The following is a 57,671-nucleotide window of genomic DNA, read 5'->3' as shown; positions in this document are numbered from 1 at the left end:
TCTCGACGGTGACGTCGCCGCCCGCCGGCACCTCGACCGCCCGCAGGCCGGCCCTGGTGGCGATGACGAGACGGCCGGGCGCGGCGTAACCCGCGTCGACGAGATAGCGGGCGAACACCCGGACCCCGTTGCCGCACATCTCGGCGATCGACCCGTCGGCGTTGCGATAGTCCATGAACCAGCGGGCGGCCGCGCTGTCGCCGGCGGCGGCGGGCTCGGCCGCGGTCAGCACGACCCGCAGCACCCCGTCGGCGCCGATGCCGGTGCCCCGGTGGCACAGCGCCCGCACCAGCTCGGGGCTGAGATCGAGCTCGCCGTCGGCATCCGGCAGGATGACGAAGTCGTTACCCGTTCCGTGTCCCTTGACGAAGCGCACGCCGCGATCGTACGGCCGCGGCGAGCTCACCCCGCGGCAGCCGCCCGCGAACGGTCCCCTCGCCCCGAACCACCCGGATACGCGGTACCTCCTGACTGCGCGGTACCTCCCGAACGCGTCGGCTGGGCGGGACGTCCCTGCGGGTCGCCGGGACGCCCGTGCTGGTCGCCGGGACGTCCAGGCTGAGGGCCAGGGCGGCCGGGGGTGGCGCCGGACCACCCGGGTTGACTCGCCGGCCGGAAGCCGGTCTCGGCCCGGGTCTCAGCGGACGGCTTGTACCACCTGTCCGGCCGGCCGCGGCCGAGCGCGATCATGCGGGCGTCCTCCACCGGTACCGGCGGGCAGAAGAGCGGCCCGGACACCCGGTCGCAGTCCAGCCTGCCGACCCGGTCCGCCAGCACCGCGGTGTCGACGTCCTCGGCGACGACGACCATGCGCCGCCGATGCGCCACGCCCACCAGGGAGGCGAAGGCCGCCTCGCCCTCCATGTCGCGGATCGTCGCCCGCAGGAACTGCCCGTCGATCCGCACCAGGTCCAGCGGGAGCACGTCGAGGGTGGACAACGAGCCGTACCACGTGCCGAACGCGTCGACGCCCACCGCGACGCCGAGGTCCCGCAGCCGCACCAGCAGGCGGGGCAGCGCGGGAGGCGCGAACGCCAGCGTGTCCTCGGTGAACTGCAGGCCGACGGCGCCCGCCGGCAGCGACCGCCCCAGCACCAGCCGCTCCACCTCGGCGAGGAACTCCGGGCGGGCGAGATGACGGCCGTCGATGCGCACCCACAGCCGCGGCGGGCGGACGGAGGTCCCCGCGGCCATCCGGTGCCAGGTCCGCGCCTCCGTGACCGCCATCCGCAGCACCCACTGGTGTACCTGGCCGACCAGCCCGGCGGCCTCGGCGACGCGCATGAAGGCCGCCGGGCCGAGCAGCCCGAACTCGGCGTGCGCCCAGCGGGGCCGCGCCTGCATCCCCGGGACGGAGCCGTTACGAAGGTCGACGTCCGGCTGGTAGTGCAGGCGTAGCGAACCGTCGTCGAACGAGGCGTACAGCGCGGGAACCAGGGCAAGGTCGAGCGCGGTCACGTCGAACTCTCCAGACGCCGGGATGGGCCGGGACCCGGGCCGACGGGTCAGGCGAAGGTCCCGCGGCGCTGGGCCGGCCACACGTCAGAGCGAACCCAATATCAGAGCGAACCCACCAGACGTCGTACCTCGGCGAGCGCCGCGGCGACATCCGGAAATTCCAGCCAGGATATCCGCGGATCACGCCGGAACCAGGATCTTTGCCGACGAGCGAAGCGCCTGGTGGCCGTTGTTGTGGCCTGTTTGGCCGCGTCCATGGAGTCCATTGCTCCGTCGAGGACGGCCAGGACCTGCGCGTATCCGAGGGCACGCGAGGCGGTCCGCCCGTCGCGCAGCCCCGCCTCCGCGAGCGCCGCGACCTCGTCGACGAAGCCCGCGCGCCACATCAGCTCCACCCGGTCGGCGATCCGCGTGTCCAGGTCCGGGCGGTCCACGCCGACCTGAACGACATCATAAATCGATCGATATTCGGGCAAAGTGGCCTCGAATGTGCCGGTGAGCTCGACGACCTCGAGCGCCCGCACGATCCGCCGCCCGTTGCCGGGCAGGATCGCCGCGGCGGCGGTCGGCGCCAGCCCCGTCAGCCGCTCGTGCAGCGGCCCCGGCCCGACCTCGGCGAGCTCGCGCTCGAGCCGGGCGCGGACGGCCGGGTCGGTGCCGGGAAATGACAAATCGTCCAGAACCGCCCGCACGTACAGGCCAGATCCGCCGACCAGGATCGGCACCCGGCCGGCGGCGAGCAGGCCGTCGACGACCCGCCGGGCGTCGGCCTGGTAGCTGGCGACGTCCGCGGCGCGGGTGATCTCCCAGATGTCCAGCAGATGGTGGGGCACGCCGCGTCGCTCGACCATCGGGATCTTCGCCGTGCCGATGTCCATGCCCCGGTAGAGCTGCATCGAGTCGGCGTTGACGATCTCCCCACCGAGCTCGAGGGCGATCTCGACCGCCAGGTCGCTCTTACCGGCACCGGTCGGGCCGACGACCGCGATGACCGGCCCGGCCTGATCGGCTCGGGTGGCACCGTTGGTCAGGCCGGCGCCGTCACGGGACGCGGTCACCGGCCGCTCTGCGCGGTGGCCCGCTTCTCCTGCCGGTCGGCCCGGGTGCCGTCCGCGCGCTCCCATCCGACGACCAGGTAGCCGACCCCGAACGGGGCGTCGTCGTAGCGGACCAGGCTCGTCCAGGAGCGGGCCGGATCGCCCGGCGTCGCGCGGCGCAGCGCGCCGGCGAGGACCTGCCAGGACGCCCGGCCCGGCGCGAGCAGGTCGGCCGCGAGCGCGGGATCGAGGGCGAGCAGCGCCGTGACGTCCAGCGTGGCGAGCGCGGCGGAGACCGAGGCGTCGTACGCGGCGGCCCGCGGGTCCAGGCTGCCGGGGGCCTTCACCGTCCGTCGGGCGCTCCCGTCGCCCATGATCAGCAGGGCGAGCCGGGACCCGTCCGCCTCCGCGGTGGCCACGAGGTCGGCGCCGATCGCGGCGGCCGCCGCCGGCCCGGTCGCCGCCGGCACCCCGCGGGCCGAGCACCGCCCGGCCCAGCCCGCCTCACGCAGCAGCCAGGCTCCGATGGTGAGCGACAGCGGGAGCACGGCCGGACCCGTGCCCGACGCGCCGAGCGAGAAGCTCAGGTCGACCCCGAACCCGGCCAGCGAGCCGACGGCCGACCCGGCGTAGTGGGCGTCCGCGGCATCGTCGCCGACGACCACGATGTGGTCCGGGGCGAGGGCGCACAGCCGGGCGACGGCCGCGCTGGCATGGTCGCGGACCTCGATCGGGTCCACCCCGGCGACCTGCGGGACCAGCAGCGGCGGATGCGGGCAGACAGCCGCGGCGACCAGGGTCACCGCGCGGCGGGGGCGCTCGGGCGCAGCTGCGGCATCCCCAGAGAGACCGCGGGGCGGTCCGGGCTCGGGGTGTCGCCGGCGATGGCGCGGCCGGCGGCCCAGGCATCACCGGCGCGGGTCCGGCGGTGGGTGAGCAGCGGGCCGTCCGCCGTCAGGTGGTGCGGCGCGCCCCTGGTCACCACGGTCTCCACGACGTCGCCCGGCCGGACGAGCCCCTCCTGCGCATGCGGCCCGGTCACCAGCAGGTGGACGAGGCGGCCGTCGCGGGCGCGTCCGGAGAGGCGGCCGGTGGCGGAGTCCTTGCGCCCCTCCCCCTCTGCCACGACGATCTCGACCCGGCGCCCGACCTGCGCCCGGTTCTCCGCCCACGACATCTCGTCCTGCAGGCTCGCGAGCCGCCCGTAGCGCTCGGAGACCACCGCGGGATCGACCGCGCCGTCCATCTCGGCCGCGGGCGTGCCGGGACGCGGGGAGTACTTGAAGGTGAACGCCCCGGCGAAACGCGCGGTACGGACGACGTCCAGGGTGTCGGCGAAGTCGGCCTCGGTCTCACCCGGGAACCCGACGATGATGTCGGTGGTGATCGCGGCGTCCGGCATGGCCGCGCGGACCCGCTCGACGATGCCGAGGAAACGCTCCCGGCGGTAGCTGCGCCGCATCCGGCGCAGCACCGCGTCCGACCCCGACTGCAGCGGCATGTGCAGCTGTGGGCACACGTTCGGCGTCTGCGCCATCGCCTCGATGACGTCGTCGGTGAAATCGCGCGGATGCGGTGAGGTGAAACGGACCCGCTCCAGCCCCTCGACCCGCCCGCACGCGCGCAGCAGCTTCGCGAACGCGCCCGGGTCGCCCAGTGAGCGCCCGTAGGAGTTCACGTTCTGGCCGAGCAGCGTTATCTCCAGCGCGCCCTCGGCGACCAGCGCCTCCACCTCGGCGAGCACGTCGCCGGGACGCCGGTCGCGCTCACCGCCGCGCAGGCTCGGCACGATACAGAAGGTGCAGGTGTTGTCGCAGCCCACACTGATGCTGACCCACGCCGAGTGATGGCTGGCCCGGCGGGCCGGCAGGCTGCTCGGGAAGACCTCGAGCGCCTCGGCGATCTCCACCTGGGCGGCGGAGTTGTGGCGGGCCCGCTCGAGCAGCACCGGCAGCCGATGGATGTTGTGGGTGCCGAACACGACGTCGACCCAGGGCGCGCGATCCAGGATCACCGACCGGTCCTTCTGCGCGAGGCAGCCACCCACCGCGATCTGCATCGCCGGGTTGCTCTTCTTCGCCGGGTACAGATGACCGAGGTTTCCGTACAACCGGTTGTCGGCGTTCTCACGGACAGCGCAGGTGTTGAACACGACGACGTCGGCGTCGGACCCCTCCGGGGCCGGAACGTAGCCGGCGGACTCGAGAAGGCCGGCGAGCCGTTCGGAGTCGTGCACGTTCATCTGACAGCCGAACGTCCGGACCTGGTAGCTACGGCCGCTCACCCACCCAGCCTACGGCCCGCACCCGGACACCGTTCGACACGCCGGGATCGACTCCTTCGAACCCTGTCCTTGGCGTTAAGCGCAGGGACCGGCGCGGCACGTGCGCTCGCGGCAGGCAGGGCAGGCAGGGCCCGGGGCACGAGTCGAGCCGGCGGGCCGACAGGGCCAGGCGGGCCGACCGGGCCGGCGCCCGACTGGACCGATGAGGTCGACCGGCACCCGCCGTGCCCGCACACGCCCGTGTGCTTCACCCCGGAACGTGCCGGACGTGTCGGGACCGCCACCGGATGCGCCGCGCCCGTGGTACATCCTGTTCCTGACAGGTAAAACCACCGAGCGGACACCGCCATTGCGGATGATCGGGGCGTAGCATTCGAAAATGTTCACGACCATGATGCGATGGCCGGAACCCGTTCAGGCCCGTCCGTCCCGCAGTTCCGGTCGATCGCGTGTCTCCGTTGGCGCCGCGCCCATCCGCCTCCCGCCGACCACAAGAGCTGGGAGGGCGACATGCCGCTGGTGACCTTGGAAGGCGTCAGCAAGTCCTTCGGGAAAAACCGTGTCCTGAATGACATCAACCTGACGGTCGAGGCCGGCGAGGTCGTGTGCGTCATCGGCCCCTCCGGTTCGGGAAAGTCGACGCTGTGCCGGTGCGTCAACCGCCTGGAGACCATCGACGAGGGCCGCATCACCTTCGACGGCCGGCCGCTGCCCGCCGAGGGCCGGGAGCTGGCCCGCATGCGCGCCCAGGTCGGCATGGTGTTCCAGTCGTTCAACCTGTTCGCGCACCGCACGATCCTGGACAACATCACGCTCGGCCCGCGCAGGGTGAACGGCGTCAGGCGCGCCGAGGCCGAGGAGAAAGCCCGGGCGCTGCTGGAACGTGTCGGCATCGCGGACAAGGCCGACCGGCTCCCGCGCCAGCTCTCCGGCGGCCAGCAGCAGCGGGCGGCCATCGCCCGGGCGCTGGCGATGGAGCCGAAGCTGATGCTCTTCGACGAGCCGACGTCGGCGCTCGACCCGGAGATGATCCAGGAGGTCCTGGACGTCATGCGGTCGCTGGCGGCGTCCGGCATGACGATGATCGTGGTGACGCACGAGATGGGCTTCGCCCGCTCGGCGGCCGACCGCGTGGTGTTCATGGCCGACGGCCGGCTGCTCGAGGTGGCCCCGCCGAAGACCTTTTTCGCCGCCCCGGCAAGTGAACGCGCCGCCGACTTCCTGGCGAAGGTCCTCACTCATTGATCCAGCGGAAACGAGCCCGCCGCCGAGACCTGTCGTGACCCGGAGCCGACCCAGCTGGTTCGCGATCGGATTACGCCGGGCCGACCAGCTGCACCGGGCGCCGACCGGCTACACCGGGATGATCGGTGGCCCTGTCGCGGAGCCGACCCTCATCGACCGCATCCACTGGAATTGTGGGACCGAACACCCCTACGGCGGTGCGGTCAGCAGCCGCAGAAAGCGCTATCTGAATCCCGACGTCGAACTTCTGGAAAGGATCGCCCATGCGCATGTCGCTCACCCGTAGCAAACGGCGAACGGCCCCCACGGACGCCATCGACACAACCGACTCCACCACCCGCGCGGCCTCGGGCTCCCGCCCGCGGCGGCCGCTGCGCAGCGCGGCCCTGCTGCTCGCCGCGGCACTGGCCGGCTCGCTCGCGCTGTCCGCCTGCGGCGACGACGACAGCTCCGACGAGCCGGCCGCCGCCACCGCCACCACGTTCCCGGCGGGGAGCACGATGGCCAAGCTCCAGTCGGCGGCCACGATCACCGTCGGCACGAAGTTCGACCAGCCGCTGTTCGGCCTGAAGAACCTGCGCGGCGAGCCCGAGGGCTTCGACGTCGAGATCGCCAGGATCATCACCGACGCGCTGGGGATCCCCGCGGACAAGGTCAAGTTCGTCGAGACGGTCTCGGCCAACCGTGAGCCGTTCATCGAGCAGCACCGCGTGGACCTGGTGGTGGCCACCTACACCATCAACGACAAACGCAAGCAGGTCGTCGACTTCGCCGGCCCGTACTACGTGGCCGGTCAGACGCTGATGGTGCGGGCCGGCGAGACCGCCATCACCGGGAAGGACACGCTCGCGGGCAAGAAGGTCTGCTCGGTGAGCGGCTCCACCCCGGCCGAGCGCATCCGCACGGAGGCTCCGGACGCCGAGCTGACCCTGTTCGACGTCTACAGCAAGTGCGCCGAGGCACTCAAGGCCGGCCAGGTGGACGCGGTCACGACCGACAACGCGATTCTGCTCGGCCTGATGGACCGCAGCCCGGGCACGTTCAAGCTGGTCGGTGAGCCGTTCAGCAAGGAGCCCTACGGCATCGGCATCGCCAAGGGCGACGACCAGTTCCGCGCGTTCATCAACGACACGCTGGAGGCGGCGTACACCGACGGCCGGTACGAGACGGCCTACAAGGACACGATCGGCAAGGTCGAGCCGGACATGCCCACTCCTCCCGCGGTGGACCGCTACACCTCCTGATCCTCCGCACCTCCTGCACCCCCTGCACGTCCGCACCTCCTGACCCTCGGCGCCCGGCGCGCCCCGGGCCCGCACCGGGCCCCGGGGCCGCCGGGCGCTGACGCCGGGTGTCCCGGCCGCCCACCGCGACCGCGGGGTACCGCGACCGCACGGATGGCCGGGCGCCCGGAGCAACGTTCCGAACACCGAGCTGACTACGGGTGGTCTCACATCGACGCCGTCCTCGACAACCTCGACATCTTCCGCGAGGGATTCGTCCAGACGCTTCGGCTGAGCCTGTTCGCGGCCGTGTCCGCGCTGATCCTCGGCACCGGCCTCGCGGCCATGCGGGTCAGCCCGGTTCCGCCGCTACGCTGGGCGGGGACGGCCTACGTGGAGACCGTTCGTAACACGCCGCTGACCATCGTGTTCTTCTTCGTGGTCTTCGTACTCCCGCAGGTCGACATCGTCTTCAGCTACTTCACGTTCGCCGTCGTGGCGTTGACGATCTACCACACCGCGCTCGTCTGCGAGGCCGTGCGATCCGGGGTGAACGGCGTCGACGCGGGCCAGGCGGAGGCCGCGCGGGCGCTGGGCCTGACCTTCTCGCAGACGCTGCGGCTCGTCGTGTTGCCGCAGGCGTTCCGCAACGTGATCCAGCCGCTGGGCAGCGTCGGCAGCGCGCTGATCCGCAACACCTCCATCGCCGCCGCGTTCGGCGTCCAGGAGCTGACCGGGATCAGTCAGCGGCTGACCACCGCGAACCCCGGCGACGTCATCGCCGTCCTGCTCGCCGGCATCGTCTGCTACCTGGTGCTGACGCTGTCCCTGGCCTGGGCGGTCGGCCTCACCGAACGACGGCTGACGAGGACCCCGCGATGAGCATCGTGCTGTCGGATCCCCCCGGCCCGCGTGGCCGGCGTCGCATCCTGATCGCGAGCATGGTCGCGGTGGCCGCGCTGGCGGCGCTCGTCGTCCTCGCCGTGCTGCGCCTGTCGGACAAGGGCCAGCTCGACGGCGAGGTGTGGAGCGTCTTCTTCGACGAACCCGACCTGCGGACGCTGCTGTGGGAGGGTCTGCTCGACACGCTGCGCGCCGCCGCGACCGGCATGGTGCTCGCCGTCGCCGTGGGCACCACGCTCGCGTTCGCCCGCCAGTCGAACCGCCGGCTGGTCAGCGTCCCGGCCACGGCGGTCGTGGAGATGCTGCGCGGCCTGCCGCTGCTGATGCTGATCTTCTTCGCCTACCTTGGCCTGCCGCAGCTCGGCATCAACCTCTCGGCGTTCTGGGCGCTCGTGATCGGCCTGACCGCCTACAACGGGGCGGTGCTCAGCGAGATCTTCCGCGCGGGCATCCAGTCCATCGACAAAGGCCAGACGGAGGCCGCGGCGGCGCTCGGGCTGCGCGGCACCCAGATCTTCACCCTGATCCAGTTCCCGCAGGCTGTGCGCCGGATGAGCCCGACACTGGTCAGCCAGCTCGTCACCCTGCTGAAGGACACCTCGCTGGGCTTCGTCATCGGGTACACCGAGCTGCTGCGGCAGGGCCGGTCGGCGGTCGAGTTCCTGGGCGGCCGCTACGCCCTGCCCGTGTACACCGTCCTGGCCGTCATGTACATCATCGTGAATTTCTCGCTGTCGCTGACCGCGCGCTGGCTGGAGCGGCGCCAGGCCCGCCGCCTCGGCAGCTCCGCGCCCATCCTGCTGGACGCCGCCGACACCGCCGGCCCCGTCTCGGCCGGCCGGAGCTGACCCGGGGCTGCCTGGCTGACGGCGGCTAGCGGGCCATGCCGACGGCGCGGGTCTCGCGGACCACGGTGACCCGGATCTGGCCCGGGTAGGTGAGCTCGTCCTCGATCTGCTTGGCGACGTCCCGGGCGAGCAGGTGGGCGGCCACGTCGTCGACCAGCTCGGGTACGACCATCACCCGCACCTCGCGGCCGGCCTGCATGGCGAAGACCTTCTCGACCCCGGGGCGTTCGGCGGCGATCTGCTCGATGCGCTCGAGGCGCTTGACGTAGGACTCGAGGCTGTCCCGGCGCGCCCCGGGGCGCCCGCCGGAGATCTGGTCCGCGGCCTGGGTCAGCACGGCCCCGATGGAACGCGGCTCGACCTCGTTGTGATGCGCCTCGATGGCGTGGACGACGTCCTCGTGCTCGCCGTAGCGGCGGGCGATCTCCGCACCCACGATCGCGTGGGAGCCCTCCACCTCGTGCGTCAACGCCTTGCCGAGGTCGTGCAGGAGCGTGCCGCGCTTCGCGATCGCCGGGGGCAGCCGCAGCTCGGCCGCCATGATCCCGGCCAGGTGGGCGCTCTCGACGAGGTGCGCGAGCACGTTCTGCCCGTAGCTGGTGCGGTAGCGCAGCCGGCCCAGCAGGTTGATCAGCTCGGGATGCATCTCAGCGATGCCGACGTCGATCAGGGCGTCCTCACCGGCGCGGACGCACTTCGCCGCGACCTCGCGTTCGGCCCGGGCGTACTCCTCCTCGATCCGGTGCGGGTGGATGCGGCCGTCGGACACCAGCGCCGCCAGCGTGATCCGCCCCATCTCCCGGCGCACGGGATCGAAGCAGCTCAGCAGCACCGCCTCCGGGGTGTCGTCGATGAGCACGTTGACGCCGGTCACGGACTCGAACGCGCGGATGTTGCGACCCTCGCGCCCGATGATGCGGCCCTTCATCTCGTCACTGGGCAGGTGCAGCACCGACACCACGGACTCGGCGGTCTGGTCCGAGGCGACCCGCTGGATGGCCAGGGTGACGATCCGGCGCGCCCGGTCCTCGGCCTCCTCCTCGGCTCGGGCCTCGATGTCCCGCACCCGGACGGCGGCGTCCAGCCTGGCCTGGTCCTCGACCACCTTGACCAGCTCGGTGCGGGCCTCCGCGGACGTCAGGCCCGCCACCCGCTCCAGCTCCCGCCGCCGGGCCTCCTCCAGCTCGCCGAGATCGGACTCACGGCTGTCCAGCCCGGCCTCGCGGACGGCCAGCTCGGCCTCGCGGGTCTCCAGCCGGCGCAGCCGCTCCTCCACGCTGGCAGCCTGGTCGGTGACCCGCTGCTCGCGCTGGGTGAGCCGGCTGTCCCAGCCGCGCAGCTCGGTCCGCTGGGTGCGCAGATCCTCGTCGAGCTCGGCGCGGATCTGCTCGCGCTCCGCGTGGATCGCGTCGCGGGCGGCCGCCTCCGCCCTCGACGCCCGCAGCTCCGCGTCCGCGACCGCCCGTTCCCGGATCGCCTCGGCGGCCTCCTCGGCGTGCCGGCGGATCTGCTCGGCCTCCCGCCGTACCCGCTCCGTCTGCTCCGCGGCGTCCTGCTCGGCCCGGCGCCGGATCCGCTCGGCCTCCTCCTCAACGTCACGCGCCTCCCGGCGAAGGTCCGCGACCATGGACGAGATCCGCGCGAACTCGACCCTGGCGGCCCCGACCGCGGCGGTGCCGGCCGACCCGGGATCAGCACCGGCGCTCGCAGGCTCCCGCCTCGCGCCGTCGCCCCCGGCATCCGCAGACCCGGCTCCGCCGATCCCGGCAGCGGAAGCGCTTGTCTCGGGCTCGGGCATGTCGGCCGCAGTGGCCGCGGGGCCGTCGGTGCCCGAGGCCGTGCCCTTCGGAGCCGGCGAGACCGAGCCCAGGTCCGCGGATCGGCCGGACTCCGTCGGCGCGGACGGCAGGGTCGGTACCTTCGGCGCGGTCGCGGTGCCGGCCGGCGTTGGGTCGGCATCGGCCTGTTCGCCGGACCCGGCCTGGCCCGAACCCGCGGATGCGGCCCTCCCCGACTCAGGAGTCCTGGGACCGCCGTGCTCGGACCCAGTCTGTTCGGAACCGGCCTGTTTTGAACCGAGCTGTGCTGAGCCGGACTGCTCCGGACCGTCTTGCTCCGGACCAGCCGGTTCGGAACTGGTCGTCTCGGACTCAGCTCCTCCAGCACCAGCCAGCCCGGTTCCAGCCGACTCAGCGCCAGCCCGCCCGGCTTCACCCGGCCCGGAACCGACCGGCTCAGAACCGGTCACGGTGGAGCGCTCCGGCCCGGACACGCCCGGCCCGGATGCGCCCGGCCCGGATGCGCCCGAGGCCGGGCTGATCGATCCGGGACCCGCGGGACCTGCCGTGGCCGGAGCCTCGACGGCTGGATCCGGAATGCCCTCCGACGCGAGCACGACGGGATCCGTGTCTCTGTGCGATACCGGGGAATCCGGCGGGCTCGGCGAGGCCGGCCTCGCGTCTCCCCCAGGGCGGCCGACCGGCGACGAGTCGCCGTCATGGGGAGACCGAACCTCGGTGACGGTGTCGGCACGCGCCCTCACGCCCAGCCCACCGGCCCGTACCAGGCGCAGCAGAACCAGCGTCAGCCCGATGACCGCAAGGAGAAGCAGCACGAGAAGCGTGATGAGGGCGGCACCCACGGTTGCTCCTCCCGCCTCCGTCTGCACCTGCCAGGACAGGCGTGAGCGGCGCGGGACCGGACCAGGCACTGGACAAGCACATGCATCGACGGATCCCTGAAAAACAGGCCGCGAGCAGCACGCACGGGCAGAAAGCCGTGGCAGTGGTGGCACGCGACGCCCGAGTTCCGCAGGAACGCTCGCCCTGATGTGAAGTTGTGCCAGCTATCTGGACCGCATACGCGCGGTAGTCCTCGCACCTTTGTGAAAGGGTAGATCTGCCGCTTTCATGCGGTCAAGAAAAACATCGGCGAGCCCCGGGCCCCGAGCCCCGCCGACCAGAGCCGCCGTCCTTTCGGCGGCGCCCCTGCCCTGGGCCCGGATCCGGCGCGTCTGGTGCTAGTCCAGGCTGTGTGCGTCGCCGTCCTCGTCCGGCACCGCAGCCGTGACCACCCGGCGCGCGAGATCAAGATCGTAACCCTTTCGCGTGAGCAACGCGACGAGGCGGCGGATCCGCACCGGAGCGGGCAGGCCGTCCATCGCGCGCAGGCGGCGGGTGACCAGGGCGCGAGCGGTCTCCTCCTCGTCCTCGGCGCCCACTGCCGCCAAGGCGGTCTCCGAGGCCTCAGGCGCCACGCCCCGGCGCCGCAGCTCGGTCGCCAGTGCCCGGCGGCCCAGGCCCCGACCCGCCCGAGCCGAGGAGACGAACGCGGTCGCGAACGCCTCGTCGTCGATCAGGCCGACCTCCACCAGACGGTCGAGGACCTGCTCTGCCACATCGTCCGCGACGCCGCGCCGCCGCAGCACGGTGGCGAGCTCGGCCCGGCTGCGCGACCGCGCCGCGAGCTGGCGCAGGCAGATCTCCCGCGCGGCAGCGACGGCATCACCCGCGGCGCCCGCGGCGCCCGCGGCGCCCGCGGCTCGGGCCGCCCGCGCCTGCCGGGCCGCCGATGTGTCCATGCCGCCCGGCCCGTCGGACTCCTCACCGGCCGCGGGCCAGCCCGTCGTGGTCCCCCATGGCTCAGCCGCCGGGAACGGCTCCTGCCGGGACGCCGCTCGCCCGGTCAGAGGTCCACCGGAACCGGGGCGGGAGCGTCAGCATCAGCGTCCAGCGTCGGGGAGAGGCCGAGCTTCTCCTTGATCCGCTTTTCGATCTCGTTGGCCAGATCCGGGTTGTCGCGGAGGAATGACCGCGCATTTTCCTTGCCCTGGCCGAGCTGGTCACCGTCATAGGTGTACCAGGCACCGGACTTGCGGATGATGCCGTGCTCGACGCCCATATCGATCAGGGAGCCCTCGCGGCTGATACCGCCGCCGTAGACGATGTCGAACTCGGCTGTCCGGAACGGCGGGGCCATCTTGTTCTTGACCACCTTGACCCTGGTCCGGTTACCGACCGCCTCGGTACCGTCCTTCAGCGTCTCGATGCGGCGTACGTCGAGCCGGACGGAGGCGTAGAACTTCAACGCCTTTCCGCCGGTGGTGGTCTCCGGAGAGCCGAACATGACGCCGACCTTCTCGCGGAGCTGGTTGATGAAGATGGCGGTGGTGCCGGAGTTCGCGAGCGCCCCGGTGATCTTCCGCAGTGCCTGCGACATCAGGCGGGCCTGCAGACCCACGTGGCTGTCGCCCATCTCCCCCTCGATCTCGGCCCGCGGTACCAGCGCCGCGACCGAGTCGATGACGATGACGTCCAGCGCGCCGGAACGGATCAGCATGTCGGCGATCTCCAGTGCCTGCTCCCCCGTGTCGGGCTGGGAGACGAGCAGCGCGTCGGTGTCGACACCGAGCTTCCCCGCATACTCCGGATCAAGTGCGTGCTCGGCGTCGATGAAGGCCGCGATACCTCCGGCTGCCTGCGCGTTCGCCACCGCGTGCAACGCGACCGTGGTTTTTCCGGACGACTCCGGCCCATAGATCTCGACAACGCGCCCGCGAGGGAGGCCCCCGATACCGAGCGCGACATCCAGGGCGATGGATCCCGTCGGGATGGCCTGGATCGGCGGGCGGGTGTCGTCACCCAGCCGCATGACCGAGCCCTTGCCGAACTGCTTGTCGATCTGCGCAAGAGCGTTCTCCAACGCCTTGTCGCGGTCGGGTCCTGCCATTGGAGTTACTCCTGGCTGAGGTCGTCGAGTCTTGGCCACGATCCGACGCTAGGGGGTGGGTCCGACAGTTTCGATAGCCGGGTGGCCTCTGTGGACAACTGAGCGCATGTGGACAACACTAGCCGAACATCCGTTCGAAGCCACAGCGACACACCGGTGCCCACCCGAACGGGTGGTTCCGGCACGCCGCGCGCATACCCCTGACACCACGGGTGGCCGCTCGGCGCCGCGCCGCGCCGTCCGGCGCCGAACGTCGCCGCCCGAACGAGCCGGTCGACGAACGAGCCGGTCGACGCCGACCTGCCGCCGACCTGCCGCCGCCGACCTGGCGGCGGCGCGGGCCGCCGTGTCAGCGATCGCGGGCCGGCACGTTGAACTCGTCGCAGACGGCGCGCCACACCTGCTTGAGATCGTCGCCCCGGCCCAGCGCCCGCTCGACGGTCGTCCCGCCCAGCCCGGAGATCACATGGTCGCGTGCCAGTGAGTCCGCGTACGCCGCGCCGAACTGCTTGTTCATGTTCGCCCAGAACTCGGTCAGTCGCACGGGACCAGTGTGCACGGGCCTCCCGCCCGGCCTCCCGGCGCGGGACGCACCGGTGCCGGTCACGGCCACCAGGCGCCGGGCGCCCCACGACGCGCCGCCACCGTGATGCCGGGCGCAGGCACCGTCACGCCGGGCGCGGGCACGCGACGTCCCACGGGAACCGCGGAGCGGGCAAGTTCTGTCGGTGGGCCGAGTTGTGTCGGTGGTAGGACGCAGACTGGTGCACGTGACCGCATCGGACCCACTCGCCGCCTTCTCGGCCCCGACCAGGGAATGGTTCGCGTCCTCCTTCGCGGCGCCGACTCCGGCCCAGGCCGGCGCGTGGGCAGCCGTCGCCGATGGGGAAAGCGCCCTGGTCGTCGCTCCGACCGGGTCGGGCAAGACACTCGCCGCCTTCCTCTGGTCGCTGGACTCGTTGGCCCGCTCGGCGCCGCCGGCCGATCCGACCCGCCGCTGCCGGGTGCTCTACGTCAGCCCGCTCAAGGCCCTGGCGGTCGACGTGGAGCGCAACCTGCGCGCGCCGCTCACCGGCATCCGGGCCGCCGCCACCCGGCTCGGCCTGCCCGTGCCGGACGTGTCCGTGGGTGTCCGTTCCGGTGACACCCCGGCGGCCGAGCGCCGGGCGTTCGGCCGCACCCCGCCGGACATCCTGATCACCACGCCGGAGTCGCTGTTCCTGATCCTCACCAGCGCCGCGCGGGAGGCGCTGCGCGGCGTGGAGACGGTGATCGTGGACGAGGTGCACGCCGTGGCGGGCACCAAGCGCGGCGCCCACCTCGCGCTCAGCCTCGAGCGCCTCGACGACCTGTTGGACGTCCCCGCCCAGCGGGTCGGCCTGTCCGCGACGGTGCGCCCGGTCGACGAGGTGGCCCGGTTCCTCGGCGGGCCGCGGCCGGTCACCGTGGTGCGCCCGCCGGCGGCGAAGACCCTCCATATAGACGTCGTGGTCCCGGTCGAGGACATGGCGAACCTCGGCGAGGTGGCCGGCGCGGTCCCGGAGGGCTCCGCCGCCGGGGCGGCGCCGCGGGCGTCGATCTGGCCGGCGGTCGAGGAGAAGGTGCTCGACCTGATCCTCGGCCACTCCTCGACGATCGTGTTCGCGAACTCCCGGCGGCTGGCTGAGCGGCTGTGCGCGCGGCTGAACGAGTTGTACGCCGACCGTCTCGCCGCGGCGGACGCGGCAGGAGACCCCGACGGCCAGGAGACCGGCGGCGGGGAGTCCGGCGGGTGGGAGAGCGGCGAGCGCGCCGGCCCCGTGGGCTCCCGCGCCCCCGCGGAGATCATGGGGGCCGCTGGTTCGGCCGTGTCGCCGGCCGGGGTCGAGGTGGCGCGGGCGCACCACGGCAGCGTCAGCCGTGAGCAGCGCATGCTGATCGAGGAGGACCTCAAGGCCGGGCGGCTGCCCGCGGTGGTCGCCACGTCCAGCCTCGAGCTGGGTATCGACATGGGCGCGGTCGATCTGGTCGTGCAGATCGAGTCGCCGCCCAGCGTGGCGGCCGGCATGCAGCGGATCGGCCGGGCCGGCCACCAGGTCGGCGCGGCCAGCCGGGGGGTGGTGCTGCCCAAGCACCGCTCCGACCTGCTGGAGTGCGCGGTCGTGGCCGAGCGGATGAGCGACGGGCGCATCGAGGCCGTGCGCTACCCGCGCAACCCGCTCGACGTGCTGGCCCAGCAGATCGTCGCGATGGTGGCGGTCGAGGACCGCGAGGTGGACGAGCTGGGCGCGCTGGTCCGCCGCGCGGCGCCGTTCGCCACCCTGCCCGCCTCCGCCTACGAGGCCGTGCTGGACATGCTGGCCGGGCGCTATCCGTCCGACGACTTCGCCGAGCTGCGCCCGCGCATCACCTGGGACCGGGCGACCGGGGGCCTCGCGGGCCGGCCGGGCGCCCAGCGGCTCGCCGTGACCAGCGGCGGGACGATCCCCGACCGCGGCATGTTCGGGGTCTTCCTCGTCGGTGAGAAGGCCAGCCTCGTCGGCGAGCTCGACGAGGAGATGGTCTACGAGTCCCGGGTCGGCGACGTCGTCCTGCTCGGCTCGTCGAGCTGGCGGATCGAGGAGATCACCCCGGACCGGGTGCTGGTGACCCCGGCGCCGGGCCGGCCCGGTCGGCTGCCGTTCTGGCACGGTGACGCGCCGGGCCGGCCCGCCGAGCTCGGCCGCGCGCTCGGCTCGTTCCTGCGGGAACTGTCCGCGGCAAGCCCGCGGGACGCCGCCGACCGGGTGCGGGCCGCCGGGCTGGACACCTGGGCGACCGCGAACCTGCTGACCTACCTGGACGAACAGCGCGCCGCCGCCGGGCATCTCTCCGACGACCGCCGCATCGTCGTGGAACGGTTCCGCGACGAGCTGGGCGACTGGCGCCTGGCCGTCCACTCGCCGTTCGGCGCTCCGGTGAACGCCCCCTGGGCGCTGGCGATCGGCGCCCGGCTGCGCGAGCGCTACGGCGCGGAGGTCCAGATCATGCACACCGACGACGGCATCGTCGCCCGCGTGCCCGACGCCGCCGAGCCCCCCGAGGCCGAGCTGGTCGTCTTCGAGCCCGAGGAGACCGAGGCGCTCGTCCGTGCCGAGGTGGGCGGCAGCGCCCTGTTCGCGAGTCGGTTCCGTGAGTGCGCGAGCCGCTCGCTGCTGCTGCCCCGCCGTACTCCCGGGCGGCGCACACCGCTGTGGCAGCAGCGCCAGCGCAGCGCGCACCTGCTGTCGGTCGCCTCGACCTTCGGCGACTTCCCGGTCGTGCTCGAGACGATGCGCGAATGCCTGCAGGACGTCTACGACGTCCCGGCCCTGGTGGGCCTGATGCGCGACATCGGCGCCCGCTCGCTGCGGGTGGTCGAGGTCGAGACGCCGTCCCCGTCACCGTTCGCCTCGTCGCTGCTGTTCGGCTATGTCGCCGCGTTCATGTACGACGGCGACGCGCCGCTGGCCGAACGGCGCGCCCAGGTCCTCTCCCTGGACAGTTCACTCCTCGCCGAGCTGCTCGGTGAGGCCGAGCTGCGCGAGCTCATCGATCCCGGGGCGCTGGAGCGGATCACCGCCGAGCTCCAGCGGCTGGTGCCCGACCGGCACGCCCACGACGTCGAGTCCACCGCCGACCTGCTGCGCGCCCTCGGTGACCTGACGGACGAGGAGGCCGGGGCGCGGGGGGTGGCGCCGTCCTGGCTGGCGGCGCTGGCGGACGCCGGGCGGGTGATCCGGGTGCGGATCGGCGGCGAGGAGCGCTGGGCGCCGGTCGAGGACGCCGGCCGCCTGCGCGACGCGCTCGGTGTTCCGCTGCCGATGGGAGTGCCGGCGGCGTTCACCGAACCGGTCCGCGATCCGCTCGGCGACCTGGTCTCCCGCTACGCCCGCACCCACGGCCCGTTCGAGCCGGCCGCCGTCGCCGCCCGTTTCGGGCTCGGAGTGGCGGTGGTCGTCGGGGCCCTCGAGCGGCTCACCGCGGCCGGGCGGCTGGTACGCGGCGAACTCCACCCCGACCGCGCGGGCGAGCAGTGGTGCGACGCGGGGGTGCTGCGCGCGCTGCGCCGCCGCAGCCTGGCGGCGCTACGCAAGGAGGTGGAGGCCGTCCCCACCCGGGCGATGGGCGCGTTCCTGCCCGCCTGGCAGTCGGTGACGACAGGGCGCGGGCACGGTGTGGACGCAGTGCTGCGCGCCGTGGAACAGCTCCAGGGCGCCCCGGTGCCGGCGAGCGCGCTGGAGCAACTCGTCCTGCCCGCCCGGGTCAGCGACTACTCATCGGCGATGCTGGACGAGCTGTGCGCGACCGGCGAGGTGCTGTGGGCCGGGGCCGGCGGCCTGCCCGGCAACGACGGTTGGGTCACCCTCGTGCTGGCCGACTCCGCCGGGGAGCTGCTGCCCCCACCCGACCTGGACGCCGCCGGCGGCGACCTGCACCGCGCGATCCTCGACGCCCTCGCCGGCGACCAGGCGCTGTTCTTCCGGACCCTCTCCGACCGGGTCGGCGCGCTCGACGACACGGCCCTGGCGGACGCGCTGTGGGATCTGGTATGGGCCGGTCTGGTCACCAACGACACCCTTGCCGCCCTGCGCGTCCAGCTCGGCGCCGGGCGTCCGGCGCATCCCGCGCATCCGGTGCCGCCGCGCCGGCGCTCGGCGCGCGGCCGGCCGGCGCGGTTCGGCCGGCCGGCCATGCCGCGCCGGGCCGGCCCGCCCACCGTCGGCGGCCGGTGGTCGCTGCTGCCGGAGCGGGAACCCGACCCGACCCGACGGGCGCACGCGCTGGCCGAGTCCCTCCTGGACCGGCACGGCATCGTCACCCGCGGCGCGGTCACCGCCGAGCGCACGCCAGGCGGATTCGCGGCGGTGTACCGGGTGCTGTCGGCGTTCGAGGACGCCGGGCGGTGCCGCCGCGGCTACTTCGTCGAGTCGCTGGGGGCCGCGCAGTTCGCCGTCCCCGGCGCGGTCGACCGGCTCCGCGCGATCGCCGGGGCGCAGCGCGACGCCGCCGACCAGCCTGCCTGGTCCGCCCCCGACCTGGTCGCCTCTGGTCTCGGCGTCTCTGGCTTCAGCGCCTCCGATCTCGGCGCCCAGAGCCTGGGCACCCCGGGTCTGGGGTCGGGCCATGCCGCGGCGGCGCGACTGGGCGGGGCCGCGGCGGCGGAGCGGTTCCCGGCCGCCGGGTCCGGGGGTCCGCCAGGCTACGGCGCCCGCCGCGGGGGCACCGGCGCCGCAGCGGCGGTCGTGCTCGCGGCCAGTGACCCGGCGAATCCCTACGGTGCCGCGCTGCCGTGGCCCAAGCGCCCGGCGGCCGACGGCGAGGGCTCGGGCTCGGGCTCGGGCCACCGTCCGGGGCGCAAGGCCGGCGCGCTGGTCGTCCTGGTCGACGGCGAGCTCGTCCTCTATGTCGAACGAGGCGGCCGCACCCTGCTGTCGTGGTCGGACGCACCGGGCCTGCTCGGCCCGGCGGTGGGCGCCCTGGCCGGGGCGGTCCGCGCCGGGTCTCTCGGCCGGTTGGCCGTGGAGAAGGCCGACGGCGCCGCGGTGGTCGGCAGCGGGCTCGGAGCGGCCCTGGAGCGGGCGGGGTTCCACCCGACCCCCCGCGGCCTGCGGCTACGAGGGTGACCACGGCGCGGGAGGAGCCCGGCCGCGTACCCACCCCGTGGGACCCGAGCCTGCGCGGCCTGACGATCGGCCTCGTCAGCACCGTCACACTGATCGCCTTCGAGGCGATGGCGGTCGTCACCGTGCTGCCGGAGGTCGCCGCCGACCTGTCCGGACTGTCCCTGTACGGCTGGACGACCAGCGGGTTCTTCCTCGGTCTGCTTGTCGGGGTGGTGATCGCCGGGGCGGAGACGGACCGCGTCGGCGCGGTGCGCCCGTTCACCGTCGGGCTGTCGCTGTTCGCCGCCGGCTTAGCCGTGGCCGCCCTCGCGCCGACCATGGAGATCCTGGTGGCCGGCCGCATCCTGCAGGGCCTCGGCGGCGGCGCGGTACCCGCCGTGCTGTACGCGACGATCGGGCGTGCCTACCCGGAGTCGCAGCGGCCCAGGATGTTCGCGGTGACGTCCACCGCCTGGGTGGTGCCCGGGCTGGTCGGGCCGGTGACCTCCGCGCTCGTCGCCGAGCACGCCGGCTGGCGGTGGGTCTTCGGCGGGCTGCTCCCGCTGGTGCTGGTGGCCGGGGCGATCACGGTCCGCGCGCTGGGCGGGCTGGGGCCGCCGCCGACCGCGCCCACCGGCGGGGCGGCGGGGCGTTTCGTCGCCGCGATCAGGGTGAGCGTCGGTACCGGCCTCATCCTGGCCGGGCTGACGAGCCGGTCGCCGCTGGGGATCGCGCCGGTTCTCGCCGGGGGGCTGCTCGCCTACCGGCCGCTGCGCGTCCTGCTCCCGGAGGGAACGCTGCGCGCACGTCCCGGCATCGCGGCGGCGGTGGCCGCCCGCGGGCTGCTGACCTTCGCCTTCTTCGGCGCCGACACCTTCGTCCCGCTGGCCGTCACGGCGGCGCGCGGGCAGTCCACGACGGTCGCCGGCACCGCGGTCACCGTCGCGACCGTGACCTGGACAACAGGCTCCTGGACGCAGGCGCGGCTGGCCGGACGCTACCCGGGGCGGGATCTGATCCGCTCCGGCCTGCTCCTGGTGGCGGCCGGCACGGCGGGCTTCGCCCTGGTGCTGGTGAACGGCGTCCCGCTGGCGGTGCCGATCGCCTGCTGGGGGCTCGCCGGGCTCGGGATGGGCCTGGCGTATTCGCCGGTGGTGAGCCTGGTCCTCGCCGAGACGCCGCCGGAGCGGCACGGCACGGCGTCCAGCTCGGTGACCCTCTCGGACAACCTCGGAACGGCGTTCGGGACAGGTCTTGGCGGAGTGGCCGTCGCGGCCAGCGAAGCCTCCACGGGGGCACCCTCAGCCGGGCTGGGTGTGGTCTTCGCCCTGACCGCGGTCGTCGCCGTGCTGGGCGCCACCGTCGTCCGCCGGGCCCCCTCCAGAACGTTCCCCGCTGTGTCCTGACGATCTGTGCCCTGACGATCCGCGTCCGGACTGGCCGTGCTCTGACTGCACCCGTGCACGGACGGACCGCGTCCTGGCAGGTCCGCAGGGCCAGGTCGTGGGCACCATGGGGATGTGCCCGAAGGTGACACGGTCTGGCTGGCGGCGCGGCGGATGGATACCGCGCTCGCCGGCCGGGTGCTGCTGCGCTCGGACTTCCGGGTGCCGTCGCTGGCGACCGCCGACCTGAGCGGACGGCGGGTCATCACCGTCCGTCCACGCGGCAAGCACCTCCTGACCCGGGTCGAGGGCGGCCTCACCCTGCACACCCACTTCCGAATGGAGGGATCGTGGCACCTCTACCGGCCCGGCTCACGCTGGTCCGGGGGGCCGGCCTGGCAGGTCCGGGTGGTGCTGGTCACCGCGGAGCAGGTGGCCGTCGGCTACCGGCTGCCGGTCGTCGAGATCCTGCCGACCGCGCAGGAGGACCGGGTCGTCGGGCACCTGGGCCCGGACGTCCTCGGCGACGACTGGGACCTCGACCGCGCCGTCGCCAACCTGCGCGCCGAGCCGACCCGGGAGATCGGCTCAGCGCTGCTCGACCAACGGCTGCTGGCCGGTCTGGGCAACATCTGGCGGACGGAGACGTGCTTCCTCGCAGGAGTGAGCCCGTGGACCCCGGTCGACGAGGTGAACGATCTCGAAGGACTGGTCCGCCGCGCCCAGGCGATGATCAGGGCCGGGGCACGGGGCGGGCACCAGGTGACGACCGGGTCCGCCCGCCCGGGCGAACAGCATTGGGTGTACGGGCGCGCAGGCAGGCCCTGTCGGCGCTGCGGCACGCTCGTCCGCCGTCAGGAGCAGCGGACGGCCACCCAGAGTTCGCCCGGGCGCGGATCGCCGGCACGCGCCGCCGGGCCCCGTGATCAGGGGTCCCACGGCCGTGCCCGGCGTGACCACGACCGGCGCGTGGGCGGCCGGCGTGACGGTGGCCGGCTCGCACGCGACGTCGGCGGGTCCGTCGACATCGAGGTTCAGAACGGTGCAGTTCCGGACGGTGCAGTTCCGGATGGTGCGGTCCAGGACGGTGCGGTCCAGGACGGTCGGGTCACCGCGTGGTGCCCGACCTGCCAGCCCGGCCCCGTCCCGGGGGCCGCGGCCGGCCGGTGGGACGTCGGCCCCCGCCGCCGGGACGTCACACCCGGCTGGCCGCCAGCAGGCGGGCACGACCCCGGGTGAACGCGCCTTCGGCGGCCTTCACGCTGATGGACAGGTCGTCGGCGGCCTGCCGCGTGGTCCGGCCGGCGGCGCGGGCCATCATGATCTGCCGCTCGCGGCCGCGCAGGCGACGGGTCTGGTCGAGCAACCAGAGCGCCTCCGCGCGGTCGCAGGTCGAGTCCTCGGGGCCGGGGTCACTGGGCGCCGCGACGCTGCGGGCCATCGCACGGTCCGCACGCATCCGCGCACGGTGATGATCAACGCACAGCCGGAGCACGGTTGTGGTCAGGAACTGACCGACTCGGTGGCTGTCGAGGTTACGGAACCCCGCCGCGCGCACGAGTGCCTCCTGCGCGCAGTCCTCCGCGTCGGCGGTGCTGGGCAGCCGCCTGCGCGCAATGTGCACCAGTCGTTCGCGGTGCGGCAGGACGAGCGACCACCGGTCACCGCTGAACGGTTGGTCGACGGCAGCGAGAGGTGCCGCCTGAGGTGCCTGCCGGGCCGGCTGCGAGGTCGGGGACTCGTTCTCTTCCCCAATAATTAGCGTCATGGCACTTCCACCTGCCTGGCTGCGTCATGCCATCCGGACGTCCGGGACCGCCGGTCTGGCTATCGCACGGCGGCGATGAAAACGTGGACGACGCTCCCCTCGTCACCCGACGCCACAATCGCCGATCGGACATGTGGGACATTAAGGCAATCGCAGCGTGCGCGCCATAACCCCCGTCACATATTCAAACCCATCTCCCACCCCAAGGTGCTAACCCGGGTGTACACCGGGTCGGATGGGAAGGTAAATCTGCATAGTCACTGTGCACTTAAGCGGATGACCTTTATCTGACCCGGTCGGCGGAAAGTCGCTGTGGGGCAGGCACAACGGCCGGTCGGCACCCGGCCGAATGGCATGCCGACCCCGCCCGGACGTTAACCCGATGTGACACCTAAGAAGATCGTGCCGGTTCAGGTCGGGCGGCCTCGCCCGGTGGTTCCCATCAGTTCGGATAGCCCATCGGCGTAGGCGCGCAGCCGCTCGACGTCCTCGGTGAGCCGGTGCAGCTCGGCCGCGGGCGCCGCGACGGTCCCGACGATCTCGGTCGCGGCGGCCAGCAGGCCGTCCAGCGCGTCGGCGGCGCGGTTCATGCCGTCGAGCAGCTGGGCCGAGGTGGCCAGGATGTTCGCGCGCCGCGCAGGATCCGCCACCGCCCGCGCCGCGGACTCGCAGGCCAGGACCTGCCCGGCACTCACCCGCAGGCCGTCCACCAGCCGAACGGCGCCCGCCACCGCCGTGCGCACCGGGGCCGCGGGCGGGCGGTCCTCCACCGACCGGGCGAGCGCGACGAGCGCGGCCAGCCCCGCCTCCCCCCGGCGCAGCGGACGTGCGGCCGCCGAGCGGCGCAGCGCCACCGCCCCCGGCGCGGGGACGGCCGGCATGGGAAGCGCGTCGTCCCTGTCGCGGAATGCCCGCAGCTCCCGATAGGACAGGCCTGCCCGGACGAGCGCCGCTCCCCCGAAGACGAACCATCCCCACGCGTGGTCGATGAAGGCCGCCGCGGGTGACGCGGCGGCGGCGGCCGTCCAGGCCTGCGTGGAAAAGGTGGCGCGTCGCCGCGCGCGCCGGGCGGCGCGCCCGAAACGGCGCTCCGACCTTTCCAGCGACCGGCGTTCGACGTCAGCCCTGATCCAGTCGGGCAACGCCGGTGTGACCGCCGCGGCGAGTTCCGTGGCGCGGATTCGATAACCCTCGAGCGCGGCCCTGTCGACCGAATCAGCGAAGTGAAAAGAATTTCTTCCTTTACGCTGCCAATGCGACTGGTTCCCGCGCACGCTTTGACCGGAATCACCGCTCGTAACCGGAGTCCCGGGAAATGCGGATGGTTCCGGGCCGGCCTGCCGGCCCGTCGGCACGGCAGAGCCCGTCGGCACGGCAGAGCCCGTCGGCACACCGCCTGAGGGGTCCACGGCGGTGGGGTCGGCGCCCGCGTCGGTCATCGACAGCCTCCCGCAGTCACCACGGCCCAACGGTCATCACCACCGGCTCAGGCCGGCGGAGCCTCCTGGGTACCGGACACGGGCGGTGTGCCGCCGCCCCGCGACGGCGCGGAGTCGCCCGCTGCCTTACCCAACGACAGACGCTCATCGCCGGTGCCACCCGGCACCCGGCCGGCGGAGATGCCCGGTGTGGGCGGCATGGGCGGCATCGCGGGCCGGCCCGTCTGCCCGGGCGCGCCGGCCCCGTGGCCGGCGGCCATGCTTCCCCGCAGCTCGGCGAGGCGCCCGGCGGCCTGCGCGTCCATGGTCGCGCGCCGCACCTCGAGCATCCTGGCCTCCATGCCCTGCGAGGCGAGCTCCTGGCGGCCGAGCGCCACGGCGTAGCGCTTCTCGACCTTGTCCCGCACCTCCGCCAGCGTCGGCGTGTCACCGGCCGGGGGCAGCGATGACATCCCCTCCATCGCCTTGCTCATCTGCTCGTGCATGGCGGCGTGCTCGATCTGGGTGAGCAGACGGGTCCGCTCGGCGAGCTGGCGGTGCATGCGGGCGGTGTTGTCCTCGACCGCCACGCGGGCCTGCGCGGCCGACGCCGCGGCCTGCTCGTGGAGGACCTTCAGATCCTCCAGCGCCGCCTCGGAGGCGATCAGCTTGCTGGCGAACGCCTGCGCGGTCTGCTCGTACTGGACCGCCGTGGCCAGATCGCCCGCGGCGCGGGCATTGTCCGCGAGCATCAGGGCGGAGCGGGCCGACTCGGTGAGGTTGGTGACCTCCTCGACCTGGCGGCCCATCTTCATCTCGATCTCGCGCTGGTTCCCCACGACGAGCGCGGCCTGCGAGACGAGCTTCTCGTGCTGTTGGCGTGCCGCCTCGATGGCCTGGTCGATCTGGACCCGCGGATCCGCGCGGTTCTCCAGTTCGATCTCAGCCCGCTTCGACAGGTAGCGGAGGTACTTGCGGACGACATTCGCCATACCTCGATCGTCCCACGGCGAGACCGATCTGGTGAGCCGCCAACGGCCTCGTTCCGCGCCCGGGCCGCACCGAGAGCTGTCCGATTCCCGACGCCGCACCCGATTCGCCCAGACTCCAGCCGGATGACCCGATCGCCGCCGCCGGAACCACCCAGGACGGCCCGCCGCCCCGGCCCGCGCGGCGGCACACCGAGGCGACAGTCCGGAGCATGGCCGGGCCGGGTCGAGGCGGGCCGGGGTATCTAGACCATCGCCTGGAACATCCAGTGCTGTTCCTCGAGGTCGCGGACCACATCGATGAACAGGTCCTGGGTCACCGGATCCGGCTGGGCGGTGAGGTCCATCCGGGTGCGCATCCTGGTGATCATCCCGGCGAGGACGTCCGTGATCAGCCGGATCGCCTTCTCGTCACCGATGTAGCCGGGCTCGACGCCGTGCAGGTGACTGCTGCGGGCCACGGTGCTGGCCTGGCCGTCGGGGTTCACCCCGATCGCCGCGGCGCGTTCGGCACACATGTCGGTGTAGCGCCGGGCCAGGTCGACCACGGCGTCGAGCTGGCGGTGCACCGTGCGGAAGTTGCGGCCGATCACGTTCCAGTGGAGCTGCTTGCCCAGCAGCGACAGATCGACCAGGTCGACGACGGCACCCTGGAGAGCCTCGCCGGTGACCGTGCGCGCCTCGTCTGACAGCGGACTGCGGATGGCGCTCATGATGATCCTCTCTCTGGAGCTCGGGCACGTCCGCGAAAGGCGTGCCCGCAGAGAAGATCCGTACGCCGGCCAGGCTCAGCCTGCGTGGCAGAACCGACCGAACTCAGGCGACCGAACTCAGACGGCGCGGCTCAGGCGGCGCGGTCGACCACCGCCGGGCGGGCCGGCACGACCACGGCGGACGGGCCGCCGACCGGTGTCGGCGCGCTCGCCGCCAGCTCGGCGAGCTCCAGGTCGTCACTGACCTCGCGAAGAAGGTCCGCCAGCCGTACTCCCAACGCGTCACAGATGGACGCGAGCAGTTCCGAGCTCGCCTCCTTCTGGCCGCGTTCGACCTCCGAGAGGTAGCCGAGCGACACTCTCGCCGCCGACGACACCTCCCGCAGTGTCCGGTGCTGATCCTGTCGGCGGCGGCGCAACGCCTCGCCGATCACGCGTCGGAGCAGGACCATCGAGCCTCCTCCTTCGTCCACGGGCTGCGTTCACCGTATACCCGCCGGGCGCCCCTCCGGGGCATCGTTGATAGGACTGTAACGCTGTAAGCACCCCCAAACGGGGATCGGCGCCACCACCCGGCCGATCGGTCGCCGTCCGCCCCACCATCGGGCGGCCGGCGGCGGAGGTCAGTGCGCCCGGGCCTGCTCCGGCAGCCTCGAGCCGCTGGCGCCCGGGCGGCCCTCCAGGGCACGGCGCAGCACGTCTAGGGCCTGCACGACGGCGAACTCGCGGACCCGCGGCCGGTCACCGGGCAGCCGCAGCGAGCGGGACGTCGAACCGTCCGGACCGGCCAGCCCCACGTGCAGGGTGCCGACCGGCTTGCCCTCCTGCTCCTCCGGGCCGGCGACGCCGGTGGTGGCGAGCCCGTAGGTGGCTCCGAGCAGGTCACGGGCCCCGGCCGCCATCGCCTCGGCCGTCGCGGACGAGACCGCGCCCTCGGTCGCGAGGACGTCCCGGTCGACGTTGAGCACGCTCCCCTTCACCTCGGTGGCGTACGAGACGACCCCGCCGCGGAACACGGAGCTGGCGCCGGGGACGTCCGTCAGCCGGCCCGCCAGCAGCCCGCCGGTGAGCGACTCCGCGACGGCGAGCGTCGCTCCCTCGGCCCGCAGCAACTCCAGTACGACGCTCTCCAGCGACTCGTCGTCCCCGCCGTAGACGCCGGCGCCGAGCGCCGCGCGCGCCGCCTGCTCGACCGGGGCGATCAGCGTCTCCGCGGCCGCCCGGTCGGCGGCCCGGGCGGTGATCCGCACCCGGGTCTGGCCGCCGCTGGCGAGGAACGCGATGCGCGGGTTCCCGATCGGCTCGAGCCGCGCGACCTCGTCCGCGAGCGCCTCGGCGACCATCGACTCCCACATGCCCGCCGTGCGCAGCACCCGGTGCACGACCACCGCGGGCTGACCGGCCCGGCGCAGGATGTCCGGCAGCACGCTGCGGGTGAACATGTCGTGCATCTCGAACGGGACGCCGGGCATGGCGTAGACGACACCGGAGCCGATCTCCATGCGGACGCCGGGCGCGGTGCCCGGGCCGTTGGGCAGGGGCTGCGCGCCGACGGGCAGGTCGGCCTGCCGGAAGTTCATCTCCGGGACCCCACGGCCCCCCGTGCCCGAACGCGATCGCCCCAGCTCCTCGAAGCGGCGGCGCAGGGTGGCCTCCTCGGCCTCGTCCCGGCGCAGGCCCACGCCGGCGGCCAGGGCGATCCCCTCGCGGGTCAGGTCGTCCTGGGTCGGGCCGAGCCCGCCCGTCATGATCACGGCGTCGGCGCGTCCCAGCGCGACACCGATCGCGGTCGCGATGTCCGAGATCAGGTCACCGACCACGGTGGACGTCGCCACCTCGACCCCGACGTCGGCGAGCTGGCGTCCCAGCCAGGCCGCGTTGCCGTTCACGATGTCCCCGTAGAGGAGCTCGTCCCCCACCGCCAGCAGCTCAGCGCGCATCGATCTCTCCTCTTCCGGGCCCGGTCACGGCCCCCTGGTCCTCACCCGTAGCCGGCTCGCCCAGGTTTGGCACGTCGGGGGTCGGCATGGCGGGAGCGCCGCCCGGCCGGGCCGCCGTGGTGGCCCGGCGGCGCAGCGCCAGCGCCCGATAGACGTAGTCCGCCCCGGTCACCGCGGCGACGACGACACCGCAGGCGAGGATCACCGCCCGTCCCGTGGCCGCCACGCCCTCCAGCGGCAGGACGTAGAGCCCGAGCGAGATGTTGAGGAGCAGCGTCTTCGCCTTACCACCCCGGCTGGCCGCGATCACCCCGTACCGGATGACCCACAGCCGCAGCAGCGTCACGCCGATCTCGCGGACGGCGACCACGACGGTGACCGCCCAGGGCAGTTCACCGAGGATCGACAGCGAGACCAGCGCGGCACCGGTAAGCGCCTTGTCCGCGATGGGATCCACCAGAATCCCGAAGTCGGTGACGAGGCCGCGGCGGCGGGCGATCGAGCCGTCGATCTGGTCGGTGATCGCGGCGACGGCGTAGGCGCCGAACGCCGCGTAGCGCCAGCCGTCGGTGTCCGGGCCGGCGAACAGGAAGGCCACAAAGACCGGCACCAGGGCCAGCCGGATGATCGTCAGGATGTTCGCGATGTTGAGGACCGGCGGCTTCGGCGCCACCAGGTCGCCGGTGCCGGTCACGCCACGCCCGAAGGGTGGCCCACCGCGTCCATCGGGCCGACCCCGTCCGGGATCGGCGGCAGCACGGAACCCGCCCCGGCCGAACCGACCGGCCCGGCACCGGCCGACCCGGCGCTGGCCAGCCCGGCGCCGGCGCGGTCGAGCACGCCGGTGAACTCCGCGATCAGGTCGACGCCCTCGGCCGCCACGACCCGGGCCGCGACGAGGTCCCCGACGGACACGCCGCCCGGTGGCCCGCCCGCGGGCAGGCGGACCGTGCAGGAGCCGTCGGCGTCGGCCTGCTGGTGCCCGGCGCAGCCGTACCCGAGACCGCCGGCCACCTCCTCGACGAGCACCTCGACGGTCGTGCCGATGCGGCGCTCGGCGCGGGCTGCGGTGAGCTGCTCGACGAGGTCGGTGACCTCGGCCCGCCGGCTCTCGATCTCCTCGGGGTCGACGTGGCCCGCCATCCCGGCGGCCTCCGTCCCCTCCTCGTCGGAGTAGCCGAACACCCCGACGGCGTCGAGGTCGGCGCGCTCGAGAAAATTCACCAGGATGTCGACGTCCTCGTCGGTCTCACCGGGGAAGCCGACGATCACGTTCGAGCGGGCGCCCAGGTCGGGGAGCAGCGCGCGGGCCCGCCGCAGCAGGTCCAGGAAGTCGGTCGAGCCGCCGAACCGGCGCATCCGCCGCAGCACCGCCGGGCTGGCGTGCTGGAACGACAGGTCAAGGTAGGGCGCCAGGCCCGGCGTCGTCAGCAGCACCTCGAGCAGGGACGGCCGCAGCTCGGCCGGCTGGAGATACACGGTGCGGACACGAACAATCCCCGGAACGGCGGCCAGCCGGGGCAGCAGCTTCTCGAGCGCCCGCAGATCGCCGAGATCCTTGCCGTAGGACGTCGAGTTCTCGCTGACCAGGACGAGCTCGCGGGCGCCCTGCCCGGCCAGCCACTCGGCCTCGGCCAGCACCTCCTCCGGCCGGCGGGACACGTGCGAGCCGCGGAAGGACGGGATGGCGCAAAAGGCGCAACGGCGGTCGCAACCGCTCGACAGCTTCAGCGGCACGACCGGGCTGGAGGTGAGCCGCCGCCGGCCGGTACCGGCCACGCCCTCCCCCGCCGGCTCCACCAGGCCGGCCAGGTCCGCCAGGTCCGTTGCCGGGCGGCTGTTCGCCGCCGGTCGGCCGTCCGGCGACGGAAGGACACGTCCACCACCGGGGAGCTGGATGTGACCGGGGATGTGCGGCGAGTGCGCCGCGCGGGAGGCGTCGCCCCGCTCCACCGGAGAGATCGGCAGCAGCGTGCGCCGGTCACGCGGGGTGTGCGAGGCCGGCGCCGAGCCGGCGAGCACCGCGTCGAGGTGCGCCGAGATCCGCGGATACGCGTCGAAGCCGAGGACGGCGTCCGCCTCGGGCAGCGTGTCGGCGAGCTCCCGGCCGTACCGCTCGGCCATGCAGCCCACGGCCACGACCGCGCGCGGCCCGCCCGACGCGGTCGCCCGCCCGGCGGTCGCGCCGCCGCCCGGCCCGTCATCGCCGGACTCACCGTCACCCGGCCCGTTGTCACCGGGCCCGTTGTCACCGGGCCCGCGCAGTGCGTCGGCGGCGAGCAGGGCGTCGATCGAGTCCTTCTTAGCCGCCTCGACGAAACCGCAGGTGTTGACCAGGACGGCGTCCGCGTCGGCGGCGTCGTCGACCAGGTCCCAGCCGTCGGCGGCGAGGCGGGCGGCGAGCTCCTCAGAATCCACCTCGTTACGGGAACACCCGAGCGTGACGAGAGCTACCCGGCGGGTAGGACGAGGAGACACGGACTCAGGCTACCGGGGCGCCCGCGGACAACGCGCCGACGGCCCCGGCCCGGCGTGGTCGACCCGAGCCGAGGGCCAGCCCGCCAAGCCCGACGTCAGCCGGTCGGCGGGGCCGTCATCGCCAGGCCGCCGGCCGCGAGGCCGCCCGTGCTCGGCCCGTCGACCGTGCAGCCACCGCCGGTCGCGGCGAGCGCCAGCCGGATCGTCACGACCTCGCCTGACTTGCCGGCCCGGCCCAGGCTCGCGCCGTTGCAGGAGAGGTCGACCGCGCCCGCGTTGCCCATCTTGATCTCCAGGGCGCCCTCGGAGGACACCTCACGGCTGTCGCCCTGCTGCAGGAGCTGCTCGAACAGCACCCCCCGCTTGCTGTCGCGGATCTCCAGCCAACTCTGCGCGTCGAGGGCCTGCACCCGCACGTTCACCCCGGGGGGCGGGGTCGTGGGCGCCGGGGCCGGCCCGGGGGGCGCCGTGGCGGCCGGGGCGCTCGGCGGCGCGCTCGGCCGGGGCGTGGCCGAGTCGTCCGAGTCGCCCCCGCCCGAGGGCAGCAGCAGCGCGACGAGTGCCAGTGCGCACACCACCACCAGCGAGATGATCATTGCCGGTGCCCAGCGGAAGCCGCCAAGGCCGCGGTTGCGCCCCGCGCCACCGTGCAGCGGGTCGAACTCCGGCGAGGCGACCACGACTGGGGACGGCACGTGCTCGTGCCCGGCGTCGTACACCGCCAGCAGGGGGCCGGGCTCGAGCCCGAGCGTCGTCGCGATGCTGCGCAGGTGCCCGCGCGCGTAGACGGAGCCGCCGCAGCCGGAGAAGTCGTCCTGCTCGATCCGCTCGATCAGCGAGGCACGGATTCTCGTCCGGTCGCTCACGTCGTCGATCGTCAGGCCCGCGGCCCGGCGCGCCGCCGCGATGACCGAGCCCAGGGACTCCTGAGCCGCCCCGCCCGGGGCCGACTTGTCCGGAGCTGCCTTGCCCGAAGCCGACTTGTCCGGAGGCACCGGCTGCTGGGGCGCCGGGATCTGGACCGCGGGGCCCGGGGCCGCCGGCTTCGCGGTCACCGGTTCGAGAACCTCCGACCCGGGACTCGCCGACTCGGGGGTCGCCGGTTCGTCCGCTGACTGCATGAACGAACCTCCGCACCCGTTATGCCACTGGCGCCGCTGGCGTGCGCCAGCTGATATTACGGTCGCCGGCCGACCTCCGACAGCTGGCAACGGACCTATCCTGACTTTCTTATCCGCTGCGGAGTGTCGTGAGAAGTCCTTCCAGCTCGTCGGGCATCACGAGCACGTCGCGGGCCTTGGAGCCCTCGCTGGGCCCGACTATCCCGCGGCTTTCCATCAGGTCCATCAGGCGGCCGGCCTTCGCGAACCCGACCCGCAACTTGCGCTGCAGCATGGACGTCGACCCGAACTGGGTGCTCACCACCAGCTCGACGGCCTGGAGGAACAGCGCCATGTCGTCGCCGATCTCCTCGTCGATGTCCTTGCGCGCCTCGCCGCCGCCCTCGAAGACGTCAACCACGAAGGTGGGCTGCGCCTGCTCCTTGGTGTGGTCGACAATCGCGGAGATCTCGTCCTCGGAGACGAACGCGCCCTGGATGCGGGCCGGCTTGCTCGCCCCCATCGGCAGGAACAGCGCGTCCCCGAGGCCGACGAGCTTCTCGGCGCCGGCCTGGTCCAGGATCGTCCGGCTGTCGGCCAGCGACGCCGTGGCGAAGGCCAGCCGGGACGGCACGTTCGCCTTGATCAGACCGGTGACGACGTCCACGGAGGGCCGCTGTGTCGCCAGCACCAGGTGGATCCCCACCGCCCGGGCCATGGCCGTGATCCGGCAGATCGCGTCCTCGACGTCGCGCGGGGCCACCATCATGAGGTCCGCCAGCTCGTCGACGATGGCGAGAATGTACGGATACGGGGTGTAGACCCGTTCCGAACCGGGCGGCGCGACGATCTCGCCCGCCCGCACCTTCCGGTTGAAGTCGTCGACATGGCGAACACCGCAGGCCGCCAGGTCCTCGTAGCGGTTCTCCATCTCCTTCACCACCCACTGCAGCGCGTCCGCCGCCTTCTTGGGATTGGTGATGATCGGCGTGATGAGATGGGGAATGCCCTGGTAGCTCGTCAGCTCGACCCGTTTCGGGTCGACGAGGACCATCCGGACCTGGTCCGGGGTGGCACGGGCCAGCACGCTGGTGATGAGCGTGTTGATGCAGGTCGACTTACCCGCCCCGGTGGCGCCCGCGATGAGGATGTGCGGCATCTTCGCCAGGTTCGCCAGGACGTAGCCGCCCTCGATGTCCTTGCCGAGGGCCACGACCAGCGGGTGCGGGTTCCCGGTCGCCTCACCGCTGCGCAGGACGTCGCCCAGGGACACCAGCTCGCGGTCGGTGTTCGGGATCTCGATGCCCACCGCGCTCTTGCCCGGGATCGGGCTGATGATCCGCACGTCGGGGCTCTTGACCGCGTAGGCGATGTTCTTTCCGAGCTGGGTGATGCGCTCGACCTTCACAGCCGAGCCCAGCTCCACCTCGTACCGGGTCACCGTCGGGCCACGGGTGAACCCGGTGACCTTGGCGTCGACCTTGAACTGCGTGAAGACGTCCGTCAGGGAGGCGATGACACCGTCGGTGGCCGCCGAGCGCACCTTCGGCGGGGTGCCGGAGCGCAGCAGCGTCGGCGACGGCAGCCGGTAGGCACCGTCCGTCGGCGGGACGAGGTACTCGATGTCATCCGGGCCGGGCGGCTGGGCCGGGGACGGTGCGGACCCCGCGGCCGCGTCGCCCACGGCGGCGCCCGCCCGGCCACGTGCCCGCCGCGAACCGGCGCCCGCACCGCCCGCACCGCCCGCACCGACGACCGGGGCGACGCCGTCCGCCTCCTCCTCGCCATCGGTCAGCCCGGCGACGTCGGCGAACAGATCCGAGGGGTCCAGGGCCTCGGCGTCCGGCACCGCGGCCCGGCGGGACCGACCCGACCGGGAACGCCCGGCGCCGGCCGGCTCGTCCTGCGCGCCTGCCGGACCGGCGCCCGCCAGCTCGGCGTCGAGGTCGAAGACGCCCTCGCCGGACCGGGAGCGTCCGGCGCGACCGCGTCCGCGCCGGCCCCGCGGCGGCGCCTCGTCCTCGAGCAGCTCGTCGATGACACCGTCGCCGGCATCACCGTCAGCGTCGAGATCGTCGTACTCGTCGTCGAACTCGTCGTAGGAATCGCCGGGCGCCCGGATCGGGACGGTGAGCCGGTCGGCGAGCTCACGCAGCTTCTCCGGCACCTGGCGGACCGGCGTCGCCGTCACCACCAGCAGCCCGAAGAAGGCGATGAGCAGCAGCAGCGGGACGGCCACGTAGGGGGTCACGGCGCTGGCCAGCGGCGCGCTCCCGAGCAGCCCGAGCATGCCGCCGCCGTCGCGCAGCCTGCCCGTGCCGTCGGCGAAGTCCGGCAGGCCACGGCCGATGTGCAGCACGCCGAGGATCCCGACGGCGACCGCGGCCCAGCCGATCACGACCCGGCCACGGCTGTCCGGATCGGACGGCGAGCGCACCAGCCGCCAGGAGGCACCAAGGCAGAACAGCGGGACCGCCAGCGCGCCGACGCCGACGAACAGTTCCACCCCCGCGGCGACGAAGGCGCCGATCGGGCCCCCGGCCCCGCCCCACAACGCGGCACCGAGCAGGATCGCGGCGCCGAACGCCGCCAGGCCGAGCCCATCCCGCCGGTGCCCGGAGTCGATGCGCAGATCCCGCGTCCCGCGGCCGAAACGGCGCAGCAGACCGCCGAGCATGCCGGCGGCGGCCATCCAGCCGTGGTAGACAGCTTTGATCACCGCCTGGGCGATCAGCAGCTGGACGGGTGCCCGTGGCGCGGTCGTCCGCCGGCGGGTGCTCGCCCCACGGGCGGCACCGCCGCGGGTGGACGACCCGGCGCGGCTCTTGGCCGGAGCCCGGCCGGTACCACCGGAGCCGCCGGATCGCGCCGTGGCCGTCCGCGGCTTGGGTTGCGCCTGCGTGCGCGCGTTGGACGTGCGTGTGGCCACGCGGAGAAGGTACCCGGGAAGTGACGCGAGTCGCTGCAACCCAGACTATCCGGGCGCGCCACATCCGTGGCCCCGGGCATCCTCCCCGCCCGGTCGGGCCATCCACCCGCGGCCGAGCGCTCGGCTGACGAGAAGCCGTCAGATCAGGGTCGGCGGCACGCCAGCCGGCCCCGCGGGGCCCTTGGCCGACAGGATCCGCTGGGCACGCCACGCGTCGACCAGCCCCGCGGACAGCAGAACGGCCAGTGTCAGAGCGATCTGGGTGACCCGCTGGTAGAAGGTCCAGTGGTCGACCCACGCTCTCAGCACCGGGAGCACGCAGAGGACGACACCGCAGGCGAAGACCGCGGCTACCCAGCCCGGCCGCCGAACACCCGCGATCACGCCCAGCAGGCCGCCCGCGAGCAGCCCCTGCGGCACCGTCTCGGCGAGTGATCCGTAGAAGGAGCTGCTCCAATAGCCCGCCGAGGACAGTCGCACCGTGCTGAGGAAGCCACCGTCGGGCGCCGTCCAGAATCCGAACTGGTAGCCGAAGGCGCCGAGGAGCGCGGCCCAGCCGAGGACGGCGCCCGTCGCCGCCACCAGGCCCCGGGGGCCCGCGCCCGGTCGCCCGGGCGCTCGCGTTGCCGCGGCCCCCGCCAGTGCCGGGACGGCCAGCACCACCAGCACCAGAAGCAGCGACAGCGGTGGGCGCAACAGGTCGGTGTAACGGCCGAGCGCGAGCACCGCCCCGGTGGCGGGATACGTCACCACGAGTGCCACCCGCATGATCCGTCGCCTGCCGGCGACGGCGGCGGCGAGGGCGACCAGCCAGGGCACGAAGACCAGCGGGCCGGTGGTGAGGAAGGGCCCTAGCCCCCGGTCCGCCCATGGGTGCGCGACGGTGGGCCAGGCCGCCAGGCGCTGATCCACGGCCGGCTGCCGCTCGGCCATCACCAGGCAGACCGCGCTGAGCCCCGCGCCGATGGCCAGTGCCAGCGCCGCGGTCGCGCCGCGTACGCCGGCCGGCAGAACGCCGGCGCCGACAGCGCACCTGGTCGCCAGGCCGTGCACGACGAGGTCAACCGCCTCCGCCCTGCTCGGCCGGGTACGCCCGGCCGCCTCGGCGCCGTCGAGCAGCGTGCCGAGGAGCTCCTCGCCGCGGGCCTCCCGCCAGCGGCGCGGGTAGCAGAGCAGCAAGCGGCGGTAGGCGGTCTCAGGCCCCGGCGGCTCGGCGCCGCCCGGCCACTGGGCGCCAGGTGGCTGATCAGCGCCACCTGGCAGGTCGGCGCCACCTGGCAGGTCGGCGCCACCTGGCAGGTCGGCGCCGCCTGGCAGATCAGCGCCGCCCTGGTGCGACCGCGGGTCAGGTATCTCCGTGCTCATCGTCCGCCGCGCCCTCAGCCGATCGCCGGGGCGCTTGGGGGCGTCGGCCTGGCCACTCGCGCGAACGCCGCCGCCGGGCCCGTCGCGTGCCGGACGCGCAGGCGCAGCCTGCGGTCAGCCTCGGCGACGTTGGCCCGCAGCCGCTCGGTCTGCTCCGTGAGCACTCCCGCCCCGTCATCGGTCAGCGCGTAGTACCGCCGCAGCCGCCCGTTGACGACCTCCTCGCGCTCGACGCGCACGAGGCCCTCGCCGGCGAGGCGGTCCAGCGCGCCGTAGAGCGTGCCCGGCCGCATGGTCACCCGACCGCCCGATATGTCCGTGACCTCGCGGATCACCGCGTACCCGTGGCGCGGACCGTCAGCCAGCGCGGCGAGCACCAGGAACGTCGGTTCCCGCATGTCCTCCATAGCCATACGCGCAAAGATATACCGTCGCACGGTATATATCGACCAATTGACTATCAGGACAAAGAACCGGCCCTGGACCATGGGGCTGGTCCAGGGCCGGGAGGACCTGCTCAGACCTCCAGGACGACCGGGAGGATCATCGGGCGGCGGCGGTAGCGGTCGTTGACCCAACGACCGACCGTGCGCCGGACGAGCTGCTGCAGCGCGTTCGTGTCGGTCATGCCGGAACGCATCGCGTCGGCGAGGGCGTCCGCGAGCTTGCCGCGGACCTCCTCGAACGCGGCCCGGGAGTCGGAGAAGCCGCGGGCGGAGAGGTCCGGGCCGACGACGACCTTGCCGGCGGCGGCGTCCACCACGACCGTGATCGTGATGAAGCCCTCCTCGCCGAGGATCCGCCGGTCCTTCAGGCTCGACTCCCCGACGTCGCCGACGGCGAGCCCGTCGACGAAGACCATCCCGCAGGGCACCGCCCCGGTGATCTCCGCCTGGCCGTCGATGAGGTCGACGACCATGCCGTCCTCGGCGATGATGACCCGGTCCGGTGGGACGCCGGTGGCCTCCGCGAGCGCGCCGTGCGCACGTAGGTGCCGCCACTCACCGTGGACGGGCATCATGTTCGACGGCTTGGTCGCGTTGAGCACGTAGAGCAGCTCACCGGCCGGGGCGTGCCCGGAGGTGTGGACCATCGCCACGCCCTTGTGTACGACCCGAGCGCCCCACCTGGTCAGGCCGTTGATCACCCGGAACACGGCCGTCTCGTTGCCCGGGATCAGGCTGGAGGCCAGGACGACCGTGTCGCCCTCCTGGATCCGGATCGCGTGGTCCCGGTTGGCCATGCGGGACAGCGCGGACAGCGGCTCGCCCTGCGACCCGGTCGAGACCAGGCAGATGTTGCGGTCGGGAAGCGAGTCGACGTCCCGGCTGTCGATCACCAGGCCGGGCGGCACGCGCAGCAGGCCGAGATCACGGGCGACACCCATGTTGCGGACCATCGACCGGCCGATGAAGCAGACCGACCGGCCGTGCGACTCGGCGGCGTCGAGCACCTGCTGCACGCGGTGGACGTGGCTGGCGAAACACGCGACGACGATGCGCCTGTCCGCCTCGCGGAAGACCTTGTCGAGCACGGGGGCGATCGCGCGCTCCGAGGCGACGAAGCCGGGGACCTCGGCGTTGGTCGAGTCCGAGAGCAGCAGGTCGACGCCCTCGCGGCCGAGCCGGGCGAAGCCGCCCAGGTCGGTGAGCCGCCCGTCCAGCGGGAGCTGGTCCATTTTGAAGTCGCCGGTGTGCAGCACCAGGCCCGCGTCGGTGCGGATCGCGACCGCGACCGCGTCCGGGATGGAGTGGTTGACGGCGAGGAACTCGAGGTCGAAGGGACCGAACGAGTGCCTCTCCTCCTCGCGGATCTGCAGGGTCACCGGCTGGATGCGGTGTTCGGCGAGCTTGGCCACCATGAGCGCGAGCGTCAGCCGGGTGCCGACCAGGGGGATGTCACGCCGTTCGCGCAGCAGGTACGGGACGGCGCCGATGTGGTCCTCGTGCGCGTGCGTGAGGATGACCGCCTCGATGTCCTGCAGGCGGTCCCGGATTGCGGTGAAGTCCGGCAGGATGAGGTCGACGCCGGGCTGGTCGGTCTCGGGGAAGAGCACCCCGCAGTCGACGATGAGCAGCCGCCCGGCATGCTCGAACACGGTCATGTTGCGACCGATCTCACCGAGGCCGCCGAGCGGGATGATCCTCAGGCCGTCGGCACGCAGCGGCGGTGGGGGGCCCAGCTCCGGGTGCGGATGCATCATGAGGCCGCCGTCCCCGGGACGACCGCGGCGGCACCCGGTCCCGCGGGCCCGGGCGGGGGCCCGGGATCGAGCACGGCCGCGGCCAGGTCGGCACGCAGCTGGGCTCGTTCGGCCTCCGTCGCGTCGACGAGCGGGGAGCGGACCGGCCCCGCGGGCAGGCCGGCCATGGCCAGCGCCGCCTTTGCCGTGATCACACCCTGAGTGCGGAAGATTCCCTGATATGCGGGCAGCAAGCCCTTGTGGAGCGCGATCGCCCGACCCACCTCACCGGCCCCGAAGGCCTCGATCATCGCCCGAATGGCGGGGCTGGCCACGTGACCGACGACACTGACCACACCGCACGCACCGACGGACAGAAGCGGAAGATTGAGCACGTCCGTGCCCGAGTAGTAGGCGAGGCCGGTGTTGGCCAGTACCCACGAAGACGCGGAGAGATCGTCCTTGGCGTCCTTGACCGCGACGATACGCGAGTGCTCGGCCAACTTCAGGAGAGTCTCGGTCGCGACCGGTACACCGGACCTGCCGGGAATATCGTAGATCATCACAGGCAGGGATGTCGCGTCGGCGACTGCCCGGAAGTGCGCGAGCAGCCCGGCCTGCGGCGGCTTGTTGTAATACGGCGCGACCACGAGCAGGCCGTCGGCGCCCGCCTTCTCGGCCGCCTCGGCCAGCTCGACGGTGTGCCGGGTGTCGTTCGTGCCGACACCGGCGATCACCTGGGCGCGGCTGCCGACCGCGTCACGGACGACGCGCACCAGGATGTCCTTCTCGGCATCCGACGTCGTGGGCGACTCGCCCGTGGTGCCGTTGATGACCAGCGCGTCATTACCGGCGTCGACGAGATGCTCCGCGAGCGCCGCGGCGCCGGGGACGTCCAGCCCGCCGTCCGCGGTGAACGGCGTGATCATCGCCGTGATCATCCGCCCGAACGGGGCCGGGGGCAATGCTGACATACCTGCCACGCTAGCGGGCACCTCCGACATCTCCTCCGACAGTCGCCGAGCGGCGCCAGTCGGCGGCCCCCCACCGCGGGCGGGCGGCACCGACCGGACGCCTCACGCCGGGTCGGCCGCCGCACCGGCGGGCCGGGGCAGGAACCAGGAACTACTTCTGAGCGGCTTTCATGACCCGGATGCCACCCTCGCCGCGCCCGGGGAGGCGGCGGGAGGATGGCTCGTAGACCCTCGACGGGCACCGGCGACCATGTTTCGGTCGAGCCGCATCCACAGCTCACGACGACCGAGACGGACGAACGACAGCGGGCCGCCCACGCGAGCCGCGCCACAGGCGGCCGCGCCACCAGTGACGCCCGCGCCGTAGTTCTTCGGCATGCCCACCGCCCCGTCTCGCACGACAGTGTGTTCAGGGTACCGCCACAGCCGGTGCGGCGGTCGCCGTTCACCGGTGCGGACCAGCTCCTCCCACCTGCCACGTGCCCGGCTGGTCCGTCGCGGCCACCAATGCGGACAAGCTCACCGAACGCCCCGGTGGCACGGCCGGGACCAGCGCCCCTAGCTGGGACGACACTCCCGGAACCGACATGATCGACCCGCCCGGGTCCGCCGGCGGGGTGTGCCAGCCCAGGGCACGCAGCCCCGAAAGCACGGCCAGCGCCACCAGCAGCGCGAGCAGTGCCTGCTTGGCCGGGCCGAGCACCCAGGCCGCGAGGCTCGACCGCTCCCTGGTCAGCAGCAGGGTCGCGGCGAACGACGACGGCACCGCGACGACCGCGACCGCGTCGGCTCCGAGCTCGAACGGCAACGCCGACAAGGCCACGGTGAGGCACATCAGGACCAGGATCGCCAGCGTGACGCGGGCGACGTCCGGCGAGACGCTCAGACCCACCACCAGCTTCGCCCGCGCCGCCCGGCGCGCATCGGTGGTGTAGAACGCGTACACCTCACGGTTCTGGTGGACGTCCTCGACGTAGGTCCGGGCGATCCGGCGGTGCTCCAGGTCGACCGTGATCGGCGTGCTCAGCTCGATACTGGTGTCGTCGGTGCCCACGCTCACGTGGTAGCTGCCCGGGCCGCCCGGGTCGATGTCGACGAGGGCCACCGGCGCCAGCCACCGCTGCCGCAGAGTGAGAGACTCGTCACGGACGGGGCAACGCCGAGCCAGCACCGTCCGCCGCTCCTCGGACATCTTGATCAGGCAGGGGCGGTACGGGTCCAGGGTGACGGCGGCGAGCGCCTCCCAGCGCCGCCCGTACTCCGCCACCGTGCTCAGCACCGGCACCGCGGCCGGGCCCGCCAGGCTCAGCTCGTCGATCCAGGCGGTGAACTCCCGCAGGTAGTAACCGATGTGCGCGACCTCCAGCGGTGTGGGGACGTCCGGATCACGCCAGAGCTCGCCGGCGGCGAGCAGCATCGTGTCCGCACTGCTCAGCGGGTCGAAGGGCTCCGCCAGCGCCGAGCGCAGCAGAAGCTGGGCCGGCTCGAGCAGCGCCTGCCACGACCGCAGTGTCACATCCGGCACCGACAGATCCGCCTCGCGCGCGAGATAGGTCGCGACGGCCTCGAGCGAGAGCGGACGTCCCTTGCGGGGCACCAGCCCAGGCAGGTTGCCGGACAGCCGCCCCGGGCGGAACCTGGAGATCGCGTCCACGACACGGCGCGCCGGGCCGGGCAGCGGGCAGCCGATGGCGTCGGCGAGCAGCGCGATCAGGTTGCCCTGGATCGCGACGGACGTCCCGTACGGCATCAGGTGGGCGTCGGAGCCACTCGGACCGGCAAGATTGAATCCGACCAGGGCACGTTTGGGCAACGTGGAGATCGGCAGCAGCAGGCAGACCTCCGGCGGCAGCCGGCCGACGGTGTCGAGCCGCCCGGTACCCGGAACGATGCTGTTCAGCAGCCCGTCGAGCGGGCCCCAGTTCACCGAGCGGGTAAGCCGACAGCGGTTGGCACTGACGATCGTGAACTGGTCGACGACCCGCCGGCGCAGCCCCGCGTACTCGGCCGGGGGCGCGAGCAACATCGTGGTGACCTCGTCGACGTCGGTGAGGTCGAGCACCGGGGCGCTGTCGGCGTCATCCCGCCTGCTCCACCGGCGTAGCCGGCTGACGGCCCCCGAGCCGCCGGCACCGCCCGCACCTCCGGCTCCCCCGGCACCGCCTGAACCCCCTGAACCGCCTAAGCCACCGAATCCGCCGAAGCCGCCGCCCGAGCCCACCACTCAGCGGCCCCCGCTCCGGGAGCCGGGAGAAACACTCCGGAATGTGCCGATCACACCACGAGACCGTAGCAGCCCACAGTTTCACCTGGCCGGCGCCCCGAAGGGCTCAGGTCAGGGAGGCCAGGAGTTCGCGGGCGGCGCGGGCGATCTCGATGTCCTCGCGCGCTTCGATGATCAGGGTGCGCACAGGTGCGTCCGGTGCGCTGATGTCGAGGTCGCCGCCGGTGTAGGAGAGGTTGCGCTCCTCGTCGACCGCGACCCCGAGGAAGGCGAGGCCGGTGGCGGCCCCGGAACGTACCGGGCCGGCGTGCTCCCCGACGCCGCCGGTGAAGACGAGTGCGTCCAGGCCGCCGAGCGATGCCGTCATCGCGGCTGTCTCGGCTCGCAGTCGGTGCAGGTAGACGGCCATGCCGAGCGCCTCGGGGGTGCCCGCCCGGCGCGCGCCGGTCAGGATGGCCCGCATGTCCGCCGACCCGACCAGGCCGGTCATGCCGCTCTCGTGGAACAGCACGTCGGTGAGCTCCTGAGCGGTCATCCCCTGTTCGGTCTGCAGCCAGAGCAGGAGACCCGGGTCGACCGTGCCGGAGCGGGTGGCCATCACCAGGCCTTCCAGCGGGGTGAAGCCCATTGTGGTGTCGATGCTGACGCCGTCCCGCACGGCGGCCAGCGACGCGCCCGAGCCCAGGTGAGCGGTGACCATCCGGCGCGCTCCTGTCAGCTCGGCCGCCCGCCGGGCGGCGTAGGCGTGCGACAGGCCGTGGAACCCGTAGCGGCGGACGCCGTACTGCTCTCGCCACCGGGCCGGGACCGGGTAGGTGATGGCCTCGAGCGGCATCCGGGAGTGGAAGGCGGTGTCGAAGCAGGCCACGCGTGGGACACCGGGGAGCGCCTCCGACACGTCGGCCAGCGCCGCCAGCGCGGCCGGCTGGTGCAGCGGCGCCAGGGAGACGAGTTCCCGCAGGCGCCGTTCGACCTGCTCGTCGACGAGCACCGGGTCGGTGAAGGTCGACCCGCCGTGCACGACGCGATGTCCGGTGACGGTGACCTCGCCGGCGTGCGCGAGGGCGTCGACGGCCTGTTCCAGCTCCGCCGGGTCGGGCCGCCCCGCCACGGCGCGCAGGTCGTGTGCGGCCAGCACCCGGTCGTCCGAGCCGAGCAGGCGCAGCTTCACACTGGACGAGCCCGCGTTCACCACGAGCACGTTCACTGCCGCGACGGCGCCGGCCGGAGCCCGCGTCGGGACGTCCGCCACGTCTATCGGTCCTTCCCGGCGGGGTGGGCGCGTACCGCTCTCGGTCAGCATGCCCTCGGTCAGTGCGGTCGCGGCCAGCAAGGCCCCGGTCAGACGGTCGGGTCGGTCGGCCAGCAAGGCCCCGGTCAGACGGTCGGGTCGGTCGGCCAGCAAGGCCTCCAGTCAGACGGTCGGTCGGCCGGTAAAGCCTCTGTCAGTAAGGCCACGTCCAGTCACGGATGCGCGGGTCGTCCTCGCCATGGTCGCGGGTGTAGGCGCGGGCGGCGAGACGGGCGTCGATCATTCGCTGCCTGACGTGCGCCGCGCGGGCGCCGAGGCTGGCGACCCGGTCGATCACGTCCACGACCAGGTGGAAGCGGTCGAGGTTGTTCATCATGACCATGTCGAAGGGCGTGGTCGTCGTGCCCTCCTCGATGTAACCGCGGACGTGCAGGTTGCCGTGGTTCCGCCGCCGGTAGGTGAGGCGGTGGATCAGCCACGGGTAGCCGTGGTAGGCGAAGATGATCGGCCGGTCCTCGGTGAACAGCGCGTCGAAGCGCGCGTCGGACATGCCGTGCGGGTGCTCGGCCTCCGCCTGCAGGCACATCAGGTCGACGACGTTGACGACCCGCACCTTCAGCTCGGGGAAGTTCTGGCGCAGGATGTCGACCGCGGCCAGCGTCTCCAGGGTCGGGATGTCCCCGGCGCAGGCCATGACGACGTCGGGGGTGCCGTCGCCGTCCTCGGTGTGGTCGTTGCTCGCCCAGTCCCAGATACCCAGGCCGCGGGTGCAGTGCGCGATCGCGTCCGACATCGGCAGGTAGTTCAGTGCCGGCTGCTTGCCGGCGACGATGACGTTGATGTAATGCCGGCTGCGCAGGCAGTGGTCGGCCACCGAGAGCAGCGTGTTCGCGTCCGGCGGCAGGTAGACCCGGATGATCTCGGCTTTCTTGTTGACCACGTGGTCGATGAAGCCCGGGTCCTGGTGCGAGAAGCCGTTGTGGTCCTGGCGCCAGACATGGCTGGTGAGCAGGTAGTTCAGGGAGGCTATCGGCCGGCGCCAGGGAATGTGCCGGGTCGCCTTCAGCCATTTCGCGTGCTGGTTCACCATCGAGTCGACGATGTGGATGAACGCCTCATAGCACGAGAAGAAGCCGTGCCGGCCGGTGAGCAGGTAGCCCTCCAGCCAGCCCTGGCACAGGTGCTCGGAGAGCACCTCCATCACCCGGCCGTCCGGGGCGAGGTCCTCGTCGGTCGGCACCGTCTCGGCGTTCCAGGCCCGGGACGTGGTCTCGAACAACGCCCCGAGGCGGTTCGACGCGGTCTCGTCCGGGCCCATCACACGGAAGGTGTTCGGGTTCGAGCGCATGACGTCGCGCAGGAAGCCGCCGAGCACCCGCGTCGCCTCGTTGGAGCCCACTCCCGGCTGGGGAACGTCGACGGCGTAGTCGCGGAAGTCCGGCAACGTCAGGTCACGCAGCAGCTCACCGCCGTTGGCGTGCGGGTTGGCGCTCATCCGGCGGGTGCCGACGGGAGCCAGCGCCGCGAGCTCCGGGACCAGCCGCCCGTCGGCGTCGAACAACTCCCAGGGCCGGTAGCTGCGCAGCCACGACTCCAGCAGGGCGAGATGCTCGGGGTTGTTGTGCAGCTCGGCGATCGGCACCTGGTGCGAGCGCCAGTTCCCCTCGACCGGCCGGCCGTCGACCGTCGACGGACCCGTCCACCCCTTCGGCGTGCGCAGGACGATCATCGGCCACACCGGGCGGGACGAGTCGCCGCCGCGGCGGGCGCGGTCCTGAATGTCGAAGATCCGCGAGACAGCGGTGTCGAGCACCCGGGCGAACTGCTGGTGGACGTCGGCGGGGTCGTCGCCGGTGACGTGCAGCGGCTCGTAGCCGTAGCCGCGCATCAGCGCGTCGAGCTCCGACTCGGGGATGCGGGCGAGGATCGTCGGCTGAGCGATCTTGTATCCGTTGAGGTGCAGGATCGGCAGCACCGCGCCGTCGCGCACCGGGTCGAGGAACTTGTTGGAGTGCCAGCTCGCAGCCAGCGGGCCGGTCTCCGCCTCGCCGTCACCGACGACGGCGGCGACCACCAGGCCCGGATTGTCGAAGGCGGCGCCGTAGGCGTGGGTGAGCGCGTACCCCAGCTCACCGCCTTCATGAATGGAACCGGGCACCTCCGGCGCCACATGGCTGGGAATTCCCCCGGGGAACGAGAACTGCCGGAACAGCCGGCGCAGGCCCTCCCTGTCCTGGGTGATGGAGGGGTAGATCTCGCTGTACGTACCCTCGAGGTAGGTGTTGGCCACGATGCCCGGCCCGCCGTGGCCAGGGCCGATCACGTAGATCGCGTCGAGGTCGTTGCGGCGGATGACGCGGTTCATGTGGGCGTAGATGAGGTTGAGCCCGGGCGTGGTACCCCAGTGCCCGAGCAGCCGTGGCTTGATGTGCTCAGCCCGCAGCGGCTCGGTGAGCAACGGATTGTCGAGCAGGTAGATCTGCCCCACCGCGAGGTAGTTGGCGGCGCGCCAATAGGCGTCGATCAGTCGCAGCTCCTCGGTGGACAGCGGCCCCGTGCTCTGCACACCGGACTCCGCGCCGATCTCGGCGACGTTGATCATGCCCGCCCTCTCTGCTGGTCCCGCCTCGGCGCCGTTGCCTCGTCTGTACCGTGCCTCGCATGTGTCGTTACCGCGTGGGTGCCGTGCCGTGCCGGTATCGCTGCCGGCGGCCCCACCATCGTTCCCTCGACACCGGGCGGAACGCTGATCCGTTGTAAGGCTGGACCCGGTTAACTCCGCCCGGACAAAACCCGGGCGAACGTCGCGTGAACGCCGGGCCGGTGGTCCCTTGCGGGCGTCGACACGGCCCTGGCCTGACGGCCCTTTGGACGCGACGCGGTCGGGACGGCTTTCCCGACGGGCATCCCCGATCGGCATGGACGGACATGGGCGGCATGGTCCAGCGCGGACGGCGGGACGGGCTCCGGCTCGCCCGGAACGGACCCGCCCGGCCCGCTCGGAACGAGCCCGCCCCCGAAACGAGCCCGCCCGCACAGAACGGGCCCGCCCGGCTTCGTCAGCCCCGGCCTGGGTCAGCCCTCGCCGACCAGCGGGCTGGAAGCCACCTCCGTGCCGTCGTCGAGGGTGGTCACCCGGAAGTCCGCGAAGACGTTCGGTGCCACGTCCCGCAGGGCGCGCAGCGCGGCGATCGCCAGCCCACGGATCTCGACGTCGGCGTGCTCGCTGGCCCGCATCCCGATGAAGTGCCGCCAGGCACGGTAGTTGCCGGTGACGACGATCCTGGTCTCGGTGGCGTTCATCAGCACCGAACGGGCCGCCTGACGAGCCTGCTTGCGGCGCGAGGTCGGCGCGGACACCTCGGCGAAACGCTTCTCGAGACCCTCCAGCAGCCGCGCGTACGCGTCCATGGACGCGGCGGCCGCCTCGGTGAACAGGGCGTGCAGCTCGGGGTCGGAGGCGATCACCTCGGGCTCGACGACGGCCGCGTCGTGCTCGGGGACGTAGCGCTGGGAGAGCTGGCTGTAGGAGAAGTGCCGGTGCCGGACGAGCTCGTGGGTCAGGCTCCGGGAGACACCGGTGATGTACAGCGAGACCGTTCCGTGCTCGAGCACCGACAGGTGGCCGACGTCGAGGATGTGCCGCAGGTAGCCGGCGTTCGTCGCCGTCGCCGGGTTCGGCTTGTTCCAGCTCTGGTAGCAGGCGCGCCCGGCGAACTCCGCGAGCGCCTGGCCGCCCTCGGCGTCGGTGCTCCACGGGACGTCGTCCGGCGGAAGGAACTCCGTTCGGGCTATGACCTGGACCTTCATCCGGGCCGCCGCGGGGCCGGGGCTCAGCTCGTCGAGCTGCTCCGACCCGGCCGTCTCGTCGATCTCGTCAGGCACTCCGACCTCCACCACAGCGACCTTCACCGTCTCCACTCGTGGACGTCCGGCGCAGCCGGACCGCGTTCGCGCCAGGCCGTGCTCAAGCGCCGGCGGCGTCCAAACCACCCGGCGCGGGACACGAGCGGCTGCGCCCCACGGTATCGGCTCCACCCGCACCATCCGGATGCAGCATCGACGGAGCCACGACGAGAAACCAACCCACGCCCGCCGACCGGCATCGGCATGCACCGGACCGGTTACGTTCGAACCGCCCAACCGGCCCGTGTCGTCACCCACTTACCCGTCCGGTGACCCGTCCGGAACACAGCGGTGGCACTGGCGACGCACCGTGGTACACCGGATGTGGGCGCCTCGCCACAGGCGGCGAGGGGTCCGGTGCCCGCCCGAGTGGCGCGGTCCGGCCGGGGGTCTCCGCCCCCGTCAGCTCCCGGCCGGTCCCGCGCCGCGGCGGGCACCGTGTCTCCCACGCGGCCGCGACTGTCGACCGGCCCGTCTCCCGCGCCGCCGGCCGACGGCGCGGCCGCGTGGCGCTCGGCGCCTACCGTGAATCGCGCGAGGCCGTGCGGTGCCGTGTCGGCCGTGCGGTGCCGTGTCGGCCGTGCGGTGCCGTGTCGGGCGTCAGCCCGCGGGTGTCCACGCCGTCGGGTCGGCCGGGCCCTGGTCGCCGGTGGCCATGTCCTTCACCTCGTGCGGGCGGTCGTCGGCGAACGGCGGGAACCAGACGTGCCCGATGCCCTTGCGTGAGGCGTACCTGATCTGCTTCGCCAGCTTGTCGGCCTGGTGGTAGGTCTCCACGTTGAGGCCGCGGCCGCGCAGCAGCCGGGCGGTCGCGAACGCCTCGGCGCGGCGCTCGTCGCTCGGGATCACCATGAGCACCTGGGCCGGGCTGGACGGGCCCGCGCCGATGAGGCCGTCCGCGACGAGCTTGGCGAAGATGCGGGTGAGACCGATCGAGATCCCGACACCGGGGAGGTTGCGCCGGATGAAGGTGCCCGCGAGGTCGTCGTACCGGCCACCGGAGCAGATGCTGCCGTACCCGGGCGCATCGACGAATTTGGCCTCGTAGACGGTGCCGGTGTAGTAGTCCAGGCCGCGGGCGATCGACAGGTCGGCCACGACGGCGCCCGCCGGCAGGTCGGCCAGGTCGTCCAGCACCCGGGCCAGCTCGTCGAGCCCTTCCGTCAGGAGCTCGGACTTGACCCCGAGCCGGCCGATCTCGTCGATGACACCGGCGTCGGAGCCCCGGACCTGGGCCAGGTCGAGGCAGGCGCGCGCCTGCTCGGCCGTGAGCCCGACCGGCCCCGTCAGCAGCGCCTCGACCCCGCGCGCGCCAATCTTGTCGATCTTGTCCGCGGCGCGGATGACGGCGAGCGGGTCACCGATGCCGAGCCCCTCGTAGAACCCCTGCAGGATCTTGCGGTTGTTGATGTTCAACGTCCAGGACGGGACGGCGAGCGTCGTGAGGACCTCGTGCACGATCCGGGGCAGCTCGGCGTCGAAGTGCAGCGGGACGTTGTCGACGTTGATGACGTCGATGTCACACTGAGTGAACTCCCGGAACCGGCCCTCCTGCGGCCGCTCGCCCCGCCACACCCGCTGGATCTGGTAGCGCTTGAACGGGAAGACCAGGTCGTTGAAGTGGGCGGCGACGTACCGGGCGAACGGCACGGTCAGGTCGAAGTGCAGGCCGAGGCGCGCGCTGTCGTCGTCGTCCTCCGCCTGCAGGCGGCGCAGGGTGTAGACCTCCTGCGACGTCTCGCCCTTGGCCATCAGGGCCTCGAGAGCCTCCACCGACGGGGTCTCCACGGAGCAGAACCCGTACCGCTCGAAGGTGGCTCGGATGGTGTCGAGCCAGCGGAGCTCGACCATCCGGACGTCGGGAAGCCACTCGGGGAACCCGCTGACCGGTGTGGGACGGACTATCGGTGCGTCGGCCATGGCCGGGACAAACTCCTCGTTCTCGACACTGTTGCGTGCGCGCGCCTGGGCGAGGCGCACTCATCGGACCCTGAGAGCGCGGCGATCACCGATGTCGAGACAGGAGAAGCACGATCGAAACCATACAACGCCGCCCGCGGGTCCCTCCGGACGGCGAACGGTGCGGCCACCGGGTCGCACCGGCCGGTCCGGCTCCGACGCTCCCCCGGTGGCCGCGCGGCCTCTATGTGGTCCTCTCGGGCTTCTGGTTGCTCCCGGCGACGCCCGCGGCCGCCGCCCCGGCGCCCCCGTGCGGCTCCGGGCCGACCACCGTCAGCCCACCGGCGGGATCGACCAGGCACCGTCCGGCCGCCGTGCCCGCGACGACCAGCTCACCGCGGACCCGCACGCACACGAAGAGCGCGACATGCAGTGGACGGACTGCCGGCAGCAGGAAGCCACCGTCGATGTCATAGCGGGTGTTGGTCACCTTGCGCGTGGTGGAGCCGAGCTCCTGCGCGCCGGCCGGAGGCAGGTCCGCCCGCGCCGTGACCATCATCTCCGTGCAGCCGACCGGCCAGGTCCAGCACAGACGCCCGTCGACCATCCGCAGGTCGGGCACGGACCCCACGTCGTCGGCCGCGGTGTGCGGCCCCGGCGGCGGCACCACGAACAACGGCGGCCCGGACGGCGGCCCGGCCTCGACGCGCGCAGCGGCTTCGGTGTGCGCCCCGGGCTCGACGCGCCGCCCAGGCTCGACGTGCCCGCCGGATTCAGCGTGTGCGCCGGATGTGGCGGCCGCGGGTTCCGGCCGCGTGGCGGCGTCCCGCGCAGGCTCCGGCGCTCGGGCCGGCCCGGCACCCGGAGCGGCCGCGGGGCCGGGGACGGGCGTGGCAGTGGGAACGGGCGTGGGAGTGGGAACGAGGGTGGGAGTCGGGCTCGGCCAGCGGGCCGGGCGCGACCAGGCGCCGTCGATCCCGGCGATCACCTCGTACTCGGGGATCGACGCGCCGCGGAAGACACCGCCGTCCTCGATGGTGGTGGCCGAGGTGACCCCGACCGCGCGTGAGTTGCCGTCCGCGGTGATCCGGCGGATCCGGTAGCGGGCCTCGCCGGGGGTGGTCGTCGGCCGCCAGCTGATCACCACGGAGGCGCCGTCCCACCGGGCGGCCACGCCGCTCGGTGGCTCGACGACGCGCTCGGCCTCCGCGGTCCGGCCGGCCTCGACCCGCTGCCCGGACGGCTGACCCGCCGGCGGCCCGCCCGGCCGGTTGGAAGCCGGGAGCGGATCGGCACCGGATCCCACCGCTGCTGCCGCGTCCGAGGCCGCCGTCGCGGTCGACGCCGACGCCGACGCCGAGGGCTGCGGCTGATGGTCGCCGGATGAGGAGGTTCCCGCCAGCTCCTGTGCCTCGTCGTGGTCCGCGGCGAGGGCCAGGGCTTCGCGGGCGAGCCGGATCCGTTCCGGGCCGGACTGCGCCCGGGCCCGCCGGGCGAGGTCATCCGCCTGGGCGCACCGAGCCTGGGCCGCCGCGCGCACCTCGTCGAGGACGCGTCCGTCGGGGCCCGGCACGTCCGCGCCGAGGCGGGCCAGCTCGTCGGCGAGACGGACCACCGCGTGCTGGCGGTTGGCGGCGAGCTCCGCGACGATCGCGCGCCAGCGCTCGCCGGCTGCCCGGATGGCGCGCTCCACCTCGTCGCCGACCGCCCGGATCGGGGGCAACGTCTCCCCGGCGATCTCACGGGCGCGGGTGATCTCGTCGCTGGCGGCGATCGGGCGGCCGGCACGCAGCGCGGCCCGCGCCCGGGAGAGCGCGCTCTGCCAGTCGGCGGCACGCACCGGCTCCGGACGCACAGACTCAGGACGCCCGGTCTCAGGACGCACCGGCACCGGGTTGACCGGCGACGGGCCGCCCCGACCACCGCTCCCCCGACCACCGCTGCCCGGACCGTCACCCGCGTCGCCGTCGAAGGCCGCGCCCGTGGACGGCCCACCGGCGGGCGAGCCGGCCCCCGACCGCGGGGTGTGCGCCACGACCGGGGCGTCCACGCCGTGCTCGCGGGCGAGGTCGGCGACGACCGCGCGCGCCCGGCCGGGGTCGAGGCCCTCCGTCTCGGCCGCCGCGACAAGCTCGGCGGCGGCCGAGGGCAGCAGGCGGTCCTCGATGAGCACGGCGGTGGCGACCCGCGGGCGCAGCACAATCTTCACGGGTTCGACCAGCGCGTCCAGATACGCCTCGGGGTCGCCGTCGACGAGCAGGGCCCGCACGGCGGTCAGCAGGTCGTCCAGCAGGGCCCGCCGCCGGTCCGGCCGGCGCTCGCGGTTGCGGGCGGCGGCGGCGTCGCGGACGGCCCTGATCTCCTCCCGGCTGGCGCCCGGCGCGATCCCCAGCAGGTCGAACAGGCTCCGCTGCGGGGTCACGCCCGCGATCCGGCCAAGCTCGTCGAGGTCGGCTCGCACCTGGCGTATCACCTCGGCCGGGACGGGTCGGCGCGTCGACGTGGCGTCCGCCCGCTCGGGCGTGCCCGCGGGCAGCACCCGGTACCTGCGGGTGCGCAGCGCGAACGCGGCGTCGTCGACACCGTGCGCGGCGGCGAGGGCGCGCAGCCCGGCCAGCTTGTCCTCCGGGAGGCCGCCGAACCGGCTGACCAGCCGGCGGACGGCGGCGTCGAGCTCGGCGAGGCGCTCACCGTCGCGGGCCTCGCGCGCGACGCCGACCCGGGCGGCGAGCTCGGCGCGGGAGGCGGCGGTGGCCAGCGCCGCGGACAGCTCGTCGTGCAGGCCCAGCAACGCGATGATCACACCCCGGTAGCGGGGATGGTCCCGGCTGCGCTGCCAGAACGCCCAGACGGCGTCGACTCGCACCCGGACCTGCTCATCGCTGAGCCGCGGGACCTCCTCGATCGGGATGTCGTAGAGCTCGAAGGGGTCGCTCTGCTCGGCGCCGCCGCGGGCATGCACGGCCGCGAGCACGCGCCGCCGGTAGTCGTTCGAGTCGAAGGGCAGCACCGTGGACTCCCTTTCCGTGACGCTCTCCGGCCGTTCCGTCCGGCGCCGTCGCTGACCGGCACCACCAGCGCAGGGCGGCGGCTACGTCCAGCCGGGCGCGCCGGGCGAGCCGCCCAGCCCGCCGCGGTCGTCCCCGGGCCGGCCCTTGCGCAGCGGGTCTCCCCCGCCGCCCGCCCCGGACGGCCCGCCACCGGACGGGCCGTCGTCGGACGGCCCCGAGCCGGACGGCCCGGAGCCGAAAGGCCCCTCACCCCGCTCACGCCGCGCCCGAGCGACCTGCTCCCGTTCGCGGGCGACGTCGGCCTGGCTCAGCGCCGCCGAGGTCTCCACCCGGACGGTCAGCGGCCGGTCGGCGAGCCCCTCGTGTCGTGCCGTCACCTCGAGGATGCCGTCAAAGCCCATCCGGAACATGATTTCAATCTGGGTTCCGGCGGGATAGCCCGGTGGGATTCCGGTGATCTCCGCCTCGGCGATGACCTTGTTGTCCTCGACCCTCGGCGACTCGACCCCGCCGGCCTGCTCCACCACGTAGACGGTCACCGTGTCCTGATCGTCACGTACCGTCCCGAACGGACGGCGGACCGCGACCGGCAGCCGGTCGTTGCGGTGAACCAGGAAGACCGCGCCCTGGTCGCCGAACCGGTTCAGCGCGAGCACTCCGAAGCCACGGGAGACCACGTTGACGACCTGGACCTCGACCGTCCGCCGGACCCGCTCGGCGGACAGCCCGAGGGCGTCGGCCAGCCGCCGGCACGCGGCGTCAAGGTCCGCGGCGGCGGCGGTGTCGACGGCGGCGCCGTCCACGAGCTGGCCGCGGGTGACCAGATCGGCCGCGACCATCCGCTCCAGCGCCTTCTTCTCGCCGTAGATCGCGGCGCCGCGGGCGACGGCGAGATCCGGGTCGGTCAGCTCCACCGGGACGGACAGCTCCGCCGCCAGCCGCCGCGCCACCGCCGGCATCCGCGACGCCCCGCCGACGAGCAGCACCCGGTCGATCCCACGCACCCCGCGCTCCCGGGCCGCGTCGATCGCGGCCCGGGTCAGCGTGACGGTGCGGTCGAGCAGGCCGGCGGTAAGGCGCTCCAGCTCGTCGCGGGTGAGCGTGATGTCCAGCGACCTGCCGCTGTGGCTGACCGTCACCACCGTGGACGTCGCCTCGGTCAGCTCCAGGCGGGCGCGCTCGGCGGCGAGCTGCAGTTCCTGCGCCGCCTCGCCGTCGTCGAGCGGGTCGTCGGCCTCGGGATGGGCCTCGAGGAAGCGGTCGGAGAGGAACAGCACGATCTTCTCGTCCCAGTCGGCCCCGCCGAGCTGGTGATCACCATCAGTGGCGACGACGGACACCCTGCGGTCGGCCAGCTCGACGATGGTGACGTCGAACGTCCCGCCGCCGAGGTCGTAGACGAGCGCGACCTCCTCGGCGATCGTGCCCGGGCCCGTGAGCGTCCGGCGGCTGCCGACCTCGAAGCGGGCGAATCCGTAGGACAGCGCGGCGGCGGTGGGCTCGTTGATGACGTCCACGACATTCAGGCCGGCGTACTCGCCGGCGAGCACCGTGGCGCGCCGCTCCTCGTCACCGAAGTAGGCGGGGACGGTGATCACGACGTCCCGGACGGGCTCGCCGGTGGTCAGGCCGGCGTCCGAGACGAGCGCCTTGAGGATCAGCCCGCTCACCGCCGGGGCGGACCAGGCGGCGCCGTGCGTCACGAACCGCCAGTCGCCGTCACCCATCCGCCGTTTGACCAGGGCGCACACGTCGTCGGGACGGGCTCGCGCCAGACGGCGCGCGGTCTCGCCGGTGATGTAGTCGTCCTGGCCGACGAACAGGACGACGCTCGGCAGGGTCCGCGACCCGTCCATCAACGGGATGATCTCGGGGTCCCCGGCGCCGGAGACCCGCGCCAGGCAACTGAAAGTCGTCCCGAGATCGATGCCGAAGACCGTGCCGGTGTTCGGCCCCGCCCGCCCGCCCGCTTGTCGCACCACACCCGAAACCTATCCATCCGGGTAGCGCCGGACTGCTACCGGACCGGGTGACGGGTTGACGACACCGGTGTCCGGGAGGTGATCAGGCCCGGTTCGGGAGGTGGTCAGCCGAGGTCGAGCAACGTCAGCCGAGGTCGAGCAACGGCTCCAGGCCGACCGTCAGCCCCGGGCGGGCGGCCACCTCGCGCACCGCCAGCAGGACCCCGGGCATGAAGGACGCCCGATCCAGCGAGTCGTGACGGATCGTCAGCGTCTCGCCCGCCCCACCGAGCAGCACCTCCTGGTGGGCGACGAGCCCACCGAGGCGGACGGCGTGCACCGGTACACCCGAAACCCGCGCCCCGCGCGCCCCGTCCAGGGCGGAGGTGGTCGCGTCGGGACCGGCGGCGGGCAGCCCGGCCGCGGCGCGGGCCGCGGCGACCAGCTCGGCGGTGCGCCGCGCCGTGCCGCTCGGGGCGTCGGCCTTGCCCGGGTGGTGCAGTTCGACGATCTCCACCGACTCGAAGTACGGCGCCGCGCGGGCGGCGAACATCATCATCAGGACGGCGGCGATCCCGAAGTTGGGCGCCACCAGTACGCCCACCGACGGCTCGGCGGCAAGCCAGCCGCGCAGCGTCGCGAGGCGGGCGTCGTCGAACCCGGTCGTCCCGACGACCGCGTGGACGCGGTTCTCCACCGCCCAGCGCAGGTTGTCCATGACCGCGTCGGGATGGGTGAAGTCGACCACGACGTCGGCCTTCACCGCCGGTGAGCGGTCGTCGCCGGCGTCGACCTCGGCCACCAGCTCCAGGTCGGGCGCCGCGCGGACGGCGTCGCAGACGGTCGCGCCCATCCGGCCACGGGCTCCGAGCACCCCGACGCCGATCATCCCGTGCCCTCCACGTGTCCGGTACCGCCAGCGGCCGCGCGGGTCACCGCGCTACGGCCGCGCTGAAGTCGTGGTCCTCGAACGGGCCGATGACGCCGAGCGCCCATGGCTGGTCGACCAGCTCGCCGGCGACGGCCCGCACGTCGTCGAGTGTGACGGCCTCGACCCGGGCGAGCACCTCGTCGACCGAGAGCAGCTCGCCGTGGACCAGCTCGCTCTTGCCGAGCCGGCTCATCCGCGACCCGGTGTCCTCCAGGTTGAGCACCAGGCCGCCGCGGTTCTGGCCGCGGGCCCGCTCGAGCTCCTCGGCGGTGATGCCGTGCTCGGCGATCCGGTGCACCTGCTCGCGGCAGATCTCCAGCACCTCGTCGGCGCGCCCCGGGGTACAGCCCGCGTAGACGCCGAACAGCCCGGCGTCGGCGAACTGGTTGTCGAAGGAGTACACGGAGTAGGCCAGCCCGCGCTTCTCCCGCACCTCCTGGAACAGCCGCGAGCTCATCCCGCCACCGAGGGCCGTCGACAGCACGCCGAGCGCGTACCGGCGCGGGTCGTGCCGGGACAGGCCGGCCGTGCCGAGCACCACGTGGGCCTGCTCGGTCGGCCGGTTGGTGACGACGATGCCCGGCGGCGGCGGGAACGGGTACTCGCCGCGGCGCACCTCCTGGTGCCGGGCGGGCCCGGTGAGCCGGTCGGCGAACGCGGCCACCACCCGGTCCAGGGCGTGGTCGTGCTCGATGTTGCCGGCGATCGAGACGACCAGCGCGGGCGGGGCGTACCGCTCGCGGTAGTAGTCGAAGACCGTCTCCCGGCCGAGCGCCTCGATGGTGTCGACCGTGCCGAGCACCGGCCGGCCCAGGACGGAGGAGCCGAGGACGGCGTCGGCGAAGACGTCGTGCACGACGTCGCCGGGGTCGTCCTCGTGCATGGCGATCTCCTCGAGGATCACGCCCCGCTCGGCCTCGACGTCGTCCGCGGTCACCAGCGAGTTGGCGACCATGTCACAGACGACGTCGATGGCCAGGTCCATGTCCACGTCGAGCACCCGCGCGTAGTAGCAGGTGTACTCCTTGGCGGTGAAGGCGTTGAGATCACCGCCGACGGCCTCGATGGAGGCGCTGATCGACAGGGCGTCCCGGCTCGGGGTGCCCTTGAACAGCAGGTGCTCCAGGTAGTGCGAGCAGCCACCGGTGAGCGGCGTCTCGTCCCGCGAGCCGACGCCCACCCAGATCCCGATCGCCACCGACCGGACCCCGGGGACCTTCTCCGTGACGACCCGCAGGCCGCCCGGCAGCACCGTGCGGCGCACGGCCCCGGCGAGCAGGACCTCGGAACCGGGACCCGCCGCGAGGAGCTCGGCCACCCGGGCCGGGCGCGGGCCGGAGGCATGCTCCGGCCCGGCCAGGCCCGGGGTGTGGTCGTTCGGGGTGCGACCGTCCGAGGTGCGGTCGTCCGAGGTGGACAGATCCGTCTCCGTCACTGCGCTCCTGTCAGGATCCGGCGCTTACGGTGTCGATGGACTCCGCGCCCGGCGCGAGGCTGATCTTGCCGCGGGCGTCGATCTCGGTGATCTCCACCTGGAGCTTCTGGCCCACTGACAGCACGTCCTCGACCTTTTCGACGCGCTTGCCGCCGGCGAGCTGCTTGAGCTTGCTGACGTGCAGCAGGCCGTCCTTGCCGGGCGTCAGCGAGACGAAGGCGCCGAAGTTCGTGATCTTCACGATGGTACCGAGGTAGCGCTCGCCGACCTCGGGCATCTGCGGGTTCGCGATCGCGTTGATCGCGGAGCGGGCGGTCTCGGCCGCCGGCCCGTCGGCGGCACCGATGTAGATCGTGCCGTCGTCCTCGACGGTGATCTCCGCACCGGAGTCCGCCTGGATCTGGTTGATCATCTTGCCCTTGGGCCCGATGACCTCGCCGATCTTGTCGACGGGGATCTTCACGGAGATGACCCGCGGGGCGTGCGCGGACATCTCGTCCGGCCCGCCGATGGCCTCGGCCATTACCTCGAGGATCGTCAGCCGGGCCGCCCGCGCCTGCTGCAGCGCGCCGGCGAGCACCGACGCCGGGATGCCGTCGAGCTTGGTGTCCAGCTGCAGGGCGGTCACGAACTCCTGCGTGCCGGCAACCTTGAAGTCCATGTCGCCGTAGGCGTCCTCCGCCCCGAGGATGTCGGTCAGGGTGACGAAGGCGTCGCCCTCCCGGATCAGGCCCATCGCGATGCCCGCGACCGGGGCCTTCAGCGGCACACCGGCGTTCAGCAGCGACAGCGTGCTCGCGCAGACCGAGCCCATGCTCGTCGAGCCGTTGGAGCTCAGCGCCTCGGAGACCTGGCGGATCGCGTAGGGGAACTCCTCGCGGCTGGGCAGCACCGGCAGCAGCGCCCGCTCCGCGAGCGCGCCGTGGCCGATCTCGCGCCGCTTCGGCGAGCCCACCCGGCCGGTCTCACCGGTGGAGTACGGCGGGAAGTTGTAGTTGTGCATGTACCGCTTGGTGCGGTCCGGGTTGAGCGTGTCGACGGTCTGCTCCATCCGGAGCATCGCCAGCGTCGTGACGCCGAGGATCTGCGTCTCGCCCCGCTCGAACAGCGCCGAGCCGTGCACCCGCGGGATGTAGTCGACCTCGGCCGACAGCTCGCGGATCTCGGTCGTGGAACGCCCGTCGATGCGCACACCGTCGGTGACGATGCGCGAGCGGACCAGCTTCTTGGTCAGCGCCCGGTAGGCCGGGCTGATCTCCTTGTCGCGGCCCTCGAACTGGCCGGACACCTTCTCCACGGCCAGCGCCCGGACCCGCTCCAGCTCGGTCTCGCGCTCGGCCTTGCCGGCGATGCGCAGTGCCGCCGCAAGCTCCTCGCCGACCGCCGCCGTCAGGGTCTCCAGCACGTCGTCGTGGTAGTCGATGAACAGCGGGAACTCGCGCTGCGGCTTCGCCGCGCCCGCGGCCAGCTCGCTCTGCGCCCGGCACAGCTCGCGGATGGCCGGCTTGGCGGCCTCCAGGCCCGCGGCGACGACCTCCTCGGTCGGCGCCGGCGCGCCACCGGCCACCAGGGCCACCGTGCCCGGCGTCGCCTCCGCCTCGACCATCATGATCGCGACGTCGGAGCCGTCCTCGAGCACCCGGCCGGCCACGACCATGTCGAAGGTCGCCCGCTCCAGCTCGCTGTGCGTCGGGAAGGCGATCCAGTCGCCGTCGACGTAGCCGACCCGGGTGGCGCCGATCGGCCCGCTGAAGGGCAGCCCGGCCAGCATCGTCGACGCGCTCGCCGCGTTGATCGCGACCACGTCGTACAGGGTGTCGGGGTCGAGGGCGAGCACGGTCGCCACGACCTGGATCTCGTTGCGCAGCCCCTTGGCGAACGACGGTCGCAACGGCCGGTCGATGAGCCGGCAGGTGAGGATCGCGTCCTCACTGGGGCGGCCCTCGCGGCGGAAGAACGAGCCGGGGATCCGCCCGGCCGCGTACATCCGCTCCTCGACGTCCACCGTCAGGGGGAAGAAGTCCAGCTGCTCCTTCGGCGAGCGGCTGACCGTCGTCGCCGAGAGGACCATCGTGTCGCCGAGGTGGGCGACGACCGCGCCAGCGGCCTGCTTCGCCAGCCGACCGGTCTCGAAACGGACCGTGCGGGCCCCGGCCGGGGTCGTGATGACGGCCTCTGCCGCCTGTGTCGAGTCGTCCACTCGATACTCCATCCTCATCGTGGGCCGTGCCCGCGCCATGGAGGATGCCGGTGCTCAGTCGAAGTCTCCGGGGCGGCGCCGACGGCGCTCGTTCCGGCGGCCACGACCGAGGACCGGCGGCTCATGCCGCGCGGACCCGGCTGGGTCCTGCCGACCGCCCGCGGCCCCTGGGCCCCCCCCGCCCCTGCGGGGGGGGGGTGGGCCCCCACTACGTGGCGGGCACCTGCTTCTTCACCACCAAGGGCGACAACCGGGTCTGGGCCTACGACGCGGTCGGCGAGC

39 protein-coding genes and 2 pseudogenes (1 of these 41 running past the window's edge) are annotated in these 57,671 nt (G+C 73.2%); 8 read left to right on the top strand and 33 right to left on the bottom strand.

Annotated features, from left to right (window positions below; translation table 11 throughout):
- The 5 genes from dapF to miaB form a co-directional block, all read right to left on the bottom strand.
- On the bottom strand, positions 1-376 hold the beginning of the coding sequence (gene dapF / locus MXD62_RS14530) for a diaminopimelate epimerase (protein ID WP_248829791.1). It extends 521 nt beyond the left edge of the window; the window shows 376 of its 897 coding nt (coding positions 1-376); its start codon is at positions 374-376; its stop codon lies beyond the left edge, outside the window.
- A 26-nt stretch (positions 377-402) separates the two neighbouring features.
- Entirely contained in the window at positions 403-1,458 is a 1,056-nt protein-coding gene (locus MXD62_RS14525) for an EAL domain-containing protein (protein ID WP_248829790.1), read from the bottom strand.
- Between the two features lie 101 nt (positions 1,459-1,559).
- A complete protein-coding gene (gene miaA, locus MXD62_RS14520; RefSeq protein ID WP_248829789.1) occupies positions 1,560-2,516 on the bottom strand; it encodes a tRNA (adenosine(37)-N6)-dimethylallyltransferase MiaA in 957 nt (318 codons plus the stop codon).
- Entirely contained in the window at positions 2,513-3,298 is a 786-nt protein-coding gene (locus MXD62_RS14515) for a hypothetical protein (protein ID WP_248829788.1), read from the bottom strand. Before MXD62_RS14515 ends, miaA begins: the two co-directional genes overlap by 4 nt.
- Positions 3,295-4,779, bottom strand: a complete 1,485-nt coding sequence (gene miaB / locus MXD62_RS14510) for a tRNA (N6-isopentenyl adenosine(37)-C2)-methylthiotransferase MiaB (RefSeq protein WP_308301261.1) — start codon at positions 4,777-4,779, stop codon at positions 3,295-3,297. Before miaB ends, MXD62_RS14515 begins: the two co-directional genes overlap by 4 nt.
- A gap of 510 nt (positions 4,780-5,289) precedes the next feature.
- Between miaB and MXD62_RS14505 the strand changes: the two genes are divergently transcribed.
- From MXD62_RS14505 to MXD62_RS14490, 4 genes are all read left to right on the top strand, one after another.
- Positions 5,290-6,024 carry an amino acid ABC transporter ATP-binding protein gene (locus MXD62_RS14505; RefSeq protein WP_285224077.1) on the top strand — a complete coding sequence of 245 codons (735 nt, stop codon included), beginning with the start codon at positions 5,290-5,292 and terminating at the stop codon, positions 6,022-6,024.
- Between the two features lie 263 nt (positions 6,025-6,287).
- Positions 6,288-7,268 (top strand): glutamate ABC transporter substrate-binding protein, encoded by a 981-nt coding sequence (locus MXD62_RS14500; RefSeq protein ID WP_248829787.1) that lies wholly within the window; start codon positions 6,288-6,290, stop codon positions 7,266-7,268.
- 153 nt (positions 7,269-7,421) lie between these two features.
- Positions 7,422-8,129, top strand: a complete 708-nt coding sequence (locus MXD62_RS14495; protein WP_248829786.1) for an amino acid ABC transporter permease — start codon at positions 7,422-7,424, stop codon at positions 8,127-8,129.
- On the top strand, positions 8,126-8,998 hold the full coding sequence (locus MXD62_RS14490) for an amino acid ABC transporter permease (RefSeq protein ID WP_248829785.1): 873 nt from the start codon (positions 8,126-8,128) through the stop codon (positions 8,996-8,998). The genes MXD62_RS14495 and MXD62_RS14490 overlap by 4 nt, the downstream gene beginning before the upstream one ends.
- 25 nt (positions 8,999-9,023) lie before the next feature.
- Here the strand turns inward: MXD62_RS14490 and rny are convergent, their stop codons facing one another.
- From rny to MXD62_RS14470, 4 genes are all read right to left on the bottom strand, one after another.
- Complete coding sequence (gene rny / locus MXD62_RS14485; protein WP_248829784.1) at positions 9,024-10,796, bottom strand: ribonuclease Y; 1,773 nt, start codon at positions 10,794-10,796, stop codon at positions 9,024-9,026.
- A gap of 1,221 nt (positions 10,797-12,017) precedes the next feature.
- Complete coding sequence (recX, locus tag MXD62_RS14480) at positions 12,018-12,578, bottom strand: recombination regulator RecX (protein ID WP_248829783.1); 561 nt, start codon at positions 12,576-12,578, stop codon at positions 12,018-12,020.
- 104 nt (positions 12,579-12,682) lie between these two features.
- Positions 12,683-13,726 carry a recombinase RecA gene (gene recA, locus MXD62_RS14475; protein WP_020458848.1) on the bottom strand — a complete coding sequence of 348 codons (1,044 nt, stop codon included), beginning with the start codon at positions 13,724-13,726 and terminating at the stop codon, positions 12,683-12,685.
- A 349-nt stretch (positions 13,727-14,075) separates the two neighbouring features.
- Positions 14,076-14,270 (bottom strand): DUF3046 domain-containing protein, encoded by a 195-nt coding sequence (locus MXD62_RS14470; protein WP_041253735.1) that lies wholly within the window; start codon positions 14,268-14,270, stop codon positions 14,076-14,078.
- 220 nt (positions 14,271-14,490) lie between these two features.
- Between MXD62_RS14470 and MXD62_RS14465 the strand changes: the two genes are divergently transcribed.
- From MXD62_RS14465 to MXD62_RS14455, 3 genes and pseudogenes are all read left to right on the top strand, one after another.
- Positions 14,491-19,350 (top strand): ATP-dependent helicase, encoded by a 4,860-nt coding sequence (locus MXD62_RS14465; protein WP_248829782.1) that lies wholly within the window; start codon positions 14,491-14,493, stop codon positions 19,348-19,350.
- Positions 19,347-20,735 (top strand): MFS transporter, encoded by a 1,389-nt coding sequence (locus MXD62_RS14460; protein WP_248829781.1) that lies wholly within the window; start codon positions 19,347-19,349, stop codon positions 20,733-20,735. The genes MXD62_RS14465 and MXD62_RS14460 overlap by 4 nt, the downstream gene beginning before the upstream one ends.
- Before the next feature lie 114 nt (positions 20,736-20,849).
- Positions 20,850-21,578 (top strand): annotated as a pseudogene (locus MXD62_RS14455) (DNA-formamidopyrimidine glycosylase family protein); the annotation flags it as partial.
- A gap of 331 nt (positions 21,579-21,909) precedes the next feature.
- Here the strand turns inward: MXD62_RS14455 and MXD62_RS14450 are convergent.
- The 24 genes from MXD62_RS14450 to MXD62_RS14335 form a co-directional block, all read right to left on the bottom strand.
- Entirely contained in the window at positions 21,910-22,482 is a 573-nt protein-coding gene (locus tag MXD62_RS14450; RefSeq protein ID WP_020458841.1) for an RNA polymerase sigma factor, read from the bottom strand.
- 410 nt (positions 22,483-22,892) lie between these two features.
- Positions 22,893-23,624: a hypothetical protein gene (locus MXD62_RS14445; protein WP_248829779.1), complete on the bottom strand. Its 732-nt coding sequence runs from the start codon at positions 23,622-23,624 to the stop codon at positions 22,893-22,895.
- A 344-nt stretch (positions 23,625-23,968) separates the two neighbouring features.
- Positions 23,969-24,892 (bottom strand): PspA/IM30 family protein, encoded by a 924-nt coding sequence (locus MXD62_RS14440; protein WP_248829778.1) that lies wholly within the window; start codon positions 24,890-24,892, stop codon positions 23,969-23,971.
- A gap of 242 nt (positions 24,893-25,134) precedes the next feature.
- On the bottom strand, positions 25,135-25,602 hold the full coding sequence (locus MXD62_RS14435; RefSeq protein ID WP_020458838.1) for a Dps family protein: 468 nt from the start codon (positions 25,600-25,602) through the stop codon (positions 25,135-25,137).
- 131 nt (positions 25,603-25,733) lie between these two features.
- A complete protein-coding gene (locus MXD62_RS14430; RefSeq protein WP_018504616.1) occupies positions 25,734-26,054 on the bottom strand; it encodes a helix-turn-helix domain-containing protein in 321 nt (106 codons plus the stop codon).
- A gap of 171 nt (positions 26,055-26,225) precedes the next feature.
- Positions 26,226-27,542, bottom strand: a complete 1,317-nt coding sequence (locus tag MXD62_RS14425) for a competence/damage-inducible protein A (protein WP_248829777.1) — start codon at positions 27,540-27,542, stop codon at positions 26,226-26,228.
- Entirely contained in the window at positions 27,532-28,236 is a 705-nt protein-coding gene (locus tag MXD62_RS14420) for a CDP-alcohol phosphatidyltransferase family protein (RefSeq protein ID WP_248829776.1), read from the bottom strand. Before MXD62_RS14420 ends, MXD62_RS14425 begins: the two co-directional genes overlap by 11 nt.
- Positions 28,233-30,020 carry a MiaB/RimO family radical SAM methylthiotransferase gene (locus tag MXD62_RS14415; protein ID WP_248829775.1) on the bottom strand — a complete coding sequence of 596 codons (1,788 nt, stop codon included), beginning with the start codon at positions 30,018-30,020 and terminating at the stop codon, positions 28,233-28,235. Before MXD62_RS14415 ends, MXD62_RS14420 begins: the two co-directional genes overlap by 4 nt.
- A 95-nt stretch (positions 30,021-30,115) precedes the next feature.
- Entirely contained in the window at positions 30,116-31,141 is a 1,026-nt protein-coding gene (locus MXD62_RS14410) for a helix-turn-helix domain-containing protein (protein ID WP_248829774.1), read from the bottom strand.
- A gap of 109 nt (positions 31,142-31,250) precedes the next feature.
- A complete protein-coding gene (locus MXD62_RS14405; RefSeq protein WP_368862401.1) occupies positions 31,251-33,812 on the bottom strand; it encodes a DNA translocase FtsK 4TM domain-containing protein in 2,562 nt (853 codons plus the stop codon).
- Positions 33,813-34,187: 375 nt separating this feature from the next.
- Positions 34,188-35,414, bottom strand: a complete 1,227-nt coding sequence (locus MXD62_RS14400; RefSeq protein ID WP_248829772.1) for a hypothetical protein — start codon at positions 35,412-35,414, stop codon at positions 34,188-34,190.
- A 14-nt stretch (positions 35,415-35,428) separates the two neighbouring features.
- Positions 35,429-35,827, bottom strand: a complete 399-nt coding sequence (locus tag MXD62_RS14395) for a PadR family transcriptional regulator (protein ID WP_248829771.1) — start codon at positions 35,825-35,827, stop codon at positions 35,429-35,431.
- 104 nt (positions 35,828-35,931) lie between these two features.
- On the bottom strand, positions 35,932-37,617 hold the full coding sequence (locus MXD62_RS14390; RefSeq protein ID WP_020458830.1) for a ribonuclease J: 1,686 nt from the start codon (positions 37,615-37,617) through the stop codon (positions 35,932-35,934).
- Positions 37,614-38,600: a 4-hydroxy-tetrahydrodipicolinate synthase gene (dapA, locus tag MXD62_RS14385; RefSeq protein WP_248829770.1), complete on the bottom strand. Its 987-nt coding sequence runs from the start codon at positions 38,598-38,600 to the stop codon at positions 37,614-37,616. The genes MXD62_RS14390 and dapA overlap by 4 nt, the downstream gene beginning before the upstream one ends.
- A gap of 415 nt (positions 38,601-39,015) precedes the next feature.
- Positions 39,016-40,794 (bottom strand): hypothetical protein, encoded by a 1,779-nt coding sequence (locus MXD62_RS14380; protein ID WP_248829769.1) that lies wholly within the window; start codon positions 40,792-40,794, stop codon positions 39,016-39,018.
- 106 nt (positions 40,795-40,900) lie between these two features.
- The gene (locus tag MXD62_RS14375; protein WP_248829768.1) at positions 40,901-42,046 is read right to left on the bottom strand and encodes an acetate/propionate family kinase; all 1,146 of its coding nucleotides are present in this window, start codon (positions 42,044-42,046) and stop codon (positions 40,901-40,903) included.
- A gap of 193 nt (positions 42,047-42,239) precedes the next feature.
- Positions 42,240-44,648, bottom strand: a complete 2,409-nt coding sequence (locus MXD62_RS14370; protein WP_248829767.1) for a phosphoketolase — start codon at positions 44,646-44,648, stop codon at positions 42,240-42,242.
- A 473-nt stretch (positions 44,649-45,121) separates the two neighbouring features.
- Positions 45,122-45,856 (bottom strand): FAD-dependent thymidylate synthase, encoded by a 735-nt coding sequence (gene thyX, locus MXD62_RS14365; RefSeq protein ID WP_251081695.1) that lies wholly within the window; start codon positions 45,854-45,856, stop codon positions 45,122-45,124.
- A gap of 696 nt (positions 45,857-46,552) precedes the next feature.
- The gene (hisS, locus tag MXD62_RS14360) at positions 46,553-47,872 is read right to left on the bottom strand and encodes a histidine--tRNA ligase (RefSeq protein WP_248829796.1); all 1,320 of its coding nucleotides are present in this window, start codon (positions 47,870-47,872) and stop codon (positions 46,553-46,555) included.
- Between the two features lie 223 nt (positions 47,873-48,095).
- Positions 48,096-50,861: a hypothetical protein gene (locus MXD62_RS14355; RefSeq protein ID WP_248829765.1), complete on the bottom strand. Its 2,766-nt coding sequence runs from the start codon at positions 50,859-50,861 to the stop codon at positions 48,096-48,098.
- A gap of 81 nt (positions 50,862-50,942) precedes the next feature.
- A complete protein-coding gene (locus MXD62_RS14350; protein ID WP_248829764.1) occupies positions 50,943-52,844 on the bottom strand; it encodes an Hsp70 family protein in 1,902 nt (633 codons plus the stop codon).
- Positions 52,845-52,968: 124 nt separating this feature from the next.
- Entirely contained in the window at positions 52,969-53,712 is a 744-nt protein-coding gene (gene dapB / locus MXD62_RS14345; RefSeq protein ID WP_248829763.1) for a 4-hydroxy-tetrahydrodipicolinate reductase, read from the bottom strand.
- A 43-nt stretch (positions 53,713-53,755) separates the two neighbouring features.
- The gene (locus tag MXD62_RS14340; RefSeq protein WP_248829762.1) at positions 53,756-55,189 is read right to left on the bottom strand and encodes a pitrilysin family protein; all 1,434 of its coding nucleotides are present in this window, start codon (positions 55,187-55,189) and stop codon (positions 53,756-53,758) included.
- 10 nt (positions 55,190-55,199) lie between these two features.
- The gene (locus tag MXD62_RS14335; RefSeq protein WP_248829761.1) at positions 55,200-57,389 is read right to left on the bottom strand and encodes a polyribonucleotide nucleotidyltransferase; all 2,190 of its coding nucleotides are present in this window, start codon (positions 57,387-57,389) and stop codon (positions 55,200-55,202) included.
- Between the two features lie 50 nt (positions 57,390-57,439).
- Here MXD62_RS14335 and MXD62_RS14330 point away from each other — a divergent pair.
- Positions 57,440-57,671 (top strand): annotated as a pseudogene (locus MXD62_RS14330) (hypothetical protein); the annotation flags it as partial.

Source organism: Frankia sp. Mgl5, assembly GCF_023242985.1.
GTDB classification, from domain to species: Bacteria; Actinomycetota; Actinomycetes; order Frankiales; family Frankiaceae; genus Parafrankia; species Parafrankia soli.
The sequence above is the reverse complement of the archived record's forward strand: the minus strand, read 5'-3'. Positions and strand labels throughout refer to the sequence as shown.

Excerpts from the sequence above, each read along its gene's own strand:
- MXD62_RS14425 (WP_248829777.1), bottom strand. The coding sequence starts at position 27,542 with ATGCGCGCTGAGCTGCTGGCGGTGGGGGACGAGCTCCTCTACGGGGAC.
- MXD62_RS14370 (WP_248829767.1), bottom strand. The coding sequence starts at position 44,648 with ATGATCAACGTCGCCGAGATCGGCGCGGAGTCCGGTGTGCAGAGCACG.
- MXD62_RS14440 (WP_248829778.1), bottom strand. The coding sequence starts at position 24,892 with ATGGCGAATGTCGTCCGCAAGTACCTCCGCTACCTGTCGAAGCGGGCT.
- MXD62_RS14430 (WP_018504616.1), bottom strand. The coding sequence starts at position 26,054 with ATGGTCCTGCTCCGACGCGTGATCGGCGAGGCGTTGCGCCGCCGCCGA.
- thyX (WP_251081695.1), bottom strand. The coding sequence starts at position 45,856 with ATGAAGGTCCAGGTCATAGCCCGAACGGAGTTCCTTCCGCCGGACGAC.
- MXD62_RS14495 (WP_248829786.1), top strand. The coding sequence starts at position 7,422 with ATGGCCGGGCGCCCGGAGCAACGTTCCGAACACCGAGCTGACTACGGG.
- recA (WP_020458848.1), bottom strand. The coding sequence starts at position 13,726 with ATGGCAGGACCCGACCGCGACAAGGCGTTGGAGAACGCTCTTGCGCAG.
- MXD62_RS14435 (WP_020458838.1), bottom strand. The coding sequence starts at position 25,602 with ATGAGCGCCATCCGCAGTCCGCTGTCAGACGAGGCGCGCACGGTCACC.
- MXD62_RS14490 (WP_248829785.1), top strand. The coding sequence starts at position 8,126 with ATGAGCATCGTGCTGTCGGATCCCCCCGGCCCGCGTGGCCGGCGTCGC.
- MXD62_RS14390 (WP_020458830.1), bottom strand. The coding sequence starts at position 37,617 with ATGATGCATCCGCACCCGGAGCTGGGCCCCCCACCGCCGCTGCGTGCC.
- dapB (WP_248829763.1), bottom strand. The coding sequence starts at position 53,712 with ATGATCGGCGTCGGGGTGCTCGGAGCCCGTGGCCGGATGGGCGCGACC.
- MXD62_RS14505 (WP_285224077.1), top strand. The coding sequence starts at position 5,290 with ATGCCGCTGGTGACCTTGGAAGGCGTCAGCAAGTCCTTCGGGAAAAAC.
- MXD62_RS14400 (WP_248829772.1), bottom strand. The coding sequence starts at position 35,414 with ATGAGCACGGAGATACCTGACCCGCGGTCGCACCAGGGCGGCGCTGAT.
- recX (WP_248829783.1), bottom strand. The coding sequence starts at position 12,578 with ATGGACACATCGGCGGCCCGGCAGGCGCGGGCGGCCCGAGCCGCGGGC.
- MXD62_RS14500 (WP_248829787.1), top strand. The coding sequence starts at position 6,288 with ATGCGCATGTCGCTCACCCGTAGCAAACGGCGAACGGCCCCCACGGAC.
- MXD62_RS14410 (WP_248829774.1), bottom strand. The coding sequence starts at position 31,141 with ATGCAGTCAGCGGACGAACCGGCGACCCCCGAGTCGGCGAGTCCCGGG.
- rny (WP_248829784.1), bottom strand. The coding sequence starts at position 10,796 with ATGCCCGAGCCCGAGACAAGCGCTTCCGCTGCCGGGATCGGCGGAGCC.
- dapA (WP_248829770.1), bottom strand. The coding sequence starts at position 38,600 with ATGTCGGAGGTGCCCGCTAGCGTGGCAGGTATGTCAGCATTGCCCCCG.
- hisS (WP_248829796.1), bottom strand. The coding sequence starts at position 47,872 with ATGGCCGACGCACCGATAGTCCGTCCCACACCGGTCAGCGGGTTCCCC.
- MXD62_RS14450 (WP_020458841.1), bottom strand. The coding sequence starts at position 22,482 with ATGACGCTAATTATTGGGGAAGAGAACGAGTCCCCGACCTCGCAGCCG.
- MXD62_RS14405 (WP_368862401.1), bottom strand. The coding sequence starts at position 33,812 with ATGGCCGCCGCCGGCATGCTCGGCGGTCTGCTGCGCCGTTTCGGCCGC.
- MXD62_RS14395 (WP_248829771.1), bottom strand. The coding sequence starts at position 35,827 with ATGGCTATGGAGGACATGCGGGAACCGACGTTCCTGGTGCTCGCCGCG.